Genomic DNA, 57352 nt, shown 5'->3' on the forward strand with positions numbered 1-57352 from the left:
CGGACAGAACGCCTCGCTGATTCTGACTCGCGAGCCCGTCTAAAGCACTGACGTACAATGTCTTTCTGGCCGGTTGACGCGGGCGCGCCAAGCGGCGATACCTCCTGTCTTCCCACGGCTGATTTGTTTTCAGGACGCCTCCCATGCGCGCGCTTACCCTCGTTGCCGACCGCCAGTTGACGGTCGCCGAACTGCCTCCGCCGCCTCCTCCGGCGGATAACGAGGTGCAGATCCGCGTGCGCGCGGTCGCGCTCAACCATATCGACGTCTGGGGCTATCGCGGCATGGCCTTCGCCAAGCGCAAGATGCCGCTGGTCGTCGGCGCGGAAGCCTCTGGCGAGATCGTTTCGGCCGGCAAGAACGCTACTCGCTTCAAGCCCGGCCAGAAGGTCGTGATGTATGGCGCGCTGACCTGCGGCACCTGTAAGGCCTGCACGGAGGGCCGCGACAACCTCTGTGAGAACGTCGCGGGCATCATGGGCTTCCATGTCGATGGTTTCGCGCGCGAGTTGATGAACCTCGATGAGCGGCTGGTCATTCCGGTGCCGGACAACGTCAGCCTGCGCGATGCCGCATGCGCGCCGATTGCCTTCTCCACCGTGCAGCACATGCTGTTCGACAACGCCAAGCTGCAACCGGGCGAGACAGTGCTCGTCCACGCCGGCGGCTCCGGCATCGGCACGGTCGCGATCATGATGGCGAAGGCCATCGGCTGCACCGTCATCACCACGGTCGGCAGCGACGAGAAGATCGAGGGCGTGAAGGCGCTCGGCGCGGACTACGTCATCAACTATCGCAAGGACCGTTTCGAGGGCGAGACGCGCAAGATCACCAAGAAGAAGGGCGTCGATGTCGTGTTCGAGCATGTCGGCGCGGATACCTTCAACGGCTCGCTGCTCTGCCTCAAGCGCGGCGGCCGCCTCGTCACCTGCGGCTCGACCTCCGGCCCCACCACCACCATCAACCTGATGCAACTGTTCCAGCAGCAGTACCGCATCATCGGCTCGTTCGGCGCGAGCATGCGCAACATCGCCGAGAGCCTCGACAAGATGGCGCAGGGCATCAAGCCCGTGATCGACACCGAGGTCCCGGTCGAGAACGTGGACAAGGCGCTGGAGCGGATGGAAAGCCGTCAGGTGTTCGGCAAGATCATCGTCACCCTGTAAATGATCCGCATCCTCCATCGCATAAAGAGATTTCTCCGCGACAAAGCCGTTGCGGTGAAAAACGCCATCGTCGGCGCGGCGGCGGTCGGCCTGCTGCGTACCACGCGGCGTTTCGACGCCGAGAAGACCGGCGACTTCTTCGCCAAGATCACGCGCACGATCGGCCCGTGGTGGCGAGAGCATCGCGTGGCACGCGCCAACCTTACCGCTGCTTTCCCAGAAAAATCGCCGGACGAGATCGAACAGATCCTCAGTGGCGTGTGGGACAATCTCGGCCGCATCGGCGCGGAGTTCGCCCATCTCGACCATATCTGGAAGTACGATCCGGCAACGCCGGAAACGAACAGCGTCGAGTTCACCCCGCAGACAGAGGCGCTGTTTCAGGAACTGAAGAACGACGGCAAGGGCGCGCTGATCTTCGCAAGCCATCTCGGCAACTGGGAGCTTCCGGCGCTTGCGGCCGCAACCCACGGCCTCGACTCCGCCGTGCTGTTCCGTCGCCCCAACATCGCCGCCGCCGACCGCGCGGTGCAGGAATTGCGCTCGGTTAACATGGGCGAGATGATCGCCACCACCCATGACGCGCCGATCAAGCTCGCCGCCGCTCTTCAGCGCGGCGTCCATATAGGCATGCTGGTGGACCAGCATTTCGGACGCGGCGTCGATGTCATGTTTTTCGGCCGGAAGGTGAAGGCCAACCCCCTGCTCGCCCGCCTTGTCCGCCAGATCGATTGCCCGGTCCACGGCGTGCGCGTCGTGCGGTTGCCGAACCGGCGCTTCCGCGTCGATCTCACCGAGCGCATCGAGCCCGCGCGCGACGCCTCAGGCGACGTCGATATTAAGGGCACCATGCAGCGCGTCACCTCGGTGATCGAGGGATGGGTTCGTGAACATCCCGAACAGTGGCTGTGGCTGCACCGCCGCTGGCGGTGAACAAGCAGTTCAAACACTCAGACGAAACGCTTGGCGCCCGCCACGCAGACGATGACAATCAAGGTGGACGCGATCATGCTCCACGCGATTGGCTCTCCCAGAAAGATCGCCGCCAGCAGGAAGCCGAAGAACGGTTGCAGCAGTTGTAACTGCGAGACACCGGCGATGCCGCCCAGCGCGAGACCGCGATACCAGAAGATGAATCCCAGCATCATGCTGAAGACCGAGACATAGGCGAGACCGATCCAGGCGGGAAGGCCGATACCGCTCCATGTTGCGGGCAGCGTGAACAGGATGATCGCGCCCATCACCGGCAGGGACATGATCAGCGACCATGAAATGACCTGCCAGCCGCCAAGCCTGCGCGAGAGCACGGCCCCTTCCGCATAGGCAAGACCGCACACCAGAATGGCAGCTATCATCAGCAGATCGCCCGCAACCGTGCCGCGATCGCTGCCATAAAGCGCGAAGCCGGCGACGGCCGCGGCTCCCATGATCGAAAACAGCCAAAACGCGGGCTTGGGATGCTCTCCGCCCCGCAGCACGCCGAAGATCGCGGTCGCGAGCGGAAGCAGCCCGATGAAAACCAGGGAATGCGCAGAAGTGACGTGCTGAAGCGCCATCGCCGTCAACAATGGGAAGCCGATCACGCCGCCGATGGCTACCAATGTCAGCGGGAAGATGTCGCGACGCCCGGGCCGCGTCTGGCGCAGCGCGAGCAGAAACATCGCGCCGAGGAACGCGGCGATCACCGCACGCGCCGCAGTCAGAAACATCGGCGAGAAATCCGCGACGGCCACGCGCGTGGCCGGGAGCGATCCGCTGAAGATGATGACGCCGAGAAGGCCGCTGCCCCACCCTGCCGTTGTCCGTTCCATGGAGTTCTCGCTTCCTTGAGCCGTTGCCATAGCGGCTCCGGTCTGGCGCGGACAGGGACAGTGAGATACAATTCCACAAAACTGTACTGATAATGTGATGAGTACAGTTTGCGGGAGGGCTCTATGGGCAGCACCGAAATCACGCGAACGGAATCCCTCATGAACGCGGTGCGCAGCCGGATCGCGAACCGGGCATTGAGTCCGGGCGATCGCCTGCCCTCGGTTCGCCGCTTCGCCGAGACAATGGGCGTCTCTCCCTCCACCGTGGTCGAGGCGTATGATCGCCTCGAAGCCGAGGGCGTCATTCGCGCGCGGCGAGGCTCCGGTTTCTACGTGACAGGCGCCGATCTGCCACCGATGGCTCTGGCGGAAATGGGACCCTCGCGCGAGCGCGATGTCGATCCGTTCTGGGTGTCGCGGCAATCGCTCGACGCCGCCCCTTCCGTCCTCAAACCCGGCTGCGGGTGGCTGCCCGCCGACTGGATGCCAAACGCCGCGCTTCGGAAAGGACTGCGCGCCCTCGGCCGCGCCGACGACACGCTACTGTCCGACTACGGCAGCACGCGCGGCTCGCTTGCGTTGCGCCGCCTGCTGCTCGGCCGCTTTGCTGACGAAGGCATTTCGGCGACAGCGGACCAGATCCTGCTGACGTCCTCCGGGACGCAGGCGACCGATTTGATCTGCCGCCTGCTGCTGCGGCCCGGCGACACCGTTCTGGTCGACGACCCGTGCTACTTCAACTTCCAGGCGCTGCTGCGCGCGCATCAGGTCCGGATCGTCGGCATTCCGTTCACACCCACCGGCCCTGACACCGCCGCCTTCGAGCAGGCGCTGGTCAGCGACAGTCCGCGCCTCTACATCACGAATTCGGCGCTCCATAACCCGACCGGCGGCAGCCTCTCACCGCAAACTGCGCATCGCATCGTCAGCGCCGCGGCGATTCATGGCCTCACTATCGTCGAAGACGACATCTTCGCGGATTTCGAACCGACATTATCCCCGCGCCTCGCCACCCTCGACGGACTTAATCGTGTCATCAGGATCGGCAGCTTTTCCAAGACACTCTCGGCCGCAGCACGTTGCGGCTATATCGCGGCAAGAACCGACTGGATCGAAAATCTGGTCGATCTGCAACTGGCGATAAACTTCGGTGGCCCGAGCCCGGTCGCCACAGAACTGATCGCAGGCGTTCTCGCTGGTGGCAGTTATCGCAAGCATATGGACGAAGTACGCCAGCGACTGACCCGCGCCCGGAAAGATGCAGCGAACCGACTGGCAGCGCTCGGCATCGTTCCATGGATCAAGCCGCGCGGCGGCTACTATCTCTGGTGCCGTCTGCCCGATGGCCACGACTCCACGGCACTGGCGCGGCGATGCATGGAGGATGGCGTGGTGCTCGCGCCGGGTAACGTGTTCAGCGTATCCCAATCGGCACGGTCGTTCATCCGCTTCAACGTCGCCCATCTCGGAGACAGGCAGATTTTCTCGTCGTTGAGAACAGCGATGAAGGAAGCCGCACGGTAAGAGATTTCAGAGTCACCGCCCGATCTTCACCTTCGTCCACAACCGGTTGATGGAGCGCTGCATCGCGGGCGCCCGCGCGGTGATGATGAACAGACGTTTCATCGTCGCTTCGTCCGGATAGACACCACGATCATTGAGGACTTTGGGATCGACGAATTTTTGCGCGGCGAGGTTGCCGCTCGCGTAGCCAAGGAAGCTCGCATTCTTCGCCGCCACCTCCGGCCGGTAAAGGTAATCAATCAGCGCGTAAGCCTCGTCGACGTTCTTCGCATCGGATGGGATGGCGAGATTGTCGAAGAACATCTGCGCGCCCTCTTTCGGAATCGCATAGGCGATCTCGACACCGTTATTGGATTCCGCCGCCCGCTTCTGCGCCTGCTTGATATCGCCGGACCAGCCGACCGCGAGGCAGATTTCGCCCGTGGCAAGAGCGCTGAGATATTCGGACGAATGGAATTTGCGCACATAGGGACGGATTTTCGCGACCGCCTCCGCCGCCTTCTCCAGATCCTCGCGCCGCGTCGAATTCGGATCGAGGCCGAGCCAGTTCAGCGCCGCCGGCAGGATGTCGTCCGCGGAATCCAGCATATGGATGCCGCAATCCTTGAACTTCGCGATCTTCTCCGGATCAAAAATCGTATCCCAGCTATCGATCACCGCATCGGGGCCGAGGATCTTGCGCACCGTCCCGACATTGTAGCCGATTCCGGTGGTGCCCCACATGTAGTTGGCCGCATAGGCGTTGCCGGGATCGTACTGCGCGAGACGGTTCATCACCTCGGGCCACGCATTGGCGAGGTTCGGCAATTTTGTCTTGTCGAGTTTCTGGAATACGCCGGCCACGATCTGGCGTTGCAGGAAATACGCCGTCGGCACGACGAGATCGTATCCAGATTTTCCCGCGAGCAGCCGCGTCTCCAGTGTCTCGTTGGCGTCGAACGTGTCGTACACAACCTTGATGCCGGTCTCCTTGGTGAAATCCTCCAGCACGCCGGGAGCCATATAGCTCGACCAGTTATAGAAATTCACCACGCGTTCGGCCGCTTGCACGGACGTAAGGCTCATCGCCGCCACGACCACGAGCAAGGTCTTCGCAAATTTCATCGCTATCCCCTTACGACCGCAACACGCGAGACAAACGCTCAAGCGCCGTGTCGATGGTCGCGTCCGATTTGGCAAAGCAAAGCCGCACCACCGAGCGCACTGGATCGTTCTCGTAAAACGACGACACCGGAATGGATGCGACTTTGTGTTCGACCACGATGCGCTTGGAAAAATCCTCGTCGGTCTCGTTGAGTCCGAGCGGCGCCAGATCGACGTTGAGGAAATACGTCCCCTGCGACTCCAGCACCGGAAAGCCGATGGACTTCAGGCCATTCGTCAGACGGTCACGGCTGCGCGCCAGATCCGCGCGCATGTCGGTAAAGAAGGCATCCGGCTTGCCCAGTCCATAGGCCACCGCCACCTGCAAATTCGGTGCAGTCGTGAAGGCAAGAAACTGATGCGCCTTGGCCAGCACGCGCAACAGTTCCGGCGCAGCGCAGACGAACCCGATCTTCCAGCCGGTCAGCGCGAAGATCTTGCCTGCCGAGCCGATCTTCACCGTGCGCTCTCGCATCCCAGGAATGGCGATCAACGGAATATGCGCGCGGCCATCGAACACGATGTGCTCCCACACCTCGTCGCAGATCGCGACCGCATCGAACTCCTGACAAAACCTCGCCAGCAATTCGAGGTCTTCGCGCGGATAAACGACCGCCGCGGGATTGAGCGGATTGTTGAAGATCACAAACTTCGTCTTCGGCGTGAACGCCGCGCGCAGCGCCTCCTCGGTCAACCGCCAGTGCGGCGGCTCGAGCCGGACAAAGCGCACGGTGCCGCCCGCGCGCCGGATCAACGGCACGTAGGCGTCGTAGAACGGCTGGAACACGACGACCTCATCGCCTGCGCCGACAAGGCCGAGGATCGCGCCTGCCAGCGCCTCGGTCGCACCCGAGGTCACCATCACTTCGCTCATCGGATCGAACGCGACGCCGTGCCAGTGCGCGTAATGATCGGAAATCGCCTGCCGCAGCTCGGGCAGGCCCATCATCGAGGGATACTGGTTGTAGCCGTTGAGCACCGCATCGGCGGCCTTACGGCGGATGTCTTCCGGCCCCGGCGCTTCAGGAAAGCCCTGCCCGAGGTTGATGGCGTCATGGTCGCGCGCGAGTTGCGACATCACCTCGAAAATCGTCACCGGAAGATCGGAGAAAATCGTGCTCATACCGCCCGCAAAATCGAGAACGATTGGCTCAGACGCAAAATGCGCCTGTTGCTAGCCGCCAACCTTGGTGGGGAGGCCCGCAGCCTTCCAGCCGATCATTCCGCCCATGAGGTGGGAGTTGTACGGCTTGCCGGCCGCCTGCGCGGCGAGCGAAGCGGTCACCGAGCGCTTGCCGGAGCGACAGGCAAACACCACCGTCCTGCCTTCGGGATCAGGCAACGCGGCCGGATCGAATGCTGAGAGCGGCATCGTCGCGCCCTCCGGATAGGCCTCTGCCGCGATCTCGTTGGGCTCGCGCACGTCGATCAGCAGATAGCGCCCCTCCACGAGGCCCTTGGCCACCTCTTCCGGGGTCAGGTCGTGCACTGTGCTGGTATCGGACAAGGAAGCCTCCGCTGCGAGATGAGCCCGCGCAAACTCCCCCTTTGCGGCCTTAAAATCAAGGCCATCCGGTCGGGACTTGTGCGGCAACCGATCAGATGACGACCTGTGTTCCGATTTCGACCACGCGGCCGGTCGGGATCTGGAAATGGTCCGTCGCATCGTTCGCCGAGCGGCTCATCGCAATGAAGAGACGATCCTGCCACAATGGCATGCTGGATTGAGCCGCCGGCTTCAACAGTCGGCGCGACAGGAAGAACGACGTCGCCATGATGTCGAACTGCCAGCCGAGCTTGCGTGCGACCCCGAGAGCTTTCGGCACGTTCGGCGTTTCCATGAAGCCGAAGCGCAGCGTGACGCGGGCGAATGTGTCGCCGATCTGTTCGATCCGCACGCGCTCATTCAAATGGACGCGCGGCGTACGCGCGACCTCGATCGTGAGAATGACGTTCTTCTCGTGAAGCACCTTATAGTGCTTGAGGCTGTGCATCAGCGCGGTCGGCGCGAGCGTGGCGTTGCTCGTCAAAAACACCGCCGTGCCGGAAACGCGTTGCGGCGGCTTTTTCTCCAGCATCCTCACAAGATCTTCCAGCGGAATTTCCTGCTTGTGGGATTTCTCGAACAGAATCCGGCTGCCTTTGCGCCACGTATACATCAGCAGCATCATGACGCCGCCGATGGCCAGCGGCACCCAGCCGCCTTCAAAGACCTTGAGCAGATTGGCTGCAAGGAACGTCAGGTCGAACACCAGGAACGGCGCCATCAGGAGACCCGCTGCGAGCGGGCTCCATTTCCAGACGCGCCAGATCACGATGAAGCCCATGATCCCTGTCACCACCATGGTGCCCGTCACCGCGATGCCATAGGCCGATGCCAGGGCGCTCGAGGAGCGGAACAGAACCACCAGCAGCAGCACCGCGATGAACAGCAGGCGGTTGAGACGCGGAATGTAGATCTGCCCGGCATGGGTCGCGGACGTATGGCGAATCTCGAACCGGGGCAGCAACCCGAGTTGCACCGCCTGCCGGGTCAGTGAATACGCTCCGGTGATGACGGCCTGGCTCGCGATGACGGTCGCCACTGTCGCGAGCACGACCATCGGAACCAGTGCCCAACTCGGAAACATCAGGAAGAACGGGTTCTGCACGGCGGCAGGATTGTGCATCACCATCGCCGCCTGCCCGAGATAATTCAGCGCCAGCGACGGCAACACGATCGCAAGCCAGGTGATCCGGATCGGCGACTTACCGAAATGGCCGAGGTCCGCGTAGAGCGCCTCGGCACCCGTCACGGCGAGGAAGACCGCGCCGAGCGTGATAAGGCCGATGACCCCATGCTCCAGCATGAAGGCCACCGCGAGCAGCGGATTGAGCGCCAGAAAGACCTGCGGCTGGTTCAGGATCGGCGGGATCGCGGCAACGCCGATCACCGCGAACCAGAGGCACATCAGAGGACCGAAGAATGCGGCGACCCGCGCGGTCCCACGTGACTGGACCGCGAACAGCGCCGCCAGGATCACTACGGTCAACGGCACGATGTAGGGATCCAGCGACTCGGTCGCGAGCTTCATGCCCTCAACCGCGGACAGCACCGACAGCGCAGGCGTGATGACGGCGTCGCCATAGAAAAGCGCGCCGCTGACGATGCCGAGCAGGATCAACCCGCCACCCGCGGTGCCGAGCGCGCGCTGCGCCAGCGCCATTAGCGCGAGCGTACCGCCCTCGCCGTTATTGTCGGCCCGGAGAAGGATGACGACGTATTTCAGCGTCACCACGATAATCAGCGTCCACAGGATCAGAGACAGGACGCCAAGCACGATACCCGGCTCCGGGGACCCCGATGCAGACGCCGCGTTGATCGCCTCACGGAAGGCATACAGCGGCGAAGTGCCGATATCGCCGTAAACGACGCCAATGGAACCTATCATCAGCGCCTTGAAGGAGGCCGTAGAGTGCGCCTGCCCATCCTCCCCCGCCGCCGATGTTTCCGCGGCGGAGACCGATATATCGCTTGTCATGGGGAGGTGCCTCAATGCCGAACAGCGGCAAGACGGGCAGCGCTATACGCTTGGACCGCAAGTATAGCAAGCGGCCGTAAGGGTCAAAAAGGCAGTATTTGAAACAATATTATATTGTCACCTGCGTTCCGACCTCCACCACGCGGCCAGTCGGAATCTGGAAATAGTCGGTCGCGTCATTGGCAGATTTGCTCATCGCGATGAACAGATGATCCTGCCACAACGGCATGCTGGATTGCGCGGCCGGTTTCAGCGAGCGGCGCGACACGAAGAACGACGTCGCCATGATGTCGAATTGCCAGCCGAGCTTGCGGGCGATGGCCAATGCCTTCGGCACGTTCGGCGTTTCCATGAAGCCGAAGTTCAGCCGCACGATGGAGAATTTCTCGCTGATGCCCTCGTACTCGACGCGGTCGATGGGATCGACGCGCGGCGTCGTCGCCGTGCGGATAGTGAGGATGACGTTGTGCTCGTGCAGAACCTTGTTGTGCTTCAAATTGTGAAGCAGCGCGGTCGGCACGAATTCCGGATCGCTTGTCAGGAACACGGCCGTCCCCTTCACGACATGCGGCGGCCGCTTCTCGAGACTCTTGATGAGTTCACGCAACGGCACTTCCGTGCGGCGCGTCTTGTTCAGCAGAATGCTGGTGCCGCGCCGCCAGGTCCAGATCATCACGACAAGACAGAGTCCGAACAGCAGAGGCACCCACGCGCCTTCAAGCAGCTTCAGCAGGTTGGCGATGAAAAAGCTGGTGTCCACAAACACGAGCGGAGCGATCAGTGCGGCCGCTGTCGCCGCACGCCAGTTCCACAGCTTCCAGACCACGATGAAACCCATGATGCCGTCCGCGACCATGGTGGTGGACACCGCGATGCCGTAGGCCGAGGCCAACCCGCTCGACGTGCGGAACAGACCGACCAGCAGCAACACGCCGATCAGCAGCATGGTGTTGACGCGCGGCAGATAGATCTGCCCGGCATGCGTCTCCGACGTATAGCGAACCTCGAAGCGTGGCAGCAGGCCGAGCTGGATCGCCTGCCGCGTCAGCGAATACGCGCCGGTGATGACCGCCTGGCTGGCGATGACCGTCGCCGCGGTCGCCAGAACGATCGCAGGCAACAGCAGGAATTGCGGCACCATCCGGTAGAAGGTGTTGTCGATCGCCTCGGGATGGGCGAGCAGCATGGCGCCCTGCCCGAAATAGTTGATGAGCAGCGCGGGCAGCACGAAGAACAGCCACGCCGACTGGATCGATTTACGCCCGAAATGGCCGAGGTCGGCATACAACGCTTCGCCGCCCGTGACGCAAAGGAAAACGGCGCCGAGGGTGACGAGGCTGATCTCGCCATGCGTGAGCATGAACGAGACCGCGTAGTAAGGGTTGATCGCCGCGAGCACTGTCAGGTCGTCGACGATATGGTACGCGCCGAGCGCAGCCAGCGCGAGAAACCACACCATCATCACCGGCCCGAAGGCTGCGGCGATCCGGTGCGTACCGCTGCTCTGCACGGTGAACAGGATCACGAGGATCAGCACCGTCAACGGCACGACGTAATGTTCGAACTCGGGCGCGGCGAGCTTGAGACCTTCGACGGCCGACAAAACCGAAATCGCCGGCGTGATCATCGAATCGCCGAGGAACATCGCTGCCCCCACGACGCCGAGCGCGAGCAGCACCCAGGTCTGACGGCCGAGCGCGCGCTGGCCAAGCGCCATCAGGGACAGGGTGCCCCCTTCGCCGTTGTTGTCGGCGCGCAGAAGCAGCAGCACGTATTTCGCTGTCACCACGATGAACAGCGCCCACAGTACCAGCGACAGCACGCCCAGCACGATCGGGCGGGTGATGACCCCTGCTCCGGCCGCATTATGAGCCGCTTCGCGGAAAGCGTAGAGCGGCGAGGTGCCGATGTCGCCAAACACCACGCCGATGGAGCCCAGAGTCAGGCGCCAGGAGCCGTCAGTGGGAGCGGCCTCGCGAGGGAGGTCGGTGGGCGGTTCGATAGCAGCCATGAAGTGAGAAAAACGCCTTGATGGATCATGCGCCGCGACGCGGCCTGGAAGGGCGATCAGGGGCGACCGTATAGCATCGGTCGGTCGCTCTGCCCAAGGCATGAAGCGAGGAACTCACACTAAGGTAATATAGTAGCTTATAAAACTTTAGTTCGGTAAAGCCGTTACGGCTTCAGATCCGGCGGCAGCGGCGGGTCTTCCCGCATCAGGGTGATCGTCACGCGGCGATTGGCCGCGAGCGCAGGATCGTCCGGAAACAGCGGCTCGCTGTCGGCCTTGCCCGAGACCGAAAAGATATGGGTGCTCGGCAGCCCCTCCTGCTCCAGAATCTGGCGCACCGTGTTGGCGCGGTCGGCAGACAGATCGAAGGCATCGTAGCCAGGGCGCGGCGAAGCGAAATTCGACGAGGTATGGCCGACGATCGCCACCCGCAGCGGTGACTGCCGCAAGGGCGCGGCCAGCTTACGGATCAGCATCCGGGTCCGCTCATAAGGCTGGCGCGAGCCTTCCGCGAACATCGAACGGCCGTCCTGATCGACGATCTCGAGGTTGAGACCCTTCTTCGTCTCCTCGAAGATGATGTGTTTGGACAGCTCCGTCATCTCCGGCATGTCCTGCAACGCCTGCCGCAGCGAAGCCGACGCCAGCGCGAACTCGCGATCCGTCTTGATGCGAACACCATAGAGCTTGGCCTGCTCCTTCTCGTCCGGCGACGGAGTATTCGAGGCTTCGTCCGGCGGGATGTGATCGACATTCTTCAGCTTCGGCCGTGTCGGCAGGCCGTCGGTCTCGATCACACCGGAATAGCGCGCATTGGCCACGCCAAAGGCTTCGCGCATCGAACCCGCGACGATCTTCAGCTTGGTCTGGTCCTGATTGGAAAACGCGACCAGCATGACGAAAAAGCTCATCATCAGGCCCATCAGGTCCGCGAAGGTCACGAACCAGCCGTGTCCTCCGCCATGGGCATCGCCGCGCTTTTTCTTGGCCATAGTGCTGTCCCCGCCCCGCGCAGGCGCCGCTTACGCGGGCACCGGCTCGCCAGCTTCGTGCCGATGCTTTTCCGGCAGGTAAGCGAGCAGCATTTCACGCACCAGAGTCGGGCTCTTGGCATCGCGGATCATGAGGATGCCATCGATGATGATGGTGCGGTTGGTCTCCTCATCCAGAAGCTTGCCGTGCAGCTTGTCGGCGATCGGCAGGCAGAACAGGTTGGCGATCACCGCACCGTAAAGCGTCGCGAGCAGCGCGGTCGCCATGTAAGGGCCGAGCTTGGACGGATCGGTCATGTTGGCGAACATCTGCACCATGCCGATCAGTGTGCCGACCATACCGAACGCAGGCGCGCAATCGCCCACGGCGCGATAGATCTTGCTGCCCTCGTCGAGATGCATCAGGAAATTGTCGCGGTCGCGCTCGAGATTGTCGCGGATGAAATCCATGTCATAGCCGTCGGCGACGTAGCGGATGCCCTTGGCCAGGAACGGGTCCGGCGTCTCCACCTTCTCAAGCCCGACCGGGCCCTGCTTGCGGGCGATCTCGGCGATGCCGGCGAGTTCGTCGACGAGGCCGCGCGCGGTGGTGCGGCTCATGGTGAAGGCGTATTTCGCGCCGAGCGGCAAGCCGTGAAGAATCGAAACCAGCGGAAAACGGATCAGCGTCGCGGAGATCGAACCACCGAAAATGATGATCATGGCATGTTCGCTGACGAACATGTGCAGGTCGCCGCCCGTCAATATCAGCGCAACGATAACGATGCTGCCGGCGACGAGGCCAATGCTAGTGGTGATATCCATGAAGTACTCCGACGCGCACGGCGGCCATTCTGAGCCGCGTTTAGAACCGTAGCGTCGGCGCCATTAAATTCGCGTAAAGCCTGTGAAATGCTGGACGCAAAAGACTTCCCACTCCGCGCAGGATGACGCCCGATGGGCGGCATCGCCGTCGTCATGGTTAATATTTTGAAAAGATAGCGGGCGTAGTCTCGGATCGATCAGCCAGTGAGAACTGAAATGACCGCCATCAGCAATTCGATTTCGTCACAGGCCACTCTGGCCCAGGCGCAAGCCAAACTTGCCGCGGATCAGGCTGCCAAGGCTGACGAGGCCACACTCAAGGCCGATCAGAAAGCGGTCGACGAAGCCGTGAAGGCATCCCAGCAAACCGCAACTTCATCACAAGATAGCAGCGCTGCTCCGTCCGGCGGCGTGAACATCACGGCCTGACTCACTCTCGCATCAAACGCAGATTGTCAGTTCAGTCGCGTGGGGCGATCGGCGGATTCGGAATCCGACGGCGGCGTGAACACCGTCTCCGGCACATTGGCCGAAGCACCCCCCTGCCCGGCCTGCTGCGCGCGGAAGGTCCGCTCCTGCCTGCGGTACGCCGCCCAGCTGAACGGCAGCGCCGCGAGATAGATCACCGATCCGACGCTCAGCACGTACCATGGATAGCTGATGAGCACGGCGATGAACAGCACCACAAAGATGACGAGCGGCACCGCCGCTTCCGGCGACACGCGGGCGCCGAGCTTCTTGCCGGAGTAGACCGGCAGCCGCGACACCATCAGGAACGCCATGGTCAGCGTGAAAAGCAGAGTGATGGTCGGCGGCAGTTGCGGCAGGCCGATCAGCACCAGATACATCGGCAGCAGCACGCAGAGCGCTCCGAGCGGCGCGGGCACGCCGGTGAAATAATTCGCTGCGAACGGCAGATCGCTCGGCTCGTCGATCTGTGTATTGAAACGCGCGAGCCGCAGGCAGCTGCTGATCGCGAAGATGATCGCCGCGATCCAGCCGACGTTGTTGAACTCGTGCAATTGCCAGAAATACAGGATGAGCGCCGGCGTTACGCCGAAGTTCACGAAGTCGGCGAGACTGTCGAGTTCGGCTCCAAAGCGCGATTGACCCTTGATCATCCGCGCCACGCGACCGTCGATGCCATCGAGAATGGCGGCGAACACGATCGCGCCGAGCGCGAGTTCGTTGCGGCCTTCGATCGACATGCGAATGGCGGACAGGCCCGCGCACAACGCAAGAAGCGTGATGACATTGGGCACGAGTACGCGCACCGGAATGGAGCCGAACCGGCGGCGGCGCACATCGGGTCTGTCAGAACGCGGAAGCATGCTCATGGCACCCTTTATATGGGGAATAACCTGCCCCGCCAACATGGCTTGAACATGCGGCAGGCGGCGGCACTCCCCCAACCATATGGGGGATAAAGGTTAATCTGTGCGGTAGACGCGCCCGCCATCGCCGATCTGGAAGTCGGCCAGCACGGTTTCACCCGCCACGGCCGTCTGCCCCACCGAGACCAGCGGCTTGGCACCGTCCGGCAGGAAAACGTCGAGCCGCGAGCCGAACCGGATCAGGCCGAAGCGCTGCCCGGCTGCGAGGCTCTCACCTTCGCGCACGAAAGAGACGATGCGCCGCGCCACGAGACCCGCGATCTGGATGACGCCAATACGCCCGGCCGGCGTCGAGATCACGAGCGAGTTGCGCTCATTGTCCTCGCTCGCCTTGTCGAGTTCGGCGTTGACGAACTTGCCCGGACGATAGGCGATGCGCTCGATCCGGCCCGCCACGGGGCTGCGGTTCACATGGCAGTTGAACACGCTCATGAAGATGGAAATCCGCATCAACGGCTTGTCGCCGAGGCCGAGTTCGGCGGGCGGCACCACCGGCTGCACCATCGACACCCGGCCATCCGCGGGCGACACGACGAGCCCTTCCCGTACCGGCGTGGTGCGGACGGGATCGCGGAAGAACAAAGCACACCAGATCGTGAGCACCACGCCGATCCAGCCGAGCGGCACCCACAACCAGAACAGGATCAGGCTCGCCAGCGCGAAGCCGCCGATGAAAGGATATCCCTCCGGATGGATCGGCGGGATCTGCGCACGAATAGAATTGGCGATCGACATGGGGCTCCGATGATATCCGTTTCACACGACAAAAATGGTGGTCCGGCAAGAATTGCGGCTCGCGCGGCAGAAGGACCGGGAATCTTTGCCCATTCTAGGGCGCACGCCGCCAAAAGTCTCGGGAAAGCGACTCCCCGCCATCGAGTCGCGGCCGACGCCTACTCCGCGGCATCACGCGCCGGCGGAACGTCCCCAGCCTGCTCGTCCTTTTCGGCGAGTTCGTCGTCGCCGAACTGGGCCAGCTTCTCGCGCGCCTCGTCCGCCTCGCGCTGCCTGTTCCACATGCTGGCGTAAAGGCCGTCCGCCGCCATCAGCTGCATGTGCGTGCCGCGCTCGGCGATGCGCCCGCGCTCCAGCACGATGATCTCGTCGGCGCTCACGATGGTCGACAGGCGGTGCGCGATCACGAGCGAGGTGCGATTGCGCGACACTTTCTCCAGTTCGTCCTGGATTTCCTGCTCGGTATGACTGTCGAGCGCCGACGTCGCCTCGTCCAGCACGAGAATCGGGGGACCCTTGAGGATGGTGCGTGCGATCGCGACACGCTGCTTCTCGCCGCCCGAAAGTTTCAATCCGCGCTCGCCGACTTCGGTCTCATAGCCATGTGGCGACATGCGGATGAAGCCATCGATCTGCGCCATCTGCGCCGCCGCCTCGACCTCGGCATCGGTTGCGTCCCAGCGGCCATAACGAATGTTGTAGCGGATGGTGTCGTTGAACAGCACCGTATCCTGCGGCACCATACCGATCGCCGCGCGCAGCGAGGTCTGCTGCACATCGCGGATGTCCTGCCCGTCGATGGTGATACGTCCGCTGCTGAGATCGTAGAGACGGAACAGAAGCCGCGAGATCGTTGATTTGCCCGCGCCCGAGGGACCGACGATGGCGACCGTCTTGCCCGCCGGCACCTCGAACGTGATGCCCTTGAGAATCTCGCGGTCGGGATCGTAGTGGAAGCGCACATCCTCGAAGCGCACCGTGCCCGCATTCACATGTAGCGGTTTTGCGCCGGGCCTGTCCTTCACTTCCGGATTACGGCTCAGCACGCCGAACATCATCTCGATATCGATGATCGCCTGCTTGATCTCGCGATAGACGAACCCCATGAAATTCAGGGGCTGATAAAGCTGGATCATCATGGCATTGATCATAACGAAATCGCCGACGCTCTGGGTGCCGTTGCGAATGCCGATCACGCACATCACCATCGTCGCGGTAATGCCGATCGAAAAGATCACCGCCTGCCCGGTATTGAGCCACGCGAGCGAGGTGTAAGTCTTGGTGCTGGCGCGTTCATAGCGCTCCATCGAGACGTCGTAGCGTTGCGCTTCGCGAGTCTCCGCGCCGAAATATTTCACCGTCTCGTAATTGAGCAGCGAGTCGATGGCCTTGGTGTTGGCCTCGGTGTCAGACTCGTTCATGCGGCGGCGAATGTCGATCCGCCACTCGGTCGCGACATAGGTGAACCACATGTAGGCGAGCACGGTGCCGACCGTGACCAGCACATAGCGCCAGTCGAACTGATACAGCAGCACGCCCATCATCATCGCCAGTTCGACAACGGTCGGCGCCAGTTGCTGGACGGCGAGACGCACAATGGTCTCGATGCCGGTGCGGCCGCGTTCCAGAACGCGCGTCAGGCCGCCGGTCTTGCGCGCCAGATGAAAGCGCAGCGACAGCTCATGCATATGCACGAAGGTGAGATAGGCGAGCTTGCGCACGGCATGCATCGCGACCTTGGCGAAGATGCCGTCGCGCCATTGCGTGAACACCGCCATCAGAATGCGGGTGCCGCCGTAAGCAAGCGTCATGACGATCGGAGATGCGATGAGCCACATCATCCAGTTCGACGGCGCGACCGGCGCGCTGCCCTGTCCGTTCAACGCATCGATCGCCCATTTGAATGTGAATGGCACGATCATGGTGAGCGCCTTGGCGATCACCAGAAGCACCATCGACCAGACCACCCGCATCTTCAGGTCGGCCCGCTCCCCCGGCCAGATGTACGGCCAGAGATGCACCAGCGTCCCGGTCAGCGAGGCGCTTTGCGCCACCGGGACGGGGCGGTTTTGATCGGCGGGAGTATCAGGGGCGGTCATTCATCATCCTGCGGCCTCGGGACAAACGGCCCCGCGCCGAGCTTCGATTCGGCAACACAGACCTTGTCATATAGGATGCCAAAGAGAGTTCCGCACCCGGCCGAGGCGATTTTTCTGCCTTTCCAGCGCCCTGCAGGATAGCCTTTTCGTGAAGCCCCGGCTCGTCTTGACGATGTCACGAGGCAATGCCACATCGAGTCGATGACCAAGAACAATATTATTAAGACAGTCTGCGTTTATTGCGGTTCCGGCCCCGGTACAGACCCCCAGTTCATGCAAGCGGCGAGCGCCCTCGGCAAAAGTTTTGCCGAGGCAGGCATCGGCCTTGTTTATGGCGGCGGCTCCATCGGACTGATGGGCGCGGTCGCCGATGGCGTTCTCGACCACGGCGGCCGGGTGACCGGCATCATTCCGGACTTCCTGACCACGCGCGAGCATGCGCTCGACCGCGTGCAGGAATTGATCGTTACCGAGAACATGCATGAGCGCAAACAGCTCATGTTCGAACGCTCGGACGCCTTCGTAGCCCTGCCCGGCGGCATCGGCACGCTGGAAGAGCTGGTCGAGCAGATGACGTGGGCGCAGCTCGGCCGTCACACCAAGCCGGTGCTGCTGGCCAACATCGGCAATTTCTGGGAGCCGCTGCTGTCGCTGCTCGCGCACATGCGCCAGAAGGAATTCATCCGTCAGGGGCTGACGGTGAATTTCCTCACCGCCAACCACGTCGAGGATATCGTGCCAAAGCTGCAAGCCGCAGCCGCAAACGCACAGGTCACCCCTATGCGGCCGGAAGCTGTCACCGCGCAGATGTAACCCCGAGGGATATCCCTCGGGTGACAATCATCATGCCGGCGCGCCAGCCTTCACCAGCTTGTAGGTAAGCGAGTCCATCAGCGCCTGAAACGAGGCATCGATGACGTTGGACGACACGCCAATGGTGGTCCAGCGCGCGCCGTTCTCGTCCTCGCTCTCGATCAGCACGCGCGTCACCGCCTCCGTGCCGCCATTGAGGATACGTACACGGTAGTCGGTCAGCTTCAGGCCATCGATGTATTTCTGATACTTGCCGAGGTCCTTGCGCAGCGCGACGTCGAGCGCGTTGACCGGGCCGTTGCCTTCAGCAGCCGATATCAGCGTTTCGCCCGCGACGTCAACCTTCACCACCGCAAGAGCGACAGTCTGGGCGCGGCCGTTCGTTCGCTGCTCGACGTTGACGTCGAACTGTACGACGCGGAAATAATCCGGCACATGGCCAAGGGTGCGCCGTGCGAGCAATTCGAACGACGCATCGGCGGACTCATAGGCGTAACCGCCCGCCTCCCGCTCCTTCATCTCCTCGACGAGGCGCGTGACCTTCGGATCGTTCTTGTCGAAGGGGATGCCGGCGCGCTCCAGCGCCGCCAGCACGTTCGAACGCCCAGCCTGATCCGACACCAGAACCTGACGGCGGTTGCCGACTATCTCCGGCGCGATGTGCTCGTAGGTGTGCGGGTCCTTCAACACCGCTGAGGCATGAATGCCGGTCTTGGTGACGAACGCACTTTCGCCGACATAAGGCGCATGCTTGTCAGGCGCACGATTGAGGATTTCGTCGAGCGCGCGCGACACCTGCGTCAGCGTGGCGAGCTTTGCATCCGACACGCCGATCTCGAACATATCCGCGAACGGCTGCTTCAGTTTCAGCGTCGGGATCAGCGAGCACAGATTGGCGTTGCCGCACCGCTCGCCGAGACCGTTCAACGTTCCCTGAATCTGCCGCGCACCCGCACGCACCGCCGCAAGCGTATTCGCAACCGCCTGCCCAGTGTCGTCATGCGCATGGATGCCGACATGAGTGCCCGGGATATGTTTCGTCACCTCGCCGACGATGGCAGAGATTTCATCCGGCATGGTGCCACCGTTGGTGTCGCACAGCACCACCCAGCGCGCGCCGGATTCATAAGCAGCCTTGGCGCAGGCCAGCGCGAATTCCGGATCTTCCTTGTAGCCGTCGAAGAAGTGCTCGCAATCGAGCATCGCCTCACCGCTTTTCTTGGCGGCCGCGCTGATGCTGTCGCGGATCGCGGCGATGTTCTCCTCCTTGGTCGTCTCCAGTGCGACCCGCACCTGATAGGCTGAGGCTTTCGCCACCAGACAGAACGCATCGGCTTTCGCTTCAAGCACGCCGACGAATCCGGGATCGTTCGCCGCCGAACGGCCGGCGCGACGCACCATGCCGAAGGCGGTGAATTTCGCGTGGGCGAATTTCGGATGCGCGCTGAAGAACTCGCTGTCGGCGGGGTTCGCGCCCGGATAGCCGCCTTCGACATAGTCGAGGCCAAGCTCGTCGAGCATCTGCGCGATCAGCCGCTTGTCGTGCAGCGTGAAGTCAACTCCGCTGGTCTGCGCGCCGTCGCGCAGCGTGGTGTCGAAAAGATAGAGTCGTTCGCGGCTCATGGTGCCAGCCTTATCATCAAAGTCTTGGATTATCGTTGGACGGCGCATCGCCGAGCGTTTTCGTCATGGTGGTGTTAGCGAGCCATTCGTCGCCAATCGAAATCGAATTGCGCTGCTGGCCGACATAGCCGCGGCCAGCGAAAAACTCCTGCGCGGAATCGCTGGCATCGACGCTCATGCGCGTCGCACCGCGTGCCGCAGCAAGCTTCTCGATCGCGTCGCACAGCGCGCTGGCCACGCCCTGCCGCACCGCGCCGGGATGGACGAACAGCATGTCGAGATGATCGGCCCCTTTCAGCGAGGCGAAGCCGACCGGCGAACCGTGCATGGTCGCGATCAATGTCAGTTGCGTGCCGAGCTTCTTGCCAAACGCCGCCTCGTCCTCGGCGCGTGAAGCCCATGCCTCGCGCTGCGCCTCGGAATAGCTGTCCTCGGTCAACTCCTCGATGCTCGCGATGAAGATCGCCGCAAGGATCGAGGTATCGGCCGGCAGAAACGGTCGCAGCCCTACTTTTGGAAGCGCCTGCGCCATCACCAGACTCCGAAATATTTCAGCGCGAGCGCGACCGCCAATGCGATCACGCACCATTTCAGCACGATGTAATAGCGCCAGTGGCGCGGAAAAGGCGTCTCGGGCCGCTTCATCGCGCGATCTCCCAGGTGGTGCCTTCCTTGGAATCCTTGATGGCCACGCCCATCGCGGCCAGCTCATCGCGGATGCGGTCGGACTCTTTCCAGTCTTTGCGCGCGCGAGCAGCAGTGCGATCCGCAATCAAGGCACTGACTTGCGCGGCATCAACGCCGCTCGCCTGCTGTTTGCGGGCATCCCAATCCGCCTGGGTCTGCGCGAGGAACCCGAGCAGCCGCAGCGACGCCGCGAACTCAGCGCGCTGCGCTTCGCCGCCCTTTTCTGCCTGATGACGCAGGCCATGCAGCGCAGCGACCGTTTGCGCGGTGTTAAGATCGTCCAAAAGGGTTTCAAGTACGGCGCCGGCAGGCGCGCTGCCCGCGACGTCGCCTGCGGTCGCGTACCAGTCGTCCAGAACCTTCGCGCTTTCCTCCAGCCCCTTCAGCGTCCAGTCGATCGGCGAACGGTAATGGGTCTTGAGCATGTTGAGGCGCACGACTTCGCCCGGCCAATCCTTCAGCAGCTCATTGATCGTGACGAAGTTGCCGAGCGACTTCGACATCTTCTCGCCTTCGACCTGCAGGAAGCCGTTGTGCAGCCAGTAATTCGCCATCGCATGCGTACCGTGGGCGCAGCGCGATTGCGCGATCTCGTTCTCATGGTGTGGGAAGATCAAGTCGAGGCCGCCGCCATGAATGTCGAACACGTCGCCGAGATAAGCCGCGCTCATCGCCGAGCATTCGATGTGCCAGCCGGGCCGTCCCCGGCCCCACGGGCTGTCCCAACCCGGCTCGTCGCTTGATGACTGCTTCCACAGCACAAAGTCCGCCGGATTTTTCTTGTGCGCATCGACCGCGACGCGCGCGCCGGCCTGCTGATCCTCGAGTCTACGACCGGAGAGCTTGCCGTAGTCCGGCATCGAGGCGGTGTCGAACAGCACCTCGCCGCTCGCTTCATAGGCGTGACCGCGTGCGATCAGCGTCTTGATGAGCGTGACCATGTCGGCCTTGCCGTCAGCACGCGGCAGCACGAAGTCGGTCGCGCGTGGCTCAACGGTCGGCGGCAGGCAGCCGAGTGCATCGACATCGGCATGAAACTGGTTCGCGGTCTTTTCCGTGACCTTGCGGATCGCCTCGTTCAGCGGCAGGCCGGGATAATCACGCAGCGCGCGGTCGTTGATCTTGTCGTCGACGTCGGTGATGTTGCGCACGTAAGTGACGTGCTTCTCACCGTAAATGTGCCGCAGCAGGCGGAACAGCACGTCGAACACGATGACCGGGCGCGCATTGCCGATATGGGCGAAGTCGTAGACCGTCGGCCCGCACACATACATCCGCACATTGCGCGGATCGAGCGGCACGAAGGCACGCTTGTCCTTCGTCAGCGTATCGTAGAGCCTCAGCTCCATAGACATAATTCCCTTGCCTTGCGGCCGGGCGTCCGGTGATCTCGATTTGAGAAAAGACGGCTCCAGCCAGCGAATCGCTAGCTAATAATCTCGTGGCAAATGCCGAAAAACGAGGAAGAACCGTTCATGGCCGGCACAATGGCCAGCCGGCGTCGCCCCGTCAAGTGCCGGGCCCATCGATTGGTCAACAACGGCGCAATCGCTCGGCCGGGACGAATTAATGATTTTTAACATTTTGGCCTTATCCGTGTCGGTCTTGTGATTCTTGGCCGGTGCTTCCCATGCGATTGAGTTCCGCGGCTGCGTTGTTCGCCGTCTTCCTGACAACCTCCCCCGCCTTTGCCGACAGCCGGGTTTTCATCGTGGCCAACCAGCCGGACGGCTACGGCATCGACGAATGCCTCGCCAATGGCGCGAGCTGCGGCGCTTCCGCGGCACGGATGTACTGCGAATCCCATCAATTCGCGCGGGCGAGTTCCTATCATCGCATCGAGAACGACGAGGTCACCGGCGCTATCCCGGCCTCCGCCCGGAGCCCGGCCCCGCATGGCGACCGCTACGTCGCCATCACCTGCCAGCGGTAATCGCGCCTTACCTGCCGCGTTATTCACCGGGACGGCTGGGCCTGCCTTGAGAGCGCCCAGAAATCGGCGTGACCTTGCCCTCTGAAACGGCTATGCAAAATCGCATTGGCCGTGCCTGCGGCCGTTTTCCCGGATATGTACTTGCCGATGCTCCCTCGATCCCTGCCGATGCTGGCTGCCCTCGCTGCCGTGGGGCTGTCAGCCCCCGCTTTTGCCCAGAATTTCGCCCCGGGCGGCGGTCAGGGCAACCCGATGTGCCAGCGCCTCGAAGGCCAGCTTGCCGCCATCGACCGCGGCCAGGGCGGCGGCGATGCCGGCAAGGCCGATCAAATCCGGCGCTATGAGGATGCTGCAGGCCGCCAGCAGGCCGAACTCGAGCGCGTTCAGGCGCGGGCCCGCGATCAGGGCTGTGACAGTTCCGGATTCTTCTCGTTGTTCAACGGCCGCTCCGCGCAGTGCGGCCCGATCAACAACCAGATTCAGCAGATGCGGCAGAACCTCGACCAGATCACATCGAATCTGGAGCGGTTGCGCGCGGGCTCGGCGGGCGGCATGGACGATCCGCAGCGGCGTTCGGTGATCCTTGCGCTGGCGCAGAACAATTGCGGCCCGCAATACGCCAACATGGCGCGCTCCGGAAACTTCCTGAGCAACCTCTTCGGCGGTGGCGGCGGCGGTCCTGCCGAGAATAACGGCCTCGATCCGAACGCGCCGCAAGCCGGCACCTACCGCACCGTCTGCGTGCGAAGCTGCGACGGCGCCTATTTCCCGATTTCATTCGCGACGGTGCCAAGCCGTTTTGCGGACGACGAGCGCAGTTGCAAGAGCCAGTGCCCGAACGCACAGGCCACGCTCTACACCTATCACAACCCGGGCGAGGACATTTCGCAGGCCGTCTCGATCAACGGCCAGCCCTACTCGCAATCGCCGAACGCCTTCCGCTTCCGCACCCAGTACGACAAGACGTGCAGTTGCCGCGCACCGGGACAAAGCTGGGCCGACGCGCTCAAGAACGTCGATACGTCGAGCGGTGCAGAACAGGGCGACATCACCGTGACCGAGGATCGCGCGAAGCGGATGTCACAGCCGCCGCGCACCGCACCGGCGAAGCAGACTGCGCCCCAAGCCGCTGCTCCGGCAGCCGCAACCCCGCCGGCGAATACTGATCCGGGTCAAATTCGTGCAGTTGGACCGACCTTCATCCCGAACAATCACTAACGGCTGACAATCTTGGCTTCAATGCGTTCGCGCCTGAAGCGTGATTGCGGTCACATCCTCAGCCGTCAAAAACCTCGGTCGAATCCCGGCGCGAGCGTGTTACGAGCGACTGGTCGGGTTGCGGTTGCGAATCGCCGTTGTCGCGAAAGCGATTGGTGATCGGATAACGACGGTCCCGCCCAAAATTCTTGCGCGTTACCTTCACGCCCGGCGCAGCCTGCCGCCGTTTGTATTCCGCAAGATTGAGCAGCCTGTCGATGCGCAGCACCGTGTCACGGTCGAACCCCTCCTCCACGATCTCGGCAACCGACATGTCGTGTTCGACGAGCCGCTCCAGAATGCCGTCGAGAATATCGTATGGCGGCAGCGAGTCCTGATCGGTCTGGTTCTCGCGCAGCTCCGCCGTCGGCGGGCGCACGATGATACTGACCGGGATGACCTTGCCGGAGGGACCGAGCGCGCCTTCCGGCTTCCACGAATTGCGCAGCGACGACAGGCGAAACACTTCGGTCTTGTAGATATCCTTGATCGGGTTGAAGCCGCCGTTCATGTCACCGTAGAGCGTCGCGTAGCCGACCGACATTTCGGACTTGTTGCCGGTCGTCACCAGCATGTCGCCGAACTTGTTCGAGATCGCCATCAGGAGCACGCCGCGGGTGCGCGCCTGAAGGTTCTCCTCGGTCACGTCGCGCGGTCTACCCTCGAAGACCCCCTTCAATATCTCCTCGAACCCGTTCACCGCAGCGGCAATCGGCAGGACATCGTAACGAATACCAAGCCCGCGCGCGATCCGCGCAGCGTCCTCGATCGACTCCTTCGCGGTGAAGCGGAACGGCAGCATCACGCCACGCACGCGCTCCACGCCGATAGCGTCTACCGCGATAGCGAGACACAAAGCTGAATCGATGCCGCCCGAAATGCCGAGCAGCACGCCGGGGAAACCGTTTTTGCCGACATAATCGCGCAGTCCCAGCACGCAGGCGGCATAGTCCGCACGGTCACCTTCCAGCAGCGGCGCAACCGGCCCCTTGCAGGTCCAGCCCTTCTCGCCTTTGGTCCACGTCAGCGTCACCATAGCTTCCTCGAAACAGGGAAGCTGCGCCGCGAGCGAGCAATCGGCGTTGAGCGCAAACGACGCGCCATCGAACACCAGTTCGTCCTGACCGCCGACCTGATTGACGTAGACGAACGGCAATCCGCTTTCGGTAACGCGCCCCACCGCCATCGACAGGCGGATATCATTCTTGCCGCGCGCGTAAGGCGAGCCGTTCGGTACGATCAGAATTTCGGCACCGGTCTCGGCGAGGCACTCGACGACGTTTTCGTAGTCCTCCGACTCCTCCATCCATGTGTCTTCGCAGATCGGCACGCCGACGCGGACACCGCGAATAGTCAGCGGACCCGCCGCCGGGCCGCGTGCAAAAATACGCTTCTCATCGAACACACCGTAATTCGGCAGATTGGCCTTGAAGCGCAGTCCCGCGATACGTCCACCGTCGAGCAATGCCACGGCGTTATAGAGCTTGCCTTCGTCGACCCATGGCGTGCCGATCAGCACCGCCGGACCGCCATCGGCGGTCTCGCGCGCGAGTTCTTCGACGGTTGCGCGGCATCGGGCCTGAAACGAGGGTTTGAGGACGATATCTTCCGGCGGATAGCCGCACAGGAAAAGTTCGGGAAGCACGACGAGCGCTGCCCCATCCGCGGCAGCCTTCGCGCGCGCCGCTCGCGCCTTGGTCGCGTTTCCGGCGATATCTCCGACCGTCGGATTGATCTGCGCCAGGGTCACCAGAAATTTTGCGGATTCACTCATGGGCATGTTGTAGCCCGCCCCGAGACGCTTCCGCAATTGCGGGCTTTGCGCGGGGAGTTGTCAATCAGATGATCCCGATCCGCTCGGCGATGGCGAACAGCCATGTCAGGCCGGCAATGGCAAGCGTCACGCCGACAGCGGCGGAGCCCATATCCTTGACCCGGCCAATCTGCGGGTCGTGATCGAGCGTCAGCCGATCGGCCAGCTTCTCGATCGCGGTGTTGAGCAATTCGACGACGAGAAGCAGGAGCACGACACAAACAAGCTCCAGCCGTCGCGCGGGCGTGACGCCGATCAGCCAAGACAGCGGAAGCGACAGGATCAGCGCCACGACCTCTTCGCGAACCGCCCGCTCGGAGCGGAACGCGAAGATGAGGCCGTTGACGCTGTTAATGGTGGCGCGCCAGAAGCGCAGCACGTCAGAGGCCGGCCACCGCAGGCAGTGGCTGCGCCTTGCGCTCGCGGCCCTGCTTGAGGAATTCCGCGATCAGGAATGCCATGTCGATCGACTGTTCGGCATTCAGGCGCGGATCGCAGACCGTGTGATAGCGGTCGTTGAGATCCTCATCGGTGATCGCACGCGCGCCGCCGATGCACTCGGTGACGTCCTGCCCGGTCATCTCGAGATGCACACCGCCGGCATGGGTGCCTTCCGCCGCGTGAACCTCAAAGAACGCCTTCAGTTCGGACAGAATGCGGTCGAACGGCCGCGTCTTGTAACCGCTGGTCGAAGTGATCGTGTTGCCGTGCATCGGATCGCACGACCACACCACCGCCTTGCCCTCACGCTGCACGGCGCGAATGAACTGCGGCAGCGTATCGCCAACCTTGTCCGCGCCCGAACGGTTGATGAGCGTCAACCGGCCCGGCTCGTTCTCCGGGTTGAGAATGTCGATCAGCTTGAGCAGTTCGTCCGGCTTCAGCGAGGGGCCGCACTTCAGGCCGATCGGGTTCTTGATGCCGCGGAAATACTCAACATGCCCGTGATCGAGCTGACGCGTGCGATCGCCGATCCAGAGCATGTGCCCGGAGGTCGCGTACCAGTCGCCCGTGGTGGAATCGACGCGCGTGAACGCCTGCTCGTAACCAAGCAGCAGCGCCTCATGGCTGGTGTAGAACTCGGTCGCACGCAGTTCCGGATGGCTCTCCAGATTGAGACCGCAGGCACGCATGAAGTTCAGCGCGTCGGAAATGCGGTCCGCCAATTCCTTGTAGCGGCGCGACTGCTGCGAATCCTTCACGAAGCCGAGCATCCACTGATGCACGCTGCCGAGATTGGCGAAGCCGCCGGTCGCGAACGCGCGCAGCAGGTTGAGCGTCGCCGCCGACTGGCGGTACGCGGACAACTGGCGGCGCGGATCGGGAATGCGCGCTTCCGGCGTGAAGGCGATGTCATTGATGATGTCACCGCGATAGCTCGGCAACTCGACGCCGTTGATCTTTTCCGTCGGCGAAGAACGCGGCTTGGCGAACTGACCGGCGATGCGGCCGACCTTCACCACCGGCAGCGCGCCGGCATAGGTCAGCACCACCGCCATCTGCAGGAAGACGCGGAAAAAATCGCGGATGTTGTTGGCGCCGTGCTCGGCGAAACTCTCGGCGCAATCGCCGCCCTGCAACAGGAAAGCCTCGCCAGCGGCCACGCGCGCCAGCGACTTCTTCAGGTTGCGTGCCTCGCCTGCAAAAACCAGCGGCGGAAAGGTGGCGAGTTGTTCCTCGACACCCGCCAATGCCTTCGCATCCGGATAGTCCGGCACCTGCAAAACCGGTTTGTTGCGCCAGCTATCGGGCGTCCACCGCTCAGCCATGATCGAAAACTCCTGCCTGATCGTCCCATGATCGGCCGGGGCTTATATACACAGCCGGCCGTCCGCTTTCCACCCGCAATTCGTCCTGTCTGCTCAACAGGTTAAGCGGGGGCTACTACCCTGCCCGTCTCAGGACGCAAAAAGGCCGCCGCCGGAGGATGACCGGCGGCGGCCCGGGATCAAACGCTTACTTGTCGGCGATGCGGATGCCAGCCGGCCCGTTGGCCTTCAGCGAACCGCTCTTTTTCAGCTTCTTGCCGTCGAAATCGAACACCATGATCTCGTTCTCGATCATGCACTGGACCAGCACCTTCTTGGCGTCCTTGTTGAAGGTAACGCCCTGGCACCAATGACCGACATCCGCCTGCGTCACGAACGTCAGCTTCTTGTCCTTGAGACGATAGATTTTCAGGATGCCGTGGTCATTGTAGATCGGCGCGGCCTTGGCCTTGTTCGATCCATTCATAACCGCGAGCGCGAGATATTTGCCGTCACGGGACAGCGTCATGCCCTCGGGCGTCGGACCAACGGTGACAGTGTCGATGGTGCGCGGCGGCTTCGCCTTCACGTCGATGATGCTGACCGTATCGTCGTCGCCATTGCCGTTGTTGAGACCAAGATCCGCGACCAGCGCCACGTCACCCTTCGGCGACATGTTGATGCCGTAGGGCCGCAGGCCCGCGCCGACATCGCGCTTGGTATATTCGACCTTTTCGCCGTCGATCTTGAGCACCGAAACCTTGTTGTCGCCATCGCGCGTGACGAAAGCGAGCTTGCCGTCCGGCGTGAAGGCGATCGCGCAGGGACCCGAGTTCGCCGCACCGAAATCGATCTTGCCCGCAGGCGTCACCGTCTTGCCGCTGATCTTGAAGATCGAGACCGTACCGTCATTGCGATTGGCCACGAGAGCCAGATCGCCCGCAGGATTGATCGTGACGCCCGTGGCACCGGGTCCGGCCTCCAGCGTCGCCGATACGACCGGCGGCTTCGCCTTCAGGTCGATCACCGAAAGCTTGTTATCGGGCACGACCTTCTTGCCATCGGCATCGACCTTCATGGCGCCGGTGACAAGCGCGAACGATTCATCCTTGGCAACCGCGACGCTGGTCGGCGGGCCGACCGCGCTGGCGGGCGCCGCTACCTCGCCGATGATCTTCGGGGGCGTCTGGTTGAGATCGATGATGGATACGGAGTCCGGCACAAGCGGACTGCGCATCTGAGGCTTTCCGTCGTTCAAAGCCGATTTGCCGTCATTGGCGGATACGGCGATCTGGGCCGTCGCGGCCACCGGCGTCAGCAAGGCGAGCGCCAAAACAAGGGCGCACTTCTGCGGTACTCGATAAACCATGGATGTTCTCTCCCCCCGGTGTTTTTTCGCAGACCGGAATCCCGGGCAGCGCCGGTCTGACAGTGCAGCTAACACCGTCGCGGCCAAATCCGTCCACTAGAACTTGGGTAGGAGGCTATTCCGCCGCTTGCCGGACGTGCCGCGCCGTGGGGGTGCGCATAGTGACGAGTTCTTCGGCGCTTGTCGGATGCAACGCCATGGTCGCATCGAAATCGGCCTTGGTCGCCTTCATCCTGATGGCGATGGCCACCACCTGCGTCAGTTCGGCCGCTTCGGGGCCCACGATATGGCAGCCGAGAATGCGGTCCGTGCTGCCGTCAACCACGAGCTTCATCAGCACGCGGCTTTCGCTGCCGGACATCGTCGCCTTGATGGGACGGAAATCAGCCTTGTAGATATCGACGCGATCGTATCGCGCGCGGGCGTCCTCTTCCGTCAGGCCAACGGTCCCGACCTGCGGCTGCGAGAACACCGCGGTCGGAATGCAGTCATGATCGACCACGACCGGCTTGTTGCCAAACACCGTGTCGGCAAAGGCGTGCCCTTCCCTGATCGCCACCGGCGTCAGGTTCATGCGGTGGGTGACGTCGCCCACCGCATAGATATGCGGGACATTGGTGCGCGAATGCTCGTCCACCGCGATACCGCCATTGACGGGATTGAGTGCGACGCCGGCTTTCTCCAGGCCTAGCCCGTTGACGCAGGGGTGACGGCCGATCGCGAACATCACCTGGTCGGCGGCAACGCTCGAGCCGTTCGACAGATGCGCGGTGAAGGTGTCGCCATGACGCTCGACGCGATTGACCGTGCAGGAGGTCAGAACCGTAACGCCCGCCTTCTCCATCTCGCCGCGGACATGTTTGCGCACATCATTGTCGAAACCGCGCAGGATGTTGTCGCCGCGATAGATCAGCGTGACGTCAGCACCGAGGCCGTTGAAGATCGACGCGAATTCCAGCGCGATATAGCCGCCGCCCTGAATGACGATCCGCTCAGGGAATTTTTCCAGATGGAAAACCTCGTTCGAGGAAATCACATGCTCGATGCCGGGAATGGCAGCGCCGTGATTGGGCATGCCGCCGGTCGCGATCAGGATGTGCCCGGCCGTTACCTTCTCGCCGGTCGATAGCCGCAGCGTATGCGGATCCTCGAACACCGCGCGCGCCTTCACAGTCTGCGCGCCGGCCTTTTCCACATTGGTGGCATAGATGCCTTCAAGGCGAGCGATTTCCGCGTCCTTGTTGGCGATCAGCGTGGTCCAGTCGAAATCCGCTTCCGGAATGGTCCAGCCGAATCCGGCGGCATCCTTCACGTCCGTCGAGACCAGCGAGGCCAGCATCATCAGCTTCTTCGGCACGCAGCCCCGGATCACACAGGTGCCGCCGAAACGATATTCTTCCGCAACCATGACGCGCGCGCCATAACCGGCAGCGATACGAGCCGCGCGGACACCGCCGGAGCCGCCCCCGATCACGAACAGATCGACGTCGAAATTTGCCATGTGCTTCCCGTCCGCCCCGAGGCCGGGCGTTCGTGGCAAGCCGCGAACGCCCTACGCTGGCGTCAGATGTTCTTGCCGCGCGCCTTCATCTCGGCGCGGAACTTGTCGATCACCTTCTGGGAGAAAGTCTGCGCCCACTGGTCCATGTAGCCGCGCGAGGCCGCGAAGATTTCCGGCTCCTGCTCGATCACCTTCTTGCCGAGCGGCGACTTGTACCAGGCAGCAATGTCCTTCAGTTCCTGTTCGGAAAAGCGCGAGGCGTAGATCTTGGCGATCTGATCACCGATCTCCTTCTCGCTGCCGGCGAGTTCCTTCGCCACCTTAATCGCGACCTCGTTGAGATCCTTCTGATAGTTCAGGTTGCTCTGCAACAGCGTGAGCTTGCTGCGCTCGACAAGGCTCGGCACGGCCTCCTTGTAAAGCTCCTCGATGTGCTTGTCGGTGAGGATCTGCTTGGCAGTCGCAATCGCCGCCGGCGACGGATTGGGGTTCGATTGCGCGAGCGCCGGACCTGCAACCACGCTGACAAAGCCAGCCGCCAGAAGGGCGTAAATCGTCTTCTTCATGTCAAACTCCTCAAACCCGGCCTGCCGGCCGATCAACGATACGAAGCCCCTGCGATCCGGCGAGAATGGCCGTCTTCGCAAGGCCGATGAACAATCCATGCTCCACCACGCCGGGAATGGCGCTGAGAAGCGCGGCAAGGCGCGGCGGATCCGGGATCCGTCCCAGATGAGCGTCCACGATCCAGTGGCCGCCATCGGTGACAAAAGCATGGCCATCCTTGCCTTGCCGCAGGCTTATTTCCCCTGCGACGCCGGCCTGCGCGAACGCCGCGCCAAGCGCCCGGCGCGTAGCCGCGAGGCCGAACGGGATGACTTCCACCGGCAGCGGAAACTGGCCCAGCGTGTCCACCCATTTGCTGTCGTCGGAAATCACAACCATTCGGGCCGAGGACGCTGCCACGATCTTCTCGCGCAGGAGCGCGCCGCCGCCGCCTTTGATGAGATTGAGCGCAGGATCGATTTCGTCGGCGCCGTCCACCGTGAGATCGAGATGATCGATCTCGTCGAGGGTCGTCAGCGGCACGCCACAGCGCTCGGCATCGGCCCGCGTCGCCTCGGATGTCGGTACTCCGATTACGCGCAGCCCCCCGCGCACGCGCTCGCCGAGCAGTTCCACGAAATGCTTCGCCGTCGAGCCGGTCCCAAGACCAAGCTGCATGCCGTCTTCGACATACTCAAGGGCCTTTGCGGCCGCAGCTCGTTTCAGCTCTTCCTTCGACATTTCGCCCCTCTCGTGACGCCCGAACGGCGCGGCGTTTCTACCCTCGATTTCGCCCGAGGAACAGGGTCGAGCCCCTTGAAATCCGCTGATTTTTCCTCCCCCTTGCACAAGTAGCGGACGCGGGGTAGCGAACGGTATGAACAATCTCCCCCTTATCGTATTCGATCTCGACGGCACGCTTGTGGACAGCGCGCCAGACCTCGTCAGTGCATTGAATTTCGTGCTGGAGCGCGAAGGTCTGCCGGCCGTTCCGCTTGCACCGGCACGGAAAATGATCGGCGCCGGCGCACGCGCCATGATCGAGCGGGCGCTCGAGGCCGAGGGCCGCGCCTGCACGCAAGAACACGTCGCGAAAATGACCGACGATTTCATCGCGTTCTACGCCGACCACATCGCCGACCAGACGCGCCCCTTCGAGGGCACCGAAGCGGCGCTCGACGAACTCGCGAGCCTGGGCCACCGGCTCGCGGTCTGCACGAACAAGCTCGAATGGCTGTCCAACCGCCTGCTGGACAAGCTGAACATGAGCACACGGTTTGCAGCGATCTGCGGCGCGGATACTTTCGGCGTTCAGAAACCCGACCCCATCATCCTGCGCCAGACCATCGCCCGCGCCGGCGGCACACCTGCAGCGGCCATTATGGTGGGCGATTCCGGGCCCGATATCGGGGTTGCCAAACGCGCCGGCGTTCCCGTCATCGCCGTCGATTTCGGCTACACGCCGATCGCGATCAAAGACCTCGAGCCCGATCGGCTGATCTCCCACATGCGCGACCTTCCCGCGACCGTAGCGGAGATGCTGCAAACAAAATACGCTACAAGCGATTGATCGAATTTGGCTTTATCGATCATCTTAAGAGATCGCGTTAACCGCATCTCTTAAGATGCGGCGGCGTCCAGTTGCGCTCATATGCCGCGACCCGTATGCTCGGCCCCGGGGATCGTGCGCCAGCCGCACCAAAAAAGACGGATAATATCATGCGTGTCGTTCTGATCGTTGCGGCAGGGCTTAGCCTTGCAGGCTGCTCGTCCACGGATTTGTTCAAGTCCACGCCGCCGCAGGCGACCCTGCAACTCGATTCCACGCCTCCGGGCGCCGATGCGACGACCTCGGTCGGTCCGGGATGTAAAACTCCCTGTTCCGTACAAGTGCCGGCCGGCGAGAATTTCACCGTAACCTACGCGCTGGCGAAATATCAGCCGGCAACCGTGGAAGTGACGGTCGTCAAGCAGCCTGGCAGCGACCCGATCCTCGATCCTAATCCTGCGGTCGCAGAGTTGCAGCTTGCCACTCCGCCCAAGAAGCCAAAACGCAGGCCGCACCCGAAGCCAAAAACCGCGCCGAGGGCGGCCGCTCCCGCAGCGGAACCCGCACCTGCCGCAACCGCTTCGCCGCCGCCGAACGGCCTGTCTCCTTTCCCGCCGGTCCGCTAGGCCGAATTCGAATGCCCTGCGGCCTATCGCCGATTGTGCCAGGCCCTTGCAGCGCCTAAATAAAGCTAGGCAGCCCGGCTTCAGCCGGGCATAGCCTGGCGGGATATCATGAACGCTCCTCAGGACATCAAGACCGGCTCTTCCGCAATGATCGATCCGTTCGGTCGCGCGATCAGCTATCTGCGTGTCTCGGTGACAGACCGCTGCGACCTGCGCTGCTTCTACTGCATGTCCGAGGACATGACGTTCCTGCCCCGCAGCGACCTGCTCACGCTGGAAGAACTAGACCGGCTATGTTCCGCCTTTGTCGCCAAGGGTGTCCGCAAGCTGCGCCTGACCGGCGGGGAACCGCTGGTCCGCCGCAACGTGATGTCGCTGTTCCGCTCGCTCTCGCGTCATCTGCAGAGCGGCGCGCTGAACGAACTGACCCTGACGAGTAACGGCTCGCAGCTTGAGAAATATGCGGCAGAGCTGGCCGATTGCGGCGTGCGCCGGATCAACGTGTCGCTCGACACGCTCGACCGCGACAAATTCCGCGCCATCACCCGCTGGGGCGATATCGACAAGGTGCTGGCCGGAATCAAAGCGGCGCAACGCGCCGGCCTGCGCGTGAAGATCAACGTCGTCGCCCTCAAGAATATGAACGAGGACGAGATCCCTTCCCTGATGCGCTGGGCGCACGGCGAGGACATGGACATGACGCTGATCGAAGTCATGCCGATGGGCGATATCAGCGGTGGCCGCCTCGACCAGTATGTGCCGCTGTCGATGGTGCGCTCGCGTCTTGCGACCCAGTTCACCCTGACCGATTTGCCTGAAAGCTCAGGCGGCCCGGCACGATATGTTCATATCGGCGAGACCGGCGGCAAGCTCGGCTTCATTACCCCGCTGACGCATAATTTCTGCGAATCCTGCAACCGCGTCCGCATTACCTGCACTGGCACCCTGCACACCTGCCTCGGCCAGGAGGATGCCTCTGACCTGCGCAAGCCGCTACGCGCATCGTCAGACGACGCCCTGCTGGGTGCGGCGATCGACCGCGCCATTGGGTTGAAGCCCAAGGGCCATGATTTCGTGATCGACCGCCGCCACAACGGCCCAAGCGTCAGCCGGCACATGAGCGTGACCGGCGGCTGACGATACTTTCGTACCCTACCCGGTATCTCCAAACTTCCAATTGACGTCCGCTTTGGGCGCTGGAATCTTGGGTCCGCATACCATCCCGGACAGATTGACGTGTTCGACGGAGGGCAGACAATCCAGCTAAGCTGCCGGGGCGTCTGCGCGTAGGGGGAGATTTTATTTTGCAAACGTTGCTCAAACTGAGCCGCGGCATCGACGCGTTCACAACCGTGATCGGGCGATACCTGTCTTGGCTCATCCTCGTCGCCGTCATTATCTCGGCTGCGAACGCGATCATCCGAAAAGTTTTCGACGTCTCGTCAAACGCCTATCTCGAACTGCAATGGGTTCTGTTCGGCGTCGTCTTTCTGCTGTGCTCGCCGTGGGCCCTGCTGAACGGCGACCACATCAAAATCGACATCGTCAATCACCATCTGCCGCTCAAGGTCAGAAGCTGGATCGACCTGATCGGCCACGTCTTCTTCCTGGTGCCGTTTTGTGTCGTCCTGCTCTGGACGTCGATCCCGTTCTTCCTCGTCTCCTACCATCAGAATGAGCAATCGTTCAGCGCCGGCGGTTTGCCGCAATGGCCGGCGAAGTCGCTCGTCGTGATCGCCTCTGCTCTGCTGCTGGTGCAGGCCGTTTCCGAGATCATCAAGCGCATCGCCGTGATGCGGGGATTGTTGCCCGACCCCAACAAGCTGGCGCTCTCCTCTCACGAGCAGGCTGCCCTCGAGGCAGAACGGCTTGCTGAAGCTATTTCATCCGAAAAACATTAAGCGCGCGACCGCATCAAACGCTCAAAGGACGCAACTGAATGGCTGCGATTTTTATTGAATACATGGCACCGATCATGTTTGCCTCGTTGGTGCTGTTTTTGCTCCTCGGCTATCCGGTTGCATTTTCGCTCGCCGCCAACGGCCTGCTGTTCGCCCTGATCGGCATCGAGCTTGGGCTGTTCCGCCCGGACTTCCTTCAAGCATTGCCTGAACGCGTCTACGGCGTGATGAACAACGAGACGCTGCTTGCCATCCCGTTCTTCACTTTCATGGGGTTGATCCTCGAACGATCCGGCATGGCGGAGGATCTGCTCGAAACCATCGGGCAGCTTTTCGGCAGCGTCCGTGGCGGCATCGCCTATGCGGTGGTTTTCGTCGGCGCCCTGCTCGCTGCGACCACCGGCGTCGTCGCCGCATCGGTGATTTCGATGGGCCTGATCTCGCTGCCCATCATGTTGCGCTACGGTTATGACCGCCGGGTTGCCACAGGCATCATCGCCGCGTCCGGCACGCTGGCGCAGATCATTCCGCCCTCGCTCGTCCTGATCGTGATGGCCGACCAGCTCGGCCGCTCCGTCGGCGACATGTATGAAGGCGCCTTCATTCCCGGCATCGTGCTGTCGATCCTCTACGCGACCTACATTTTCCTGCTGACGATCTTCTCGCCGAAGTCGGTGCCGGGATTGCCGCTGGAGGCTCAAACGCTGCGCGATCCCGAGACGGCCCAGCACAAGCTGGTTCTGCCCGTCGCCGCTCTGGCTGCCGCCGGCGCCGCCTATCTCTTCGCGGTCAAGCTCGGCCTGTTCGACTGGACCGCGCCGGTGTTCGACAAGATTTCGAGCAATGAACAGATCCGTCACGGTTTCTGGTTCATGATTCTGCTGGCTATCCTGGTCAGGCCGTTCATCAACATCATCCGGACCACAACACTTTCGCTCTTCCTCGTCTTTGTCAGCTCGACGACCCTCGCCTTGATCGCGATGAGCTTCACCAACGTGAAAGCCGGCGCTGATTACGTGGTTCTCACCATGTCGCTGGTGGTGGCGATCTCGTTCGTGATCGCCGTTCTGAACAAGTTCAGCGGCCTGAAGCTGCTCTCGCGCCTTGCCGAACAGGTCGTGTTCGTCATGGTCCCCCCACTCGGCCTCGTCTTTCTCGTGCTGGGTACGATCTTCATCGGCGTCGCCACGCCGACCGAGGGCGGCGCGATGGGCGCCTCGGGTGCCCTGATCCTGGGTCTGATGAAACGCCGCCTGAGCTTCGACCTGACCCGTCAGGCCGTCGAGTCGACCGCAAAACTGTCGGCTTTCGTGATGTTCATCCTGGTCGGTGCACGCGTCTTCTCCCTGACCTTCTACGGCGTGGACGGCCACCGCTGGGTCGAGCATCTGCTGGTCTCGCTGCCGGGCGGACAGATCGGCTTCCTGCTGTTCGTCAACGCCTTCGTCTTCGTTCTCGCCTTCTTCCTCGACTTCTTCGAGCTTGCCTTCATCATCATTCCCCTGCTCGGACCTGTCGCGGAAAAACTCGGCATCGACCTGATCTGGTTCGGCGTTATCCTCGGCGTGAACATGCAGACCTCCTTCATGCATCCGCCGTTCGGATTTGCGCTGTTCTACCTGCGCTCGGTCGCGCCGAAGGAATCCTACATTGATCGCATCAGCCGCAAACGGATGGAGCCTGTCACCACCGCACAGATCTATTGGGGTTCCGTGCCTTTCGTCATCATCCAGGTCATCATGGTGTGCCTGGTCATCCTCTTCCCGCAGATGGTGATGCACTACAAAGGCACGCTCTCCACGGTAGATCCATCGAAAGTGAAAATCGAAATTCCACAGATCGACATGCCTCAGCTTGATCTTGGAATACCCAGCATCAAGTAGGTTGGGACAAACAAAAGCCCGGCTCCATGAGCCGGGCTTTTTGCATATCAGGAGCTTTGCGTATCAGCCGCGGCTGCGGGACCGGATCTGAAAATTGTCGAACGTCATTTCCGCGACCTGCCACCACAGATATTCGTCGTTGCGATAAGCCTGCATCGCATCGATCGACTTCTTGAAATTCTCGTTCTTGGCGGAAATCTCGGTCCACAACTCATTCGTCGCCGTGAAAGCCGACTGCAGAATTTCCTGACTGAAGGGACGCAGCATCGAGCCGCTCGCCACCAGACGTTTCAGAGCAGCGGGATTCTGCTGATCGTAGCGCGCCGCCATATAGGTGTTGGCGTTCGCCATCGCATTGGCGACGATCGCCTGATAGGTCTTCGGCAGCGAATTCCACTTCGCCAGATTGGTGAAGACGTGGATCATCGGCCCGCCTTCCCAGAATCCCGGATAATAATAGAACGGCGCCACCTTCTGGAATCCGAGCTTTTCGTCGTCATACGGCCCAACCCACTCGGCCGCGTCGATGGTGCCTTTTTCCAGCGCCGGATAGATGTCGCTACCGGCGAGTTGCTGCGGCACGACACCGAGCTTCGCCATGACCTGCCCTGCGATGCCGCCGATGCGCATTTTCAGGCCACGAAGATCAGCGAGCGTCTTGATCTCCTTGCGAAACCAGCCGCCCATCTGGGTGTTGGTGTTGCCGCACGGGTGCGCGATCACGCCGTACTTCTGGAAGAATTCGTTGCCGAGTTGCTCACCACCGCCCTGATACCACCACGAATTCTGCATTCGCGCATTCAATCCGAATGGCACGCAGGAATAGACCGCGAAGGTCGGGTCCTTGCCGACGTAGTAGTAAGCGACGCTGTGTCCCATCTCGACGGTGCCGTTCGCGGCCGCGTCGAAAGCCTGCAAGCCGGGTACGACTTCACCTGCCGCGAAGACTTCGATCTGAAACTTGTTGTCGGTCATTTCGGCGACCTGCTTCGCCATCACCACGCCCGCGCCGAACAGCGTGTCGAGGGATTTCGGGAAGCTCGACGTCATCCGCCACTTGATGACGGGCGCCGACTGGGCAATCGCCGGCGCCGCAATGGATGCGCCCGCCATACCAGCCGCCGATGTTTTCAAAAAATCGCGACGCTTCATGAATCCCCCCGCAGCATGCTTGGAATCGGGTCTATCGGAATTGCACGCGGCAAAAAAGGACTTTTGCCATCGTCACACGAGAGTTTTGTCGTGCAATGCAACAGAACCTTCGGCACAGCAAAAAAGCCCGGCCTTTCGGCCGGGCTTTGATGTTGAGTTTTGTATTCGACGATTAGCCGCGGGTGCGCGAGCGAATCTGGAAGCTGTCGAAGGTGTATTCGGCAACCTGCCACCACAGATATTGGTCGTTGCGATACGCCTGCATCGCATCGATCGACTTCTTGAAGTCCGGGTTCTTCGCCGAAATTTCAGCCCACAGGGTGTTGGTGGCCTTCAGACTCGCCTCGAGCACTTCATTGCTGAAAGGACGAAGCTGCGTGCCGCCCGCAACGAGACGCTTGAGCGCGCCGGGGTTCTGCAGATCATAGCGCGCCTGCATGTAGGAGTTTGCGTTGGCGGCCGCGTTGGCGAGAACTGCCTGATAGGCCTTCGGCAGCGAATTCCACTTCTCGAGGTTGGTGAGCGAGTGGACCATCAGGCCGCCTTCCCAGAAGCCGGGATAGTAGTAATACGGCGCGACCTTGTTGAAGCCGAGCTTCTCGTCGTCATACGGACCGATCCACTCGGCCGCGTCGATCGTGCCTTTTTCCAGCGACGGATAGATGTCGCCACCCGCGAGCTGCTGCGGCACGACGCCGAGCTTCGCCAGCACCTGACCCGCGATGCCGCCGATGCGCATCTTCAAGCCGGAGAGATCGGCAACGGTCTTGATCTCCTTGCGGAACCAGCCGCCCATCTGGGTGCCGGTGTTGCCGCACGGATGGCCGATCACGCCGTGCTTCTTGAAGAACTCGTTGCCGAGCTGCTCGCCGCCGCCCTGGTACCACCAGGAGTTCTGCATGCGCGCGTTCAGGCCGAACGGCACGGCTGCATAGATCGCGAAGGTCGGGTCCTTGCCGACGTAATAGTAGGTCGCGGTGTGGCACATCTCGACGGTGCCGTTCGAGGTGGCATCGAGCGCCTGCAGGCCAGGCACGACTTCACCGGCGGCGAAGACCTGGATCTGAAACTTGTTGTCGGTCATTTCGGCGACTTGCTTCGCCATGATTTCGGCGGCGCCGTAGATCGTATCCAGCGACTTCGGGAAGCTGGACGTCAAACGCCACTTGATCTCAGGCGACGATTGAGCAATCGCTGGCGAGGCGACGGCCGCAGTTGCTGCACCTGCAGCCGTTACTTTCAGAAAATCGCGACGTTTCATCTACTCGTACCTCCTCTGGCAGACCTCATGTCGGGCCCTAAACTCCCCGTCTAGCATGGAACTTTCAAGTCCAAAACGCGACAAGTGGTTCTGCACCCTAGATACTAAGGTCGCATAGCAGCAGACGCCGAAACGCGGCCGGTCAGACGACCGCCGTTTCGAGTCGCAATTCGTTTTTGATCTTGCTCGCAATCGCACGATATATTTCGGCGTGAGAACCGCTCGGATCGGTCTCGAGCACCGGGCGACCCGCATCCGAGCCCTCGCGAATTGCCATATGGAGCGGGACCTCTCCCAGGAAAGGAACGTGAAGCCGCTCCGCTTCATGGCGCGCGCCACCATGTCCGAAAATATCGGATCGCGTGTTGCAGTGCGGGCAAAGGAAATAGCTCATGTTCTCGACGATACCGAGGGTCGGCACATCGACCTTCTTGAACATCGTGATTCCGCGCCGCGCGTCGATCAAAGCAAGGTCCTGCGGGGTCGAGACGATGACCGCGCCTGCCAGCGGCACCTGCTGGGCGAGCGAGAGCTGGGCGTCGCCCGTGCCCGGCGGCATGTCGACCACCAGCAGATCGAGTTCTCCCCACGCGACATCCCACAGCATCTGCCGAATCGCCGACTGAATCATCGGGCCGCGCCAGATCATCGCGGTTTCTTCCGCCACGAGGAAGCCGATCGACATCAACGGCATGCCGAAGCGCTGGAGCGGAATCATCTTCTTGTCGTCAGTGAGCTGCGGCATCTCCTTGACGCCCGTCAGCCTCGGCACAGAAGGCCCGTAAATATCGGCGTCGAGCAACCCCACCTTCAATCCGAGGTCGCGCAGGCCGAGCGCGAGGTTGAGCGCCGTCGTCGATTTGCCGACCCCGCCCTTGCCCGAGGCGACCGCGATGATCGTCTTGATGCCGGGAATGGCCTTCTGCTTGCCCATCGGCGAATCCGCACCCGCGCCATGCTGGTGCGAGGCTGCCGGCTTGACGCCGCCCGGAGCCGGTCCCGAGCCCGGCCGCCGCTCGGCCGTGAGCGCGACCATCACCGTCTGGACCCCCGGAAGGGCGCGCACCGCCGCCTCCGCCTGGGCCCTGATCGCTTCCCAGGCGCGGGCTTCCGCTGCGTCCACTGTCAGAGAGAAAAACACCTTGCCGTCGGTTGCTGTGATCTCGGACAGAACCTTCGCAGCCGGGAGCGGCACCCCCCGGGGGGTCTGAATCTTGGCCAAACTGTTCAAAACGTCGTCTTTGGTTACGCTCACGTCGGTCTCCTGACAGCCTGATCGCGTGACTTCATCCCTATTGATGGATTCCAAGCCTTCATGCGAACGGGACGGTCATACCACCGCGCCCCGGGCGGTACCACCGCTCCCTCACCGGCATTTTTTCCGTCAAATCGCGCCCGGCCCTGCCCTTTTGAAAGCGGTGGATGAAGGTTTTTGACGCGGAAAATTCTGCGCCAAATAACAAAAATGACATAAAAGGTTCACGCGATCTGAGACTGGGGACCCATCCATGAAATGGTTCAAGGCGTTGATGCCAAAGGAACATTCGTTCTTTGAGCTATTCGCCAGGCATTCCCGCACCATCGTGGATGGCGCGGAAGCCCTGCAAGGCATGCTGCGCGGCGGCGCGGAAATCGAATTCTACTGCGACAAGATCAGTCAGTACGAAAACGAGGCCGACAACATCACCCGCGAAGTGATGATGGCGATCCGGCGCTCCTTCATCACCCCCTTCGACCGGGGCGACATCAAGAACCTTGTCGCCTCGATGGACGACGCCATCGACCAGATGCAGCAGACGGCGAAAACGGTTCGCCTGTTCGAGGTCAAGGAATTTGACCAGCCGATGCGGGAGATGGGCGCCATCATCCAGCATTGTGCAGAACTGGTGGTCCGCGCCATTCCTCTCCTGCAGTCGATCGGCACCAACGTCACCACGCTCTCCTCGATCACGGAAGAACTTACGCGGCTCGAAGGCAAAGTGGACGACCTGCACGATCTCGGTCTGAAGAAGCTGTTCCTCAAGCATCGCGACGGCAACACCATGGACTACATCGTCGGCGCCGAAATCTACGATCACCTTGAGAAGGTGGCGGATCGCTTCGACGACGTCGCCAACGAAATCAACAGCATCGTGCTTGAACAGGTCTGAACGGATAGCCCTGTGACCGCTTCACTCGCGCCCCAGCTTCTGATCGGCCTGATCGCGGTCGCGCTGCTGTTCGATTTCCTCAACGGCCTGCACGATGCGGCGAACTCGATCGCAACGATCGTTTCCACGCGCGTGTTGAAGCCGCAATACGCTGTCCTGTGGGCGGCTTTCTTCAACTTTATCGCGTTCCTGTTTTTCGGCCTCCACGTTGCCGAGACGCTGGGGACCGGAATCATCGATCCCGGCATCGTCGATCCGCATGTGATCTTCGCAGCCCTCACGGGCGCGATCGTGTGGAATCTCATCACGTGGTGGGCGGCGATCCCCTCCTCGAGCTCGCATGCCTTGATCGGCGGGCTGGTCGGTGCGGGCCTTGCGAAAGCAGGCATCGGCGCGCTGGAATGGTCGGGCCTGACCAAAACCATTCTGGCGATTTTCCTGTCGCCGATGATCGGATTCGTTCTCGCTCTCGTTCTCATCGTCATCGTGGCGTGGTGCTCCGCGCGCTCGACGCCTTTCATGGTGGACAGCGCTTTCCGTATCCTGCAGTTCGGCTCTGCCTCGCTCTATTCGCTCGGCCACGGCGGCAACGACGCGCAGAAGACCATGGGCATCATCGCGATCCTGCTTTATTCGCAAGGCTATGGCGGCGACCATTTTCACGTCCCGCTCTGGGTCGTGCTGGCCTGTCAGGCGGCGATGGCACTCGGCACCCTGATGGGTGGCTGGCGCATCGTGCGCACCATGGGCAGCCGCATCACTCACCTCAATCCGATGCAAGGCTTTTGCGCGGAGACCGGCGGCGCGCTGACACTCTTCGCAGCCACCGCACTCGGCGTTCCGGTCTCGACCACGCACACCATCACCGGCGCCATCGTTGGTGTCGGCTCCGCGCGGCGGCTGTCCGCCGTCCGCTGGAATATCGCAAGCTCCATCGTGGTGGCCTGGATCATCACCATTCCAGCGGCGGCAACCGTCGCGGCTCTTGTGTATTGGCTCGTTCCGATCTTTCATTAGCCCCTCCAGCAAAGTGGGGTGTCGATGATCGCTAACGCAGAGATACTTCTTCGACTGGCCGTGGCTGCTCTTCTGGGCAGCATGGTGGGCTTCGAGCGCGAGCGACTGCTCTGGGCTGCCGGAATCCGCACCCACATGCTGGTGTGCGTCGGCTCATGCCTGATCATGATCGTGTCGGCTTACGGATTTGCAGGCGTACTGGACCAACAGCACACCGTGCTGGACCCTTCCCGCGTCGCCGCCCAGGTCGTCTCGGGCATCGGCTTTCTCGGCGCGGGCTCGATCCTTGCCCGCGGGGAGATCATCAAGGGACTGACCACCGCGGCCAGCATCTGGACCGTCGCGGCCATCGGTCTCGCCATCGGCGGCGGCCTCTACTTCGCGGGCACAGCCTCCACCATCCTGATCCTTATCATCCTGGCGGGGGTGAAGCCGCTGGAAGAGGCCTATCGCGCCCGCAACCAGACCGTCCATTTCAGAATCACGGCAGAGCGCGGCGCCCTCACGCCTGAGGAATTGCGCCAGACGCTGTCGCTGCGGGTGAGCCAGATCAAGCGCTTCGTGGTGGAAAACCGCAGCGGCGACGAGGGTAACGACGAAATCCTCGTCCTGCTGAACAAGGTCTCCTCGCAGGATATCGCCGACTTCAAAAACAGGCTGAACGACGTTCCTTCGATCCGCCGGGTCGATCTCATCAGCCGCTCCGCCACCGACAACTCCTCCGCCACCTGATCGACGGGTTTCGGTCGAAACGCCCTGCGGCGCGACCTGCCGCAGGCCGCAGATTCATTCTTCGTTAACCTAATTAAATCTGACTTTAAGGCCCCTCTTAATGATTTCCCGCCAGAAATAAGGCTGGGATATTGGTGGCCTGCGCGTACCGGGAATTAATTTGTAAATGAGTGATCTCGTGCCTTCTCCGGCCGATAGCGCGGCCGCTGCGCCCGCAAGGACGCGGCGCGTGGCTGCCCAGCGCGTGAGAGAAGCCCGCGACCGCCTGACGTCGTCGAGCGGCACCCGGCCCGCATTCGATCACGAACTGCTACGCCAGTATGCCCAGACGCGCATGTCCGCCTCGCTCGTGGTGATCCTGCTCGTCATCGGCACGGGAGCGCTTTCCAGCCTCTGGATCCCGATGCTGAATGCCGCCATCTGGACCGCCGGGGTTCTGGCGATCCATGCAGTCGTGATCCGCCTCTGCTCGCGATTTCTGAACTTGCCGCCGACACCCGCGACCACGCGCAAATGGCGGCACCGCTTCGTCGCGCTCGATCTGCTTTACGGCCTTGGCTGGACGCTGATCCTCGTTCATCCGTCCGGGGTCGACGCGGTGTCGAACACGCTGATGCTGTTCCTGATGCTGCTCGTCGTCGCAGTCTCGAGCATGCTTGCCGCAAGCCTGCCGATCGCGGCCTTCGCCTCAACCATTCCGGTGACGGCTGCAATCGCGCTGAATTTCGTGCTGCGCGGAACGCTCGACGATTACATTCTCGCGGCACTCGCTCTCGCCGCCGAAGGCTACTTCGCCCTGCTCGCCCACAGGCTGCATTCGACGACGCTCGCTACGCTGGAGGCCCGCGCGGAAAAGGACGCGCTGATCGGCGAGCTCGAACAGGCCAAGGCGATCTCCGACGAGGCGCGCCACCGCGCCGAAGCCGCCAACGTCTCCAAATCGCGCTTTCTGGCGCAGATGAGCCACGAGCTGCGCACACCGCTCAACGCCATTCTCGGCTTCTCCGAGGTCATGAAGAGCGAGATTTTCGGTACGCACGAAGTTGCCGTCTACAAGGATTATTCCGCCGACATCCACAATTCGGGCGTGCACCTTCTCAATCTCATCAACGAAATTCTCGACCTGTCGCGTATCGAGGCCGGCCGCTACGAGCTGAACGAGGAACCCTTCTCGCTCGTTCACGTGGTCGCCGAATGCCATCATCTCCTGAAGTTGCGCGCATCGAGCCGGGGCATCACCATCCACGAAGTCTTCGAGGATGAAATGCCGAAGCTGTGGGGCGACGAACGCGCCACGCGCCAGATCGTGCTCAACCTTCTGTCCAATGCGATCAAGTTCACGCCGCAGGGCGGCGAGATCTGGCTGAAGTCCGGCTGGACCGCATCCGGCGGACAATATCTCAGTGTCAAGGATACCGGCTCCGGCATTCCCGAGGACGAAATCCCGATCGTGCTCGCGTCATTCGGACAAGGTTCGAACTCCATCAAATCGGCCGAGCAAGGCGCGGGCCTTGGCCTGCCGATCGCCAAGAACCTGATCGACATGCACGGCGGCACGTTCACGCTGAAATCAAAGCTGCGCATCGGCACCGAGGTCATCATCACCTTCCCGCCCGAGCGGGTGATGGCGGCGCTCGCCCCGATGCCGGAAGGCCCGCCCCTGCAGCCGGATCAATTCGACATGAGCGACGAACGCAGCAGACCGCGCGGGCGGCCGATCATGACTGCAGGCACCACCCTGCCCTAGCGAGACAAATTCGACGCGGATCGATCAAACGTGACACGCTTCTCTCTCATTCTCGCTCTGCTTTTGACCGCTGCCGGCGCGACGCTTGCCGCACAACCGGCCACGCTCGACCATATGAAGCACTTCGTACGCACGTCGCTCAACCAGTATGCGGCGCGCGAAGCGCGCTATGTGCACATTCCCCGCTCGCATAACGGCGATTTCGTGCTCCGCGCCAAGGTCAACGGCGTCGCGACGCCGATGGTGATCGACACCGGCGCGACCTCCGTGGTGCTTACGTATGAGACGGCGAAGGCCGCGGGCTTGCCACTCGATCTTGCGACTTACGATGTCGATGTGGAAACCGCGGGTGGCCACGTCCGCGCAGCGCGCGTGACGCTCGCCCGGCTGGCAGTCGGGAAACTTGTCGAGCTGTCGGTCCCGGCGCTTGTCGTGCCGCGCGGCCGGCTGAAAACCAACCTGCTCGGCATGAGCTTCCTCAACAGGCTCGAAAGCTGGGAAGTCAGCCCGGACAAACTCGTGCTGCGCGGCTATCCGTAATCAGGCCGCCGCGCCTGCGGTCTCGGCGGGCACGATGAGCTTCAATGCATCGCGCAACTGCTCGATGCCCGCATCAGGCTTCACGCAATTTTCCGCCAACGCACGACGGAACGCCCGCGCCCCGGGAATACCGTGAAACGCGCCGACCATGTGGCGCGTGATCGCATGCAGCCGCATGCCGCGCGCGCGTTCCCTCTCGATATAGGGAAACAGCGACTCGATCGCCTCGTGCATCGAAGCATGCGGCGCTGGCACACCGAACAGTTCGGGATCGACCGCCAGAAGACGCCACGGCTCCTGATAGGCCGCGCGGCCCATCATCACGCCGTCGACATGCTGCAGATGAGCCTTTGCCTGTTCAATTGAGGTAATGCCGCCGTTGATCGAAATCATAGTATCCGGCATCGCGGTTTTCAGCCGATAGACCCGGTCGTAATCGAGCGGTGGAATGTCCCGGTTTTCCTTCGGCGATAATCCCTCGAGCCATGCCTTGCGGGCATGTACGATCAAGGCATCGGCCCCCGCCGTCACCACACTGCGCGCAAGCGCGTCGAGCGCCTGTTCGGAGTCCTGGTTGTCGATGCCGATGCGGCACTTCACCGTCACCGGCACGCGGACAGCGGCCTTCATCGCGGCGACGCATTCGCCGACCAGTTGCGGCACCGCCATCAGGCAGGCGCCGAAGCGGCCGTCCTGCACGCGGTCCGACGGGCAGCCGACATTCAGATTGATCTCGTCGTAGCCGACCCCCTCGCCGATCCTCGCGCTTTCGGCAAGATCGCGCGGATTGGACCCGCCGAGCTGCAACGCGACCGGATGTTCGCAGGCGTCGAAACCGAGCAGCCGTTCGCGGTCGCCGTGGATCACTGCACCCGTCGTCAGCATCTCGGTGTACAGCTTCGCCCGACGCGTCAACGCACGATGGAAGACGCGGCAATGCCGGTCCGTCCAATCCATCATGGGCGCAACGCTCAGTCTATCCGATTGATATTCAATCATTTTCTGCAAGGCTCGGGGTCGCCGGATGCGACTGCTACCGGCGTTATACCCCAACCGTGACGACTATTGGATATCGCCGCACCGATAGCTTAACGCCAGTGCGTGCGCTACAGGCCGAGATAGGCCTTGCGCACCTGCGGATCGTCGATCAGATCCTTGGCCGTGCCGCTATGGACGATGCGGCCTGTCTCCATGACGTAGCCGCGGTCTGCGCCCGACAGCGCCAGATGGATATCCTGCTCGACGAGCAGTACGGTCACGCCGTCGTTGCGGATCGAGGCTAGCACATCCATCAATTGCTCGGCGATCACTGGCGCGAGACCAAGGCTCATCTCGTCGATCATCAAAAGCTTCGGCGACGCCATCAGGCCGCGCGCCATGGCGCACATCTGCTGCTCGCCACCCGACATGCTGCCCGCGAGCTGGCGACGGCGTTCCGACAGTTTCGGAAACAGCGTGTACATCTTGTCGAGATCGCGCGCGATCGCGGCCTTGTCCTTGCGCTGGAACGCGCCCATCAGCAGGTTGTCCTGCACCGTCATGCGGTCGAACAATTGCCGTCCTTCCGGTACCTGCACGAGCCCCACGCCGAATGCCTGATCCGGTGTCATCGAAACGAGATTCTTGCCGTCGAGAATAATCTCGCCCGTGCAGGCAAGAACGCGCGACAGCGCGCGCAGCAACGTCGTCTTGCCAGCGCCGTTGCTGCCGACGAGCGCGACGATCTCCGCCGGATAGACATCGAGCGACACGTCGTTGAGCACCGGCATGCCGCCATAGCCGCCGCTGACGCCGCGCACGCTGAGCATCACGTCTTTCTTGTCCGCAACCGCCGCCATCGTCATGCCCGCCTCTTGCCGAGATAGGCCTCGACAACAGCCTGATTGGAAAGAACGGTGTCCGGATCGCCGTCGGCGATCTTCTCACCGTGGTGCAGCACCATGAGCCGGTCCGACAGGCTCTTGATGGCCTTGATGACGTGCTCGATGACGAGAATGCTGATGCCCTCGTCGCGCACCTTGCGGATCACGTCGATCACCTCGTCGATTTCGACGTGGTTGAGACCTGCCATCACCTCGTCGCACAGCAACACCTTGGGCTGCATCGCGAGCGCCTTCGCAAGCTCCAGCCGCTTGCGGCCCGGCCCGCCGAGTTCGTCCGCGCGCTGATCGACGAATGCGCCAAGCCCGACGAAATCGAGCTGCGCACGCGCCATCTCGCGCGCTCGCGACAATTGCGATTCACCGCCGCCATGGCCGAACAAAGCGCCGACCGCGACGTTGTCGAGCACCGACAAGCCCGGAAACGGCCGCATGATCTGGAAGGTGCGGCCGATGCCGATCCGCGCGCGCTGATACGTCTGCAGGCTGTTGATCGATTTGCCTTCGAACAGGATGTCGCCGGAGGTCGGCTCGACCGTTCCGCTGATCAGGCTTATCAGCGTCGTCTTGCCGGCGCCGTTGGGGCCGATGATGCCGAGGATTTCCTTCGGCTGCAGCGAAAAGCTGACATTGTTGACGGCGATGAGGCCGGCAAAACGCCGCGTGACGTTCTGAACATCGAGTATAGCGCTCACAGCCGGGTCGCCTTGATGTTTTCGGAGAAGTAACGCCAGCCCGTCTTGCGGAACTGGCGGATGATGTCGGCAAGGCCGCGCGGCATCAGCACGACTGCCGCGACTACCACGACGCCGAAGAACAGGCCCGCGATGCTGGTGACTTCGCTCGACAGCACTTCGGAGATCGCGGAGAGCGACAGCGCGCCCACGATCGGCCCGAGGATGGTGCCGGGACCGCCGAAGACCGCCATGATGATCATCTTGACGTTGAGGCTGATGTCGAACGCGCTTTCAGGATCGATGAACGTCACCCAATAGGCGTGGATGCCGCCCGCGAGCGAGCTGAACACGCCCGACAGCGCGAACGCCATCACCTTGTAGAGCGTCGTGTTGACGCCCATCACCTTGGCGCCCTCTTCGTTCTCGCGGATCGCAATCAGGCCGAAACCGAACTTGCTGCGCGACAGCCACCAGATCGTCAACGTCACCGCGACGAGCAGGCCGAGCGCCAATTCATAGAACAGCATGTCGTTGTTCAGCGGCGGCAGTACAAGGCCGATGTTCTGGCCCGCCAGCGGCACGTTGGACACGATCGCCGCCATCACCTGCGCCAGAGCCAGCGTCGCGATCGCGAAGTAATGCCCCTTCAGCCGCAACACGGGAATGCCGAGCAGGATCGCGAACGCAACGGCCAGCACGACGCCGAGGGCGAGACCCACGCCGAACGGCAGGTCCCACTGCACCATCGCGATGCCGACGCCGTAGCTACCAAGACCATAGAACACCGAATTGCCGAAGGATGCATAACCGGTGTAGCCGCCGATGATGTTCCAGCCCTGCGCCAGTACGGCCAGCAGCAACGCGTTGATGCCGAATTGCACCAGCACGTCGGAGCCGAACCACGGCACCGCGATCAATACAATGAGCGCTATGAGGATGAGGATGGTGCGAAGCGCTTTCATGCCGTTTTTCCAAGAAGGCCGCTCGGGCGCACGATCAGCACCAGCACCAGCACGCCGAAGCTCGCCACGTCGGCGAAGGTCGCGCCGATATAGAGCACCGCCAGCGATTCAATGATGCCGAGGAACAGGCCGCCGACGATCACGCCGAGTGGATTGTCGAGACCGCCGATGATGGCGATCGCGAACGATTTCGCCGTCAGCGTCGCGCCGATATAGGGGTTGATCTGCGACACCGTGCCATAAAGACCACCAGCGGCACCCGCGAGGCCAATGCCGATGCCAAAAGTCATCGCATAAAGATGGCGCGGCTCGACGCCGTAAAGGCGCGCGGCGACGAGGTTCTGCGCGGTCGCCCGAATGGCTCGGCCGAGCCGGGTGTGAAGAAGAAACAGCCACATCGCAACCGTCAGCACGATAGCGACGGCGAAGGCGAGAAGGCGCGCCAGCGGGAGCACGACGGCACCGAGCTGGATGCTGTTACCCGCATAGGAAGGATTGATGGTGCGGAAGTCAGCGGAGAATGCGAGCTGCGCGAGATAGGTCAGCACGACTTCCAGCCCGAAGGTGATGAGCAGCGTGTTGAACATCGGCGCCCGCACGACGAGGTTCAGAAGTCCTCGCTGCACGGCATAGCCGAAAGCGAACATCACCACCGCCGTAATCGGCAAGCCGAGAAAAGGATCGATACCGAGATACGTATAGAGATGCCAGGACAGATAGGCGCCGAGCATGATGAACGCGCCATGCGCCAGATTGACGATGTTCAGCACACCCCAAACCAGCGCGAGGCCGAGGGCCATCACGGCGTACAGCCCTCCGAGCAGTACGCCGTTGACCAGAATTTGTATGAGCAGGTCCAAGATGCCCTCTCCCGTTCAGCCTCGGAATAGCAACGCCAAGCCGAAGGCTTAGCGTGCGTTCCAGGCCGGCATCGGATACTTCGGCGGATTGATCGCACCCTTGGTGCCGTAGATGGCGACAAGCTTCTCGCCCTGCACCTGGATCACCGTCTGCGGCAGGTCGATCTGGCCGTTGGCGGCAAAGGCGATCGGGCCGTAGATGCTCTCGAACTTCACCGCGGCGAGCGCATCGCGAACCTTCGCGGGATCGGTCGAACCGGCATCCTCGATCGCCTGAACCAGCGCCTCGACGTCGGCGGCGCCCGAAGCGGCGTGGTAGTCCGGCTCATAGTTGAACTTCGCCTTGTATTCGCTCTCGAACTTGGCCGCGTCGCCGAACCAGCGGTCCTTCAGGTCCGCCGAAGGCAGCCACGCAGTCATGCCGAAAGCGTAATCGGCATCCTTGCCAAGCGCCTTGCGGAAGTCTTCGCTCGGCACACCGACCGTGAACGAATACATCTTCGGCGCAACCGTGAGGCTCTTGGCCTGACGCACGAAGTTGAGAATTTCGGTCTCGTGACCTGCGACCAGCACCGCATCGACGTTCTTGCTGCGGATCTGCGACAGCAGCGAATTGAAGTCCGTCGCGTTAGTGCTGTAGCGCTCGTCCATCACGACGTCGAAACCGGCAGCCTTGAGCTTGGGCCGGGTGCCGTCGGCCACTGACACGTCGAAGGAGTCGTCGGCGTACAACAGCGCCACCGACTTCGGCGCGGGCTTCAAACCCTTCATCATGTCGATGGTGGAGCCGAAATAGTTGCTGGCGGGCGCCAGCGTGCCGAAGATGTATTTGAACTTACGAGCGAAGATCTGGTCCGAAGCACCACCGCCTTGCACCATCGGGATCTTGTATTTTTCCGACACGGCGGAATCGGCCAGCGCGAAGTTGCTGGCAAACGGCCCGAGCAGGAAGTCCACCTTGTCCTGCGAGACGAGCTGGGTGTACTGCCGCACGCTCAAATTCACATCGGACTGGTTATCGTAAATCTTGAGAACGACCTTGCGCTTCTCGTTACCGACCTTCACGCCGCCAGCCGCGTTGATCTTTTCGACCGCGAGTTCATAGGCGTCGCGGTAATAGCGGCCGGTGTTAGCGACGGGGCCGGTCAACTGCACCGACGCGCCGAAAACGATGTCCTTCGCAGTCGCCGGATTGGCCGCAAACGCCAATACCGCAGCAGAAGCTGCAGCAATCAAAGTCTTTTTGGAGATCAATCGGTTCGACATGGCTATCACCCGCTCTCTAACGAAAATGAGATATCGCTTGATAAGGCTGCGACAGAAAAACGCAACCGTCGAGGCTTGCCACTATCGTTTAAAGATGCCTTGGCGGTACCGACCAATCCCGCTCGCGCTGCATTGCAGCGCATAAATAAAAAAAGGCCGGGGCAAAGCCCCGGCCAAGGTCATCCTCGGGGGAGAGACTTGAGTTACTCGGCGGCGAGCGGAACTTCGCCGAGCGCGCCGGACGAGCGGATGTCGCTGATCTGGTTGTCGGAGAACTTCAGAACTTCGCGCAGGATTTCATCGGTGTGCTCGCCGAGCAGCGGCGAACGCACCACTTCCGTCGGGCTGTCGGACAGCTTGATCGGGTTGCCGACCGAGATGTACTTGCCGCGGGTCGGATGATCGACTTCGACAAGCGTGCCGGTCGCATACAGCGACTTGTCCTCGGAGATTTCCTTCATCGACAGGATCGGGCCGCACGGAATGTCGACCTTGTTGAGGATGTCCATGCACTCGAACTTGGTCTTGGTCATGGTCCACTGCTCGATGCGACCGAAAATCTCGTTCAGGCGCGGCAGGCGGGCTGCCGGCTTGGCGTAGTTCGGATCGGTCTTCCAGGTGGGCTCGCCGATCACGTCGCAGATCTTCTCCCAGACCGGAGCCTGGGTGATGAAGTACAGGTAAGCGTTCGGGTCGGTTTCCCAGCCCTTGCACTTCACGATGCGGCCCGGCTGGCCGCCACCGGAATCGTTGCCGGCGCGCGGGGTGGCTTCGCCGAACGGAATGCCCTCGCCGAACTGGCTGTATTCCTTGAGCGGGCCATGCGCGAGGCGCTGCTGGTCGCGCAGCTTGACGCGGCACAGGTTGAGCACGCCGTCCTGCATCGCGACGGTAACGCGCTGGCCCTTGCCCGACTGGGTGCGATGGTAAAGCGCGGTGACGATGCCGAGCGCCAGGTGCAGGCCGGTGCCGCTATCGCCGATCTGGGCGCCGGTCACGAGAGGCAGGCCGTCACGGAAGCCCGTGGTCGAAGCCGAACCGCCGGTGCACTGCGCGACGTTTTCGTAAACCTTGCAGTCCTCGAACGGACCGGGGCCGAAGCCCTTGATCGAAGCAACGATCAGCTTCGGATTGATCTTCTGGATGTTTTCCCAGGTGAAGCCCATGCGGTCGAGCACGCCGGGGGCAAAGTTTTCGACCATGACATCGCAGCTCTTCATGAGCGCGGTGAGGACTTCCTTGCCCTTCGCGTTCTTCGCATCGAGCGTGAGCGAACGCTTGTTATGGTTCAGCATCGTGAAATACAGGCTGTCCGCGTTCGGGACATCCTGAAGCTGACCGCGGGTGATGTCGCCGGTGCCGGGACGCTCAACCTTGATAACGTCCGCGCCGAACCACGCGAGTAGCTGAGTACAAGTCGGTCCCGATTGAACGTGAGTAAAGTCCAGAATACGGACCCCGTTGAGCGCCTTCGTCATAGCTTCCTCCAGTTGATTCTTATTCACCTTTGTCCCGACCGCCCCTTCCCGAAGGAAGAGGCGCCGGAGTTGTCACTCATTTCTTCTTCACAACCACGCTTTGCGGATTGAGGCTGCCGATGTTGCCGCTCTCGGTACCCGCTGCCGGATCGATCACCGCGTTGATGAGGGTCGGCTTGCCGGAATCCATGGCGGCGATGACGGCGCGCTTCAGTTCATCCGGCGTCGTCACGTGAACGCCGACACCGCCAAACGCTTCCATCATCTTGTCGTAGCGAGCGTCCTTCACGAACACCATCGGCGCAACGTCGGGACCGCCCGTCGGATTGACGTCGGTGCCGCGATAGATGCCGTTGTTGTTGAAGATCACGACGCAGACCGGCAGGTTGTAGCGGCAGATCGTCTCCACCTCCATGCCGGAGAAGCCGAACGCGCTGTCGCCCTCGATCGCGAGGACCGGCTGGCCGGTTTCGACAGCCGCGGCCACGGCAAAGCCCATGCCGATGCCCATCACGCCCCAGGTACCGACGTCGAGACGCTTGCGCGGCTTGTACATGTCGATGATGCCGCGAGCGAGGTCGAGCGTGTTGGCGCCTTCGTTGACAAGGATCGCATCCGGACGATCCTTGATGATCGTGCGGAGTGCGCCGAGCGCGCTGTGGTAGTTCATCGGCGAAGCGTTGTTCATCAGCTTCGGCGCCATCTTTGCGATGTTGGCTTCCTTCTTGGCGTTGACGGAGCCAGTCCAGTCGGCAGGAGCCTTCGCCCACTTGCTGTCCATGCCTGCGAGCAGAGCGGACACGCAGGAGCCGATATCGCCCACCAGCGGCGCGACGATTTCGACGTTCGAGTCCATTTCCTTCGGCTCGATATCGATCTGAATGAACTTCTTGGGTTCGGAGCCCCAGCTCTTGCCCTTGCCGTGCGACAGCAGCCAGTTGAGGCGTGCGCCGATCAGCATGACGACGTCGGAGTCCTTCAGCACGGTCGAACGCGCTGCGCCGGCCGACAGCGGATGCGTATCCGGCAGAATGCCCTTGGCCATCGACATCGGCAGGAACGGAATGCCGGTCTTTTCGATCAGTTCACGGATCTTGTCGTCGACCTGCGCGTAGGAAGCGCCCTTGCCCAGAATGATCAGAGGGCGCTTGGCACCCTTGAGCACGTCGAGCGCGCGCTTGACGGCGGACGGCGCAGGAATCTGCTCCGGCGCAGCGTCGATCACCTTGACGAGCGACTTGGCGCCCGCTTCCGCGGTCATGACCTGCGAGAAGAACTTCGCCGGCAGATCGAGATAGACGCCACCCGGACGGCCCGAGCAGGCAGCGCGGATCGCGCGAGCAATGCCGATGCCGACATCCTGCGCGTGCAGCACGCGGAAGGCCGCCTTGCAGAGCGGCTTGGCGATCGCGAGCTGATCCATTTCTTCGTAGTCGCCCTGCTGGAGGTCGACGATCTCACGCTCGGACGAGCCGGAGATCAGGATCATCGGAAAACAGTTGGTGGTGGCGTTGGCGAGCGCCGTCAGACCGTTGAGGAAGCCGGGAGCCGAAACGGTGAGGCAGATGCCGGGCTTCTGGGTCAGGTATCCAGCGATCGCGGCGGCGTTGCCGGCGTGCTGCTCGTGACGGAACGAAATGACACGGATGCCCTCGCCCTGAGCCATACGGCAGAGATCCGAAATCGGAATCCCCGGCACGGCATAAATCGTGTTGATATCGTTCAGCTTGAGCGCGTCGATGACGAGATGGAAGCCATCCGTCAATTCCTGCTCTGCTGCATTGGTGTCAACGTTTGCTACTGCTGCTACTGACATCAGTACCCTCCCAGGGTTCATTCCGCTTCACGCGGTTTTCTATCGAGGTGACCTGCTCGCGAGGAACGAGCTGCTTGTGTTTTGGTGGATCGTCGTTCGTAAAATCATGGCTTACAGATGAGACTTCTTACATCCGCTGCAGACCTATCCAGCCTGTGAACGTGTGATCGGCTGCCGAGCGCCACAACCTCATCTTCATCGCCGAAGCTGCGAAGATATCGGGTTGGGCAGGCGCGCCCCACTCATCGTCACAAGCCGAGCATCCGATAAACCACATATGAAATGCATATCGTTGCTGAAAAAATCCATTGGCATACAAAATACCAAGTGTCAACGACGACGCGGATGCCTCCACACTCCTTTCAGTAGCCAAATGTCGCAGACTGATGGCTGTGGCAGCCTATTCCCCCATTCGACTCAGTCCCGCCGGCTACAGCGACGGTTCCGTCGTCTCACGACATAAAACGGCAGCAGAAAAAATTTATCCAATAATAATAAGGCGTAAGGTGGATATTTTAATGCAGTCCGGCAGCGTTTTCGGCCGGAATGATGCGCATAACAGCGCAGTTTTGATCGATACCCTCTTGCCTATTGGCATATCATATACCAAAATCACCCTACGCACTTCGACTAAGAAAGTGCCTTTGGGAGGAATTTATGACGCTATCGACAGGGAATGACGTCACCCGTGTGAGCGACGCGTATCGCTGGACTCAGCTTGCGCTCGGCGTTGCTTGCATGGTGATGATTGCGAACCTTCAGTACGGCTGGACCTTCTTCGTCCCCGACATCGAAAAACAATTCGGCTGGGATCGCGCGTCGATCCAATGGGCCTTCACCCTCTTCGTGCTCTTCGAAACCTGGCTCGTGCCAGTCGAGGGCTGGATCGTCGACAAGTACGGCCCGCGCCTCGTGATCCTGATGGGCGGCGCGTTTTGCGCCATCGGCTGGGTCATCAACTCCTACGCGGCGTCGCTGAGCGCTTTCTATCTCGGCCAGGTCATCGCGGGTATCGGCGCGGGCGCTGTATACGGCACTTGCGTCGGCAACGCGCTGAAGTGGTTTCCTGACAAGCGCGGTCTTTGCGCGGGTATCACCGCAGCAGGCTTTGGTGCTGGCTCTGCCTTCACCGTCGCTCCCATTCAGGCCATGATCAAGGACGACGGCTTCCAAAACGCGTTCTTCAATTTCGGCATCGGCCAGGGCGTGATCTGCATGATTCTGGCGCTCTTCATTTTTGCGCCAAAACCCGGCCAGACTCCGAAGCCGGTGGTGAACACCAACATCCAGCAGACCCGCCGCGACTACAGCCCGAGCGAAGTCGCCAAGACCGGCGTGTTCTGGCTGATGTATTTCATGTTCGTCATCGTCGGCGCCGGCGGCCTGCTCGTCACCGCCAACCTGAAGCCGATCGCAGCCGACTGGAATATCGCCAACTCCCCCGTCACGATCGCCGGTCTGACGATGACCGCGGTGACCTTCGCCGCAACCATCGACCGCGTGCTGAACGGCCTCACCCGTCCGTTCTTCGGCTGGATCTCCGATAGGATCGGACGCGAGAACACCATGTTCATCGCATTCGGTCTGGAAGGTGTCGGCATCGCGGCGCTTTATCTGTGGGGCCACGACCCGCTCTGGTTCGTAATCCTGACCGGCTCCGTGTTCTTCGCATGGGGCGAGATCTACAGCCTGTTTCCGGCAGCCTGCACCGACACCTACGGCACGAAATTCGCAACGACCAACGCGGGCATGCTTTACACCGCGAAGGGGTTTGCGGCGCTTCTCGTACCGTTCGGCAACTACATGCAGCAGGCCACGGGCAGCTGGGATGGCGTCTTCCTGCTTGCTGCAGGCGCGAACATCCTCGCCTCCCTGCTGGCCGTCTTCGTGTTGAAGCCCTGGCGCAAGTCTGTTGTTATGAACAGCCAGCTTCCAAACGCCGCAGGTCATTTGGCCACGTAAAACCCCAGCAAAATCGAGCCCGCCGGATATTCCGGCGGGCTCCCGCCTTTGACAAATCCGATCCCAAGCATGTCTAATATCCGGTATGCCACGCCTGATATTTGAAATACCAAACGGGCAAACGCATTTGAAATAACCCTCGCCGCCAGCCAAAAGCGGTGGCGAACGAATTTAAAAAACCGATCGCTCTGATATGGGCTATAGCGGCCAGCAGATCGCCTCGGGAAACCATCTGAACGGACGGCAACGTCCCGTTCGATACAAGAAGCAACGCCGATACCCTATCGGCAGACGCGACGATCAACGTTGAAAAACATCGGAGTTTACTTATGGCAATCGACAAAGCATCCGTCCGCAAGGTTCTGGACAAGGTCAAGGCCGACGGCCGCGACAGCCTGACTGCGCCGGAAGGCAAACTGGTTTGTGACGCGTACGGCATCGCCGTCCCGGGTGAAGGCGTCGCCAAGTCGGCCGACGAAGCGACCAAGCTTGCCAGCGGCATGGGCTATCCGGTGGTGATGAAGATCGTCTCGCCGGACATTCTTCACAAGACCGAAGCCGGCGGCGTTGTGGTCGGTGTTAAGGACGACGCGGCTGCGAAGGCTGCTTACGACCAGATTCTCGCGAACGCCAAGAAGTACAAGGCCGACGCCAAGATCGAAGGCATCCAGGTTCAGCAGATGCTGACTGGCGGCACCGAAGTGATCGTCGGTTCGATCACCGACGATTCGTTCGGTAAGCTCGTTGCGTTCGGCCTCGGCGGCGTGCTCGTCGAAGTGCTCAAGGACATCACCTTCCGCATGGCCCCCGCCACCAAGGAAGACGCGCTCTCGATGCTCGACGGCATCCAGGCCAAGGAAATGCTGCACGGCGTTCGCGGTGGCGATCCGGTGAACCGTGACGCGCTGGCCAACATCATCGTCGGCGTCTCGCAACTCGTGACCGACTTCCCTGAAATCGTCGAACTCGATCTCAACCCGGTGTTCGCGACCAAGAAGGATGCGATTGCCGCCGACGTGCGCATCGTCGTCGACTTCAACTACAAGCCCAAGCCTGCTCCGCGTCCGGATTCGGAAATCGTCACGGCGATGAACCGCATCATGATGCCGAAGTCCGTCGCGGTCATCGGCGCTTCCGCCGAAGACGGCAAGATCGGCAACTCCGTGATGAAGAACCTCATCAACGGCGGCTACAAGGGTCAAATCTACCCCGTCCATCCGAAGGCTGCCGACATCCTCGGCCACAAGGCCTACAAGAGCGTCAAGGACATCCCGGGCGACGTCGACGTGGCAGTGTTCGCGATCCCGGCCAAGTTCGTGGCCGGCGCGCTGACCGAGTGCGGCGAGAAGAAGATTCCCGGCGCCGTTCTCATTCCGTCGGGCTTCGCCGAAGCCAACGAGCCT

53 protein-coding genes (2 of these 53 running past the window's edge) are annotated in these 57352 nt (G+C 61.9%); 21 read left to right on the top strand and 32 right to left on the bottom strand.

Annotation, left to right across the window (positions count from 1 at the left end):
* From HMPREF9697_RS05590 to HMPREF9697_RS05600, 3 genes are all read left to right on the top strand, one after another.
* Positions 1–43, top strand: partial view of a beta-ketoacyl-ACP synthase gene (locus HMPREF9697_RS05590; protein ID WP_002716191.1) — the 3' end only. Its footprint begins 1238 nt before the window's first position; the window shows 43 of its 1281 coding nt (coding positions 1239–1281); the start codon falls outside the window, past its left edge; its stop codon occupies positions 41–43.
* A gap of 100 nt (positions 44–143) precedes the next feature.
* Positions 144–1166 carry a zinc-binding dehydrogenase gene (locus HMPREF9697_RS05595; protein WP_002716192.1) on the top strand — a complete coding sequence of 341 codons (1023 nt, stop codon included), beginning with the start codon at positions 144–146 and terminating at the stop codon, positions 1164–1166.
* Positions 1167–2099 carry a lipid A biosynthesis lauroyl acyltransferase gene (locus tag HMPREF9697_RS05600; protein WP_002716193.1) on the top strand — a complete coding sequence of 311 codons (933 nt, stop codon included), beginning with the start codon at positions 1167–1169 and terminating at the stop codon, positions 2097–2099.
* A gap of 17 nt (positions 2100–2116) precedes the next feature.
* Here the strand turns inward: HMPREF9697_RS05600 and HMPREF9697_RS05605 are convergent, their stop codons facing one another.
* On the bottom strand, positions 2117–2977 hold the full coding sequence (locus HMPREF9697_RS05605; RefSeq protein ID WP_040307823.1) for a DMT family transporter: 861 nt from the start codon (positions 2975–2977) through the stop codon (positions 2117–2119).
* A 123-nt stretch (positions 2978–3100) separates the two neighbouring features.
* Here HMPREF9697_RS05605 and HMPREF9697_RS05610 point away from each other — a divergent pair, with 123 nt between their 5' ends.
* The gene (locus HMPREF9697_RS05610; RefSeq protein ID WP_002716195.1) at positions 3101–4501 is read left to right on the top strand and encodes an aminotransferase-like domain-containing protein; all 1401 of its coding nucleotides are present in this window, start codon (positions 3101–3103) and stop codon (positions 4499–4501) included.
* Between the two features lie 12 nt (positions 4502–4513).
* Here HMPREF9697_RS05610 and HMPREF9697_RS05615 read toward each other — a convergent pair whose 3' ends face one another.
* From HMPREF9697_RS05615 to HMPREF9697_RS05645, 7 genes are all read right to left on the bottom strand, one after another.
* Positions 4514–5605 (bottom strand): polyamine ABC transporter substrate-binding protein, encoded by a 1092-nt coding sequence (locus HMPREF9697_RS05615; RefSeq protein ID WP_002716196.1) that lies wholly within the window; start codon positions 5603–5605, stop codon positions 4514–4516.
* Positions 5606–5615: 10 nt separating this feature from the next.
* Positions 5616–6767 (bottom strand): aminotransferase, encoded by a 1152-nt coding sequence (locus tag HMPREF9697_RS05620; protein WP_002716197.1) that lies wholly within the window; start codon positions 6765–6767, stop codon positions 5616–5618.
* 51 nt (positions 6768–6818) lie between these two features.
* Positions 6819–7151, bottom strand: coding sequence for a rhodanese-like domain-containing protein (locus HMPREF9697_RS05625; protein WP_002716198.1), 333 nt, complete (start codon positions 7149–7151; stop codon positions 6819–6821).
* A gap of 91 nt (positions 7152–7242) precedes the next feature.
* Entirely contained in the window at positions 7243–9165 is a 1923-nt protein-coding gene (locus tag HMPREF9697_RS05630) for a potassium transporter Kup (protein ID WP_002716199.1), read from the bottom strand.
* Positions 9166–9274: 109 nt separating this feature from the next.
* Entirely contained in the window at positions 9275–11176 is a 1902-nt protein-coding gene (locus HMPREF9697_RS05635) for a potassium transporter Kup (RefSeq protein ID WP_002716200.1), read from the bottom strand.
* Positions 11177–11340: 164 nt separating this feature from the next.
* On the bottom strand, positions 11341–12168 hold the full coding sequence (locus HMPREF9697_RS05640) for an OmpA/MotB family protein (protein WP_002716201.1): 828 nt from the start codon (positions 12166–12168) through the stop codon (positions 11341–11343).
* 30 nt (positions 12169–12198) lie between these two features.
* Positions 12199–12972, bottom strand: a complete 774-nt coding sequence (locus HMPREF9697_RS05645; RefSeq protein WP_002716202.1) for a motility protein A — start codon at positions 12970–12972, stop codon at positions 12199–12201.
* Positions 12973–13188: 216 nt separating this feature from the next.
* Here HMPREF9697_RS05645 and HMPREF9697_RS05650 point away from each other — a divergent pair, with 216 nt between their 5' ends.
* Entirely contained in the window at positions 13189–13401 is a 213-nt protein-coding gene (locus HMPREF9697_RS05650) for a hypothetical protein (RefSeq protein WP_002716203.1), read from the top strand.
* A gap of 26 nt (positions 13402–13427) precedes the next feature.
* Here the strand turns inward: HMPREF9697_RS05650 and HMPREF9697_RS05655 are convergent, their stop codons facing one another.
* The 3 genes from HMPREF9697_RS05655 to HMPREF9697_RS05665 form a co-directional block, all read right to left on the bottom strand.
* Positions 13428–14309: a CDP-alcohol phosphatidyltransferase family protein gene (locus tag HMPREF9697_RS05655; protein ID WP_002716204.1), complete on the bottom strand. Its 882-nt coding sequence runs from the start codon at positions 14307–14309 to the stop codon at positions 13428–13430.
* Between the two features lie 93 nt (positions 14310–14402).
* Positions 14403–15101: a phosphatidylserine decarboxylase gene (locus HMPREF9697_RS05660; RefSeq protein ID WP_002716205.1), complete on the bottom strand. Its 699-nt coding sequence runs from the start codon at positions 15099–15101 to the stop codon at positions 14403–14405.
* A gap of 158 nt (positions 15102–15259) precedes the next feature.
* Positions 15260–17200, bottom strand: coding sequence for an ABCB family ABC transporter ATP-binding protein/permease (locus HMPREF9697_RS05665; protein WP_002716206.1), 1941 nt, complete (start codon positions 17198–17200; stop codon positions 15260–15262).
* 201 nt (positions 17201–17401) lie between these two features.
* Here HMPREF9697_RS05665 and HMPREF9697_RS05670 point away from each other — a divergent pair, with 201 nt between their 5' ends.
* A complete protein-coding gene (locus tag HMPREF9697_RS05670; RefSeq protein ID WP_002716207.1) occupies positions 17402–18013 on the top strand; it encodes an LOG family protein in 612 nt (203 codons plus the stop codon).
* 30 nt (positions 18014–18043) lie between these two features.
* Here the strand turns inward: HMPREF9697_RS05670 and cimA are convergent, their stop codons facing one another.
* The 3 genes from cimA to cysS form a co-directional block, all read right to left on the bottom strand.
* Positions 18044–19636 carry a citramalate synthase gene (cimA, locus tag HMPREF9697_RS05675; RefSeq protein ID WP_002716208.1) on the bottom strand — a complete coding sequence of 531 codons (1593 nt, stop codon included), beginning with the start codon at positions 19634–19636 and terminating at the stop codon, positions 18044–18046.
* A 16-nt stretch (positions 19637–19652) separates the two neighbouring features.
* Positions 19653–20168, bottom strand: a complete 516-nt coding sequence (locus HMPREF9697_RS05680; RefSeq protein ID WP_002716209.1) for a GNAT family N-acetyltransferase — start codon at positions 20166–20168, stop codon at positions 19653–19655.
* 109 nt (positions 20169–20277) lie between these two features.
* A complete protein-coding gene (gene cysS, locus HMPREF9697_RS05685) occupies positions 20278–21672 on the bottom strand; it encodes a cysteine--tRNA ligase (protein ID WP_002716211.1) in 1395 nt (464 codons plus the stop codon).
* A gap of 281 nt (positions 21673–21953) precedes the next feature.
* Here cysS and HMPREF9697_RS05690 point away from each other — a divergent pair, with 281 nt between their 5' ends.
* Together HMPREF9697_RS05690 and HMPREF9697_RS05695 are read left to right on the top strand one after the other, a co-directional pair.
* On the top strand, positions 21954–22256 hold the full coding sequence (locus tag HMPREF9697_RS05690) for a hypothetical protein (protein WP_002716212.1): 303 nt from the start codon (positions 21954–21956) through the stop codon (positions 22254–22256).
* Between the two features lie 135 nt (positions 22257–22391).
* Positions 22392–23474 (top strand): DUF2865 domain-containing protein, encoded by a 1083-nt coding sequence (locus HMPREF9697_RS05695; protein ID WP_040307824.1) that lies wholly within the window; start codon positions 22392–22394, stop codon positions 23472–23474.
* Positions 23475–23532: 58 nt separating this feature from the next.
* Here HMPREF9697_RS05695 and HMPREF9697_RS05700 read toward each other — a convergent pair whose 3' ends face one another.
* From HMPREF9697_RS05700 to rpiA, 7 genes are all read right to left on the bottom strand, one after another.
* Positions 23533–25287, bottom strand: coding sequence for an NAD+ synthase (locus HMPREF9697_RS05700; protein WP_040307825.1), 1755 nt, complete (start codon positions 25285–25287; stop codon positions 23533–23535).
* A gap of 64 nt (positions 25288–25351) precedes the next feature.
* A complete protein-coding gene (locus HMPREF9697_RS05705; protein WP_002716215.1) occupies positions 25352–25705 on the bottom strand; it encodes a diacylglycerol kinase in 354 nt (117 codons plus the stop codon).
* A 1-nt stretch (position 25706) separates the two neighbouring features.
* On the bottom strand, positions 25707–27095 hold the full coding sequence (locus HMPREF9697_RS05710) for a class II 3-deoxy-7-phosphoheptulonate synthase (RefSeq protein WP_002716216.1): 1389 nt from the start codon (positions 27093–27095) through the stop codon (positions 25707–25709).
* A gap of 187 nt (positions 27096–27282) precedes the next feature.
* Complete coding sequence (locus HMPREF9697_RS05715; protein ID WP_002716217.1) at positions 27283–28443, bottom strand: YncE family protein; 1161 nt, start codon at positions 28441–28443, stop codon at positions 27283–27285.
* Positions 28444–28558: 115 nt separating this feature from the next.
* On the bottom strand, positions 28559–29944 hold the full coding sequence (gor, locus tag HMPREF9697_RS05720; RefSeq protein WP_002716218.1) for a glutathione-disulfide reductase: 1386 nt from the start codon (positions 29942–29944) through the stop codon (positions 28559–28561).
* Positions 29945–30006: 62 nt separating this feature from the next.
* Entirely contained in the window at positions 30007–30510 is a 504-nt protein-coding gene (locus tag HMPREF9697_RS05725) for a DUF2059 domain-containing protein (protein WP_002716219.1), read from the bottom strand.
* 10 nt (positions 30511–30520) lie between these two features.
* Entirely contained in the window at positions 30521–31231 is a 711-nt protein-coding gene (gene rpiA / locus HMPREF9697_RS05730) for a ribose-5-phosphate isomerase RpiA (RefSeq protein WP_002716220.1), read from the bottom strand.
* A 136-nt stretch (positions 31232–31367) separates the two neighbouring features.
* On the opposite strand from rpiA, the gene gph reads away from it, so the two are divergent.
* The 5 genes from gph (at position 31368) to HMPREF9697_RS05755 (ending at position 36449) form a co-directional block, all read left to right on the top strand.
* Positions 31368–32060 (top strand): phosphoglycolate phosphatase, encoded by a 693-nt coding sequence (gph, locus tag HMPREF9697_RS05735; protein ID WP_002716221.1) that lies wholly within the window; start codon positions 31368–31370, stop codon positions 32058–32060.
* Positions 32061–32209: 149 nt separating this feature from the next.
* The gene (locus HMPREF9697_RS05740; protein WP_002716222.1) at positions 32210–32665 is read left to right on the top strand and encodes a hypothetical protein; all 456 of its coding nucleotides are present in this window, start codon (positions 32210–32212) and stop codon (positions 32663–32665) included.
* Between the two features lie 108 nt (positions 32666–32773).
* Complete coding sequence (gene moaA, locus HMPREF9697_RS05745; protein ID WP_002716223.1) at positions 32774–33802, top strand: GTP 3',8-cyclase MoaA; 1029 nt, start codon at positions 32774–32776, stop codon at positions 33800–33802.
* A 167-nt stretch (positions 33803–33969) separates the two neighbouring features.
* Positions 33970–34566 carry a TRAP transporter small permease subunit gene (locus HMPREF9697_RS05750; protein WP_002716224.1) on the top strand — a complete coding sequence of 199 codons (597 nt, stop codon included), beginning with the start codon at positions 33970–33972 and terminating at the stop codon, positions 34564–34566.
* 38 nt (positions 34567–34604) lie between these two features.
* Entirely contained in the window at positions 34605–36449 is a 1845-nt protein-coding gene (locus HMPREF9697_RS05755) for a TRAP transporter large permease (RefSeq protein ID WP_002716225.1), read from the top strand.
* A 63-nt stretch (positions 36450–36512) separates the two neighbouring features.
* Here HMPREF9697_RS05755 and HMPREF9697_RS05760 read toward each other — a convergent pair whose 3' ends face one another.
* The 3 genes from HMPREF9697_RS05760 to HMPREF9697_RS05770 all read right to left on the bottom strand — a co-directional run bounded on the left by HMPREF9697_RS05760 (position 36513) and on the right by HMPREF9697_RS05770 (position 40117).
* The gene (locus HMPREF9697_RS05760; RefSeq protein WP_002716226.1) at positions 36513–37601 is read right to left on the bottom strand and encodes a TRAP transporter substrate-binding protein; all 1089 of its coding nucleotides are present in this window, start codon (positions 37599–37601) and stop codon (positions 36513–36515) included.
* A gap of 172 nt (positions 37602–37773) precedes the next feature.
* Positions 37774–38862 (bottom strand): TRAP transporter substrate-binding protein, encoded by a 1089-nt coding sequence (locus tag HMPREF9697_RS05765; protein WP_002716227.1) that lies wholly within the window; start codon positions 38860–38862, stop codon positions 37774–37776.
* Positions 38863–39004: 142 nt separating this feature from the next.
* A complete protein-coding gene (locus HMPREF9697_RS05770) occupies positions 39005–40117 on the bottom strand; it encodes an Mrp/NBP35 family ATP-binding protein (protein ID WP_002716228.1) in 1113 nt (370 codons plus the stop codon).
* 253 nt (positions 40118–40370) lie between these two features.
* Between HMPREF9697_RS05770 and HMPREF9697_RS05775 the strand changes: the two genes are divergently transcribed.
* The 5 genes from HMPREF9697_RS05775 to HMPREF9697_RS05795 all read left to right on the top strand — a co-directional run bounded on the left by HMPREF9697_RS05775 (position 40371) and on the right by HMPREF9697_RS05795 (position 45048).
* Entirely contained in the window at positions 40371–41012 is a 642-nt protein-coding gene (locus tag HMPREF9697_RS05775; RefSeq protein ID WP_002716229.1) for a DUF47 domain-containing protein, read from the top strand.
* Positions 41013–41024: 12 nt separating this feature from the next.
* Positions 41025–42029, top strand: coding sequence for an inorganic phosphate transporter (locus HMPREF9697_RS05780; RefSeq protein WP_002716230.1), 1005 nt, complete (start codon positions 41025–41027; stop codon positions 42027–42029).
* 24 nt (positions 42030–42053) lie between these two features.
* The gene (locus HMPREF9697_RS05785) at positions 42054–42761 is read left to right on the top strand and encodes an MgtC/SapB family protein (protein ID WP_002716231.1); all 708 of its coding nucleotides are present in this window, start codon (positions 42054–42056) and stop codon (positions 42759–42761) included.
* Between the two features lie 166 nt (positions 42762–42927).
* Positions 42928–44508, top strand: coding sequence for a sensor histidine kinase (locus tag HMPREF9697_RS05790; RefSeq protein ID WP_002716232.1), 1581 nt, complete (start codon positions 42928–42930; stop codon positions 44506–44508).
* A gap of 30 nt (positions 44509–44538) precedes the next feature.
* Positions 44539–45048 (top strand): TIGR02281 family clan AA aspartic protease, encoded by a 510-nt coding sequence (locus tag HMPREF9697_RS05795; protein ID WP_002716233.1) that lies wholly within the window; start codon positions 44539–44541, stop codon positions 45046–45048.
* Here the strand turns inward: HMPREF9697_RS05795 and dusA are convergent, their stop codons facing one another.
* The 8 genes from dusA to oxc form a co-directional block, all read right to left on the bottom strand.
* Positions 45049–46047 (bottom strand): tRNA dihydrouridine(20/20a) synthase DusA, encoded by a 999-nt coding sequence (dusA, locus tag HMPREF9697_RS05800; RefSeq protein WP_081602519.1) that lies wholly within the window; start codon positions 46045–46047, stop codon positions 45049–45051.
* Between the two features lie 107 nt (positions 46048–46154).
* Entirely contained in the window at positions 46155–46892 is a 738-nt protein-coding gene (locus HMPREF9697_RS05805) for an ABC transporter ATP-binding protein (protein ID WP_002716235.1), read from the bottom strand.
* A complete protein-coding gene (locus tag HMPREF9697_RS05810) occupies positions 46889–47623 on the bottom strand; it encodes an ABC transporter ATP-binding protein (protein WP_002716236.1) in 735 nt (244 codons plus the stop codon). The genes HMPREF9697_RS05805 and HMPREF9697_RS05810 overlap by 4 nt, the downstream gene beginning before the upstream one ends.
* Entirely contained in the window at positions 47620–48567 is a 948-nt protein-coding gene (locus HMPREF9697_RS05815; RefSeq protein ID WP_002716237.1) for a branched-chain amino acid ABC transporter permease, read from the bottom strand. Before HMPREF9697_RS05815 ends, HMPREF9697_RS05810 begins: the two co-directional genes overlap by 4 nt.
* A complete protein-coding gene (locus HMPREF9697_RS05820) occupies positions 48564–49427 on the bottom strand; it encodes a branched-chain amino acid ABC transporter permease (RefSeq protein WP_002716238.1) in 864 nt (287 codons plus the stop codon). Before HMPREF9697_RS05820 ends, HMPREF9697_RS05815 begins: the two co-directional genes overlap by 4 nt.
* Positions 49428–49475: 48 nt before the next feature.
* The gene (locus tag HMPREF9697_RS05825; RefSeq protein WP_002716239.1) at positions 49476–50693 is read right to left on the bottom strand and encodes an amino acid ABC transporter substrate-binding protein; all 1218 of its coding nucleotides are present in this window, start codon (positions 50691–50693) and stop codon (positions 49476–49478) included.
* A 203-nt stretch (positions 50694–50896) separates the two neighbouring features.
* Complete coding sequence (gene frc / locus HMPREF9697_RS05830; protein ID WP_002716240.1) at positions 50897–52171, bottom strand: formyl-CoA transferase; 1275 nt, start codon at positions 52169–52171, stop codon at positions 50897–50899.
* Positions 52172–52247: 76 nt separating this feature from the next.
* Positions 52248–53987, bottom strand: coding sequence for an oxalyl-CoA decarboxylase (gene oxc / locus HMPREF9697_RS05835; protein ID WP_002716241.1), 1740 nt, complete (start codon positions 53985–53987; stop codon positions 52248–52250).
* A gap of 386 nt (positions 53988–54373) precedes the next feature.
* On the opposite strand from oxc, the gene HMPREF9697_RS20820 reads away from it, so the two are divergent.
* The 3 genes from HMPREF9697_RS20820 to HMPREF9697_RS05845 form a co-directional block, all read left to right on the top strand.
* A complete protein-coding gene (locus HMPREF9697_RS20820; protein ID WP_157223244.1) occupies positions 54374–54667 on the top strand; it encodes a hypothetical protein in 294 nt (97 codons plus the stop codon).
* Positions 54645–55949: an oxalate/formate MFS antiporter gene (oxlT, locus tag HMPREF9697_RS05840; RefSeq protein ID WP_002716243.1), complete on the top strand. Its 1305-nt coding sequence runs from the start codon at positions 54645–54647 to the stop codon at positions 55947–55949. Before HMPREF9697_RS20820 ends, oxlT begins: the two co-directional genes overlap by 23 nt.
* A 329-nt stretch (positions 55950–56278) precedes the next feature.
* Positions 56279–57352, top strand: the 5' portion of a protein-coding gene (locus tag HMPREF9697_RS05845; protein WP_002716244.1) for an acetate--CoA ligase family protein. 1059 nt of this gene lie beyond the right edge of the window; the window shows 1074 of its 2133 coding nt (coding positions 1–1074); its start codon is at positions 56279–56281; the stop codon falls past the right edge of the window.

The sequence above is a fragment of the Afipia felis ATCC 53690 genome, from assembly GCF_000314735.2.
GTDB lineage: Bacteria > Pseudomonadota > Alphaproteobacteria > Rhizobiales > Xanthobacteraceae > Afipia > Afipia felis.

Bases quoted from the DNA above. Each gene is read 5' to 3' on its own strand.
- HMPREF9697_RS05595 (WP_002716192.1), top strand. From the start codon at position 144: ATGCGCGCGCTTACCCTCGTTGCCGACCGCCAGTTGACGGTCGCCGAA.
- HMPREF9697_RS05600 (WP_002716193.1), top strand. From the start codon at position 1,167: ATGATCCGCATCCTCCATCGCATAAAGAGATTTCTCCGCGACAAAGCC.
- HMPREF9697_RS05605 (WP_040307823.1), bottom strand. From the start codon at position 2,977: ATGGAACGGACAACGGCAGGGTGGGGCAGCGGCCTTCTCGGCGTCATC.
- HMPREF9697_RS05610 (WP_002716195.1), top strand. From the start codon at position 3,101: ATGGGCAGCACCGAAATCACGCGAACGGAATCCCTCATGAACGCGGTG.
- HMPREF9697_RS05615 (WP_002716196.1), bottom strand. From the start codon at position 5,605: ATGAAATTTGCGAAGACCTTGCTCGTGGTCGTGGCGGCGATGAGCCTT.
- HMPREF9697_RS05620 (WP_002716197.1), bottom strand. From the start codon at position 6,767: ATGAGCACGATTTTCTCCGATCTTCCGGTGACGATTTTCGAGGTGATG.
- HMPREF9697_RS05630 (WP_002716199.1), bottom strand. From the start codon at position 9,165: ATGACAAGCGATATATCGGTCTCCGCCGCGGAAACATCGGCGGCGGGG.
- HMPREF9697_RS05635 (WP_002716200.1), bottom strand. From the start codon at position 11,176: ATGGCTGCTATCGAACCGCCCACCGACCTCCCTCGCGAGGCCGCTCCC.
- HMPREF9697_RS05640 (WP_002716201.1), bottom strand. From the start codon at position 12,168: ATGGCCAAGAAAAAGCGCGGCGATGCCCATGGCGGAGGACACGGCTGG.
- HMPREF9697_RS05645 (WP_002716202.1), bottom strand. From the start codon at position 12,972: ATGGATATCACCACTAGCATTGGCCTCGTCGCCGGCAGCATCGTTATC.
- HMPREF9697_RS05650 (WP_002716203.1), top strand. From the start codon at position 13,189: ATGACCGCCATCAGCAATTCGATTTCGTCACAGGCCACTCTGGCCCAG.
- HMPREF9697_RS05655 (WP_002716204.1), bottom strand. From the start codon at position 14,309: ATGAGCATGCTTCCGCGTTCTGACAGACCCGATGTGCGCCGCCGCCGG.
- HMPREF9697_RS05660 (WP_002716205.1), bottom strand. From the start codon at position 15,101: ATGTCGATCGCCAATTCTATTCGTGCGCAGATCCCGCCGATCCATCCG.
- HMPREF9697_RS05665 (WP_002716206.1), bottom strand. From the start codon at position 17,200: ATGACCGCCCCTGATACTCCCGCCGATCAAAACCGCCCCGTCCCGGTG.
- HMPREF9697_RS05670 (WP_002716207.1), top strand. From the start codon at position 17,402: ATGACCAAGAACAATATTATTAAGACAGTCTGCGTTTATTGCGGTTCC.
- cimA (WP_002716208.1), bottom strand. From the start codon at position 19,636: ATGAGCCGCGAACGACTCTATCTTTTCGACACCACGCTGCGCGACGGC.
- HMPREF9697_RS05680 (WP_002716209.1), bottom strand. From the start codon at position 20,168: ATGGCGCAGGCGCTTCCAAAAGTAGGGCTGCGACCGTTTCTGCCGGCC.
- cysS (WP_002716211.1), bottom strand. From the start codon at position 21,672: ATGGAGCTGAGGCTCTACGATACGCTGACGAAGGACAAGCGTGCCTTC.
- HMPREF9697_RS05690 (WP_002716212.1), top strand. From the start codon at position 21,954: ATGCGATTGAGTTCCGCGGCTGCGTTGTTCGCCGTCTTCCTGACAACC.
- HMPREF9697_RS05695 (WP_040307824.1), top strand. From the start codon at position 22,392: ATGTACTTGCCGATGCTCCCTCGATCCCTGCCGATGCTGGCTGCCCTC.
- HMPREF9697_RS05700 (WP_040307825.1), bottom strand. From the start codon at position 25,287: ATGAGTGAATCCGCAAAATTTCTGGTGACCCTGGCGCAGATCAATCCG.
- HMPREF9697_RS05710 (WP_002716216.1), bottom strand. From the start codon at position 27,095: ATGGCTGAGCGGTGGACGCCCGATAGCTGGCGCAACAAACCGGTTTTG.
- HMPREF9697_RS05715 (WP_002716217.1), bottom strand. From the start codon at position 28,443: ATGGTTTATCGAGTACCGCAGAAGTGCGCCCTTGTTTTGGCGCTCGCC.
- gor (WP_002716218.1), bottom strand. From the start codon at position 29,944: ATGGCAAATTTCGACGTCGATCTGTTCGTGATCGGGGGCGGCTCCGGC.
- HMPREF9697_RS05725 (WP_002716219.1), bottom strand. From the start codon at position 30,510: ATGAAGAAGACGATTTACGCCCTTCTGGCGGCTGGCTTTGTCAGCGTG.
- rpiA (WP_002716220.1), bottom strand. From the start codon at position 31,231: ATGTCGAAGGAAGAGCTGAAACGAGCTGCGGCCGCAAAGGCCCTTGAG.
- gph (WP_002716221.1), top strand. From the start codon at position 31,368: ATGAACAATCTCCCCCTTATCGTATTCGATCTCGACGGCACGCTTGTG.
- HMPREF9697_RS05740 (WP_002716222.1), top strand. From the start codon at position 32,210: ATGCGTGTCGTTCTGATCGTTGCGGCAGGGCTTAGCCTTGCAGGCTGC.
- moaA (WP_002716223.1), top strand. From the start codon at position 32,774: ATGAACGCTCCTCAGGACATCAAGACCGGCTCTTCCGCAATGATCGAT.
- HMPREF9697_RS05755 (WP_002716225.1), top strand. From the start codon at position 34,605: ATGGCTGCGATTTTTATTGAATACATGGCACCGATCATGTTTGCCTCG.
- HMPREF9697_RS05760 (WP_002716226.1), bottom strand. From the start codon at position 37,601: ATGAAGCGTCGCGATTTTTTGAAAACATCGGCGGCTGGTATGGCGGGC.
- HMPREF9697_RS05765 (WP_002716227.1), bottom strand. From the start codon at position 38,862: ATGAAACGTCGCGATTTTCTGAAAGTAACGGCTGCAGGTGCAGCAACT.
- HMPREF9697_RS05775 (WP_002716229.1), top strand. From the start codon at position 40,371: ATGAAATGGTTCAAGGCGTTGATGCCAAAGGAACATTCGTTCTTTGAG.
- HMPREF9697_RS05785 (WP_002716231.1), top strand. From the start codon at position 42,054: ATGATCGCTAACGCAGAGATACTTCTTCGACTGGCCGTGGCTGCTCTT.
- HMPREF9697_RS05790 (WP_002716232.1), top strand. From the start codon at position 42,928: ATGAGTGATCTCGTGCCTTCTCCGGCCGATAGCGCGGCCGCTGCGCCC.
- dusA (WP_081602519.1), bottom strand. From the start codon at position 46,047: ATGATTGAATATCAATCGGATAGACTGAGCGTTGCGCCCATGATGGAT.
- HMPREF9697_RS05805 (WP_002716235.1), bottom strand. From the start codon at position 46,892: ATGACGATGGCGGCGGTTGCGGACAAGAAAGACGTGATGCTCAGCGTG.
- HMPREF9697_RS05815 (WP_002716237.1), bottom strand. From the start codon at position 48,567: ATGAAAGCGCTTCGCACCATCCTCATCCTCATAGCGCTCATTGTATTG.
- HMPREF9697_RS05825 (WP_002716239.1), bottom strand. From the start codon at position 50,693: ATGTCGAACCGATTGATCTCCAAAAAGACTTTGATTGCTGCAGCTTCT.
- frc (WP_002716240.1), bottom strand. From the start codon at position 52,171: ATGACGAAGGCGCTCAACGGGGTCCGTATTCTGGACTTTACTCACGTT.
- oxc (WP_002716241.1), bottom strand. From the start codon at position 53,987: ATGTCAGTAGCAGCAGTAGCAAACGTTGACACCAATGCAGCAGAGCAG.
- HMPREF9697_RS20820 (WP_157223244.1), top strand. From the start codon at position 54,374: ATGGCTGTGGCAGCCTATTCCCCCATTCGACTCAGTCCCGCCGGCTAC.
- oxlT (WP_002716243.1), top strand. From the start codon at position 54,645: ATGACGCTATCGACAGGGAATGACGTCACCCGTGTGAGCGACGCGTAT.